Origin of the sequence: Kribbella koreensis (genome assembly GCF_039525325.1) — a bacterium.
GTDB lineage: Bacteria > Actinomycetota > Actinomycetes > Propionibacteriales > Kribbellaceae > Kribbella > Kribbella koreensis.
In genome coordinates, this window is sequence record NZ_BAAAHK010000021.1 from 57018 (window position 1) to 107002 (window position 49985).

At 68.1% G+C, this 49985-nt stretch carries 45 protein-coding genes (1 of these 45 only partly in view); 26 read left to right on the forward strand and 19 right to left on the reverse strand.

Annotated features, from left to right (window positions below):
* On the forward strand, window positions 1–496 hold the 3' portion of the coding sequence (locus tag ABD116_RS36870; RefSeq protein WP_343981699.1) for a TetR/AcrR family transcriptional regulator. It extends 92 nt beyond the left edge of the window; the window shows 496 of its 588 coding nt (coding positions 93–588); the start codon falls outside the window, past its left edge; it ends in the stop codon at window positions 494–496.
* A 4-nt stretch (window positions 497–500) separates the two neighbouring features.
* On the forward strand, window positions 501–1253 hold the full coding sequence (locus ABD116_RS36875) for a CPBP family intramembrane glutamic endopeptidase (RefSeq protein ID WP_343981702.1): 753 nt from the start codon (window positions 501–503) through the stop codon (window positions 1251–1253).
* A 6-nt stretch (window positions 1254–1259) separates the two neighbouring features.
* Here the strand turns inward: ABD116_RS36875 and ABD116_RS36880 are convergent, their stop codons facing one another.
* The 3 genes from ABD116_RS36880 to ABD116_RS36890 form a co-directional block, all read right to left on the reverse strand.
* Entirely contained in the window at window positions 1260–1577 is a 318-nt protein-coding gene (locus tag ABD116_RS36880) for a hypothetical protein (RefSeq protein ID WP_343981705.1), read from the reverse strand.
* Between the two features lie 69 nt (window positions 1578–1646).
* Entirely contained in the window at window positions 1647–2831 is a 1185-nt protein-coding gene (locus ABD116_RS36885; RefSeq protein ID WP_343981708.1) for an MFS transporter, read from the reverse strand.
* Window positions 2828–3889, reverse strand: coding sequence for a DNA polymerase III subunit beta family protein (locus ABD116_RS36890; RefSeq protein WP_343981711.1), 1062 nt, complete (start codon window positions 3887–3889; stop codon window positions 2828–2830). The genes ABD116_RS36885 and ABD116_RS36890 overlap by 4 nt, the downstream gene beginning before the upstream one ends.
* 75 nt (window positions 3890–3964) lie before the next feature.
* Here ABD116_RS36890 and ABD116_RS36895 point away from each other — a divergent pair, with 75 nt between their 5' ends.
* Window positions 3965–4438, forward strand: coding sequence for an AAA family ATPase (locus tag ABD116_RS36895; RefSeq protein WP_343981713.1), 474 nt, complete (start codon window positions 3965–3967; stop codon window positions 4436–4438).
* Here the strand turns inward: ABD116_RS36895 and ABD116_RS36900 are convergent.
* From ABD116_RS36900 to ABD116_RS36910, 3 genes are read right to left on the reverse strand one after another with little or no spacing between them, the layout of a single operon-like run.
* Complete coding sequence (locus ABD116_RS36900) at window positions 4428–5333, reverse strand: alpha/beta hydrolase family protein (protein ID WP_343981716.1); 906 nt, start codon at window positions 5331–5333, stop codon at window positions 4428–4430. The genes ABD116_RS36895 and ABD116_RS36900 overlap by 11 nt on opposite strands.
* Before the next feature lie 10 nt (window positions 5334–5343).
* Window positions 5344–6522: an anhydro-N-acetylmuramic acid kinase gene (locus ABD116_RS36905; RefSeq protein ID WP_343981720.1), complete on the reverse strand. Its 1179-nt coding sequence runs from the start codon at window positions 6520–6522 to the stop codon at window positions 5344–5346.
* Window positions 6522–7823, reverse strand: coding sequence for an MFS transporter (locus ABD116_RS36910; RefSeq protein WP_343981723.1), 1302 nt, complete (start codon window positions 7821–7823; stop codon window positions 6522–6524). The genes ABD116_RS36905 and ABD116_RS36910 overlap by 1 nt, the downstream gene beginning before the upstream one ends.
* 83 nt (window positions 7824–7906) lie before the next feature.
* Here ABD116_RS36910 and ABD116_RS36915 point away from each other — a divergent pair, with 83 nt between their 5' ends.
* From ABD116_RS36915 to ABD116_RS36925, 3 genes are all read left to right on the forward strand, one after another.
* The gene (locus tag ABD116_RS36915) at window positions 7907–8407 is read left to right on the forward strand and encodes a SigE family RNA polymerase sigma factor (protein ID WP_343981726.1); all 501 of its coding nucleotides are present in this window, start codon (window positions 7907–7909) and stop codon (window positions 8405–8407) included.
* Window positions 8404–9786, forward strand: a complete 1383-nt coding sequence (locus ABD116_RS36920) for a hypothetical protein (RefSeq protein WP_343981730.1) — start codon at window positions 8404–8406, stop codon at window positions 9784–9786. The genes ABD116_RS36915 and ABD116_RS36920 overlap by 4 nt, the downstream gene beginning before the upstream one ends.
* 112 nt (window positions 9787–9898) lie before the next feature.
* Window positions 9899–10825: an endo-beta-N-acetylglucosaminidase H gene (locus ABD116_RS36925; RefSeq protein WP_343981733.1), complete on the forward strand. Its 927-nt coding sequence runs from the start codon at window positions 9899–9901 to the stop codon at window positions 10823–10825.
* On the opposite strand, the gene ABD116_RS36930 is transcribed toward ABD116_RS36925, so the two are convergent.
* Window positions 10813–11331 carry a histidine phosphatase family protein gene (locus tag ABD116_RS36930; protein WP_343981736.1) on the reverse strand — a complete coding sequence of 173 codons (519 nt, stop codon included), beginning with the start codon at window positions 11329–11331 and terminating at the stop codon, window positions 10813–10815. The genes ABD116_RS36925 and ABD116_RS36930 overlap by 13 nt on opposite strands.
* Before the next feature lie 87 nt (window positions 11332–11418).
* Here ABD116_RS36930 and ABD116_RS36935 point away from each other — a divergent pair, with 87 nt between their 5' ends.
* From ABD116_RS36935 to ABD116_RS36960, 6 genes are all read left to right on the forward strand, one after another.
* A complete protein-coding gene (locus tag ABD116_RS36935) occupies window positions 11419–13278 on the forward strand; it encodes an acyl-CoA dehydrogenase (RefSeq protein ID WP_343981738.1) in 1860 nt (619 codons plus the stop codon).
* Window positions 13279–13522: 244 nt separating this feature from the next.
* Complete coding sequence (locus tag ABD116_RS36940) at window positions 13523–14764, forward strand: hypothetical protein (RefSeq protein WP_343981741.1); 1242 nt, start codon at window positions 13523–13525, stop codon at window positions 14762–14764.
* On the forward strand, window positions 14761–15405 hold the full coding sequence (locus ABD116_RS36945; protein ID WP_343981744.1) for a hypothetical protein: 645 nt from the start codon (window positions 14761–14763) through the stop codon (window positions 15403–15405). The genes ABD116_RS36940 and ABD116_RS36945 overlap by 4 nt, the downstream gene beginning before the upstream one ends.
* Window positions 15402–16649, forward strand: a complete 1248-nt coding sequence (locus ABD116_RS36950; RefSeq protein ID WP_343981748.1) for a hypothetical protein — start codon at window positions 15402–15404, stop codon at window positions 16647–16649. Before ABD116_RS36945 ends, ABD116_RS36950 begins: the two co-directional genes overlap by 4 nt.
* Before the next feature lie 118 nt (window positions 16650–16767).
* Window positions 16768–17538, forward strand: a complete 771-nt coding sequence (locus ABD116_RS36955) for a DUF4097 family beta strand repeat-containing protein (RefSeq protein ID WP_343981751.1) — start codon at window positions 16768–16770, stop codon at window positions 17536–17538.
* Window positions 17539–17607: 69 nt separating this feature from the next.
* Window positions 17608–17856, forward strand: a complete 249-nt coding sequence (locus ABD116_RS36960; protein ID WP_343981754.1) for a DUF6458 family protein — start codon at window positions 17608–17610, stop codon at window positions 17854–17856.
* Here ABD116_RS36960 and ABD116_RS36965 read toward each other — a convergent pair.
* On the reverse strand, window positions 17846–19627 hold the full coding sequence (locus ABD116_RS36965; RefSeq protein WP_343981758.1) for an NHL domain-containing thioredoxin family protein: 1782 nt from the start codon (window positions 19625–19627) through the stop codon (window positions 17846–17848). The two genes, ABD116_RS36960 and ABD116_RS36965, sit on opposite strands and share 11 nt — an antisense overlap.
* A gap of 82 nt (window positions 19628–19709) precedes the next feature.
* Between ABD116_RS36965 and ABD116_RS36970 the strand changes: the two genes are divergently transcribed.
* Window positions 19710–20273, forward strand: coding sequence for a hypothetical protein (locus ABD116_RS36970; RefSeq protein WP_343981761.1), 564 nt, complete (start codon window positions 19710–19712; stop codon window positions 20271–20273).
* 51 nt (window positions 20274–20324) lie between these two features.
* On the opposite strand, the gene ABD116_RS36975 is transcribed toward ABD116_RS36970, so the two are convergent.
* From ABD116_RS36975 to paaN, 8 genes are all read right to left on the reverse strand, one after another.
* A complete protein-coding gene (locus ABD116_RS36975) occupies window positions 20325–21968 on the reverse strand; it encodes a hypothetical protein (protein WP_343981764.1) in 1644 nt (547 codons plus the stop codon).
* A gap of 142 nt (window positions 21969–22110) precedes the next feature.
* The gene (locus ABD116_RS36980) at window positions 22111–23016 is read right to left on the reverse strand and encodes a carbohydrate ABC transporter permease (protein ID WP_343981767.1); all 906 of its coding nucleotides are present in this window, start codon (window positions 23014–23016) and stop codon (window positions 22111–22113) included.
* Window positions 23013–23912, reverse strand: coding sequence for a carbohydrate ABC transporter permease (locus ABD116_RS36985; RefSeq protein WP_343981770.1), 900 nt, complete (start codon window positions 23910–23912; stop codon window positions 23013–23015). Before ABD116_RS36985 ends, ABD116_RS36980 begins: the two co-directional genes overlap by 4 nt.
* Window positions 23913–23982: 70 nt before the next feature.
* Window positions 23983–25263 carry an ABC transporter substrate-binding protein gene (locus ABD116_RS36990; RefSeq protein ID WP_343981773.1) on the reverse strand — a complete coding sequence of 427 codons (1281 nt, stop codon included), beginning with the start codon at window positions 25261–25263 and terminating at the stop codon, window positions 23983–23985.
* Between the two features lie 232 nt (window positions 25264–25495).
* Complete coding sequence (locus ABD116_RS36995) at window positions 25496–26527, reverse strand: zinc-dependent alcohol dehydrogenase family protein (protein WP_343981776.1); 1032 nt, start codon at window positions 26525–26527, stop codon at window positions 25496–25498.
* Window positions 26528–26549: 22 nt separating this feature from the next.
* Entirely contained in the window at window positions 26550–27068 is a 519-nt protein-coding gene (locus ABD116_RS37000; protein ID WP_343981779.1) for a flavin reductase family protein, read from the reverse strand.
* Window positions 27065–28453 (reverse strand): serine hydrolase domain-containing protein, encoded by a 1389-nt coding sequence (locus ABD116_RS37005; RefSeq protein WP_343981782.1) that lies wholly within the window; start codon window positions 28451–28453, stop codon window positions 27065–27067. The genes ABD116_RS37000 and ABD116_RS37005 overlap by 4 nt, the downstream gene beginning before the upstream one ends.
* Window positions 28446–30116: a phenylacetic acid degradation protein PaaN gene (paaN, locus tag ABD116_RS37010; RefSeq protein ID WP_343981785.1), complete on the reverse strand. Its 1671-nt coding sequence runs from the start codon at window positions 30114–30116 to the stop codon at window positions 28446–28448. The genes ABD116_RS37005 and paaN overlap by 8 nt, the downstream gene beginning before the upstream one ends.
* Before the next feature lie 73 nt (window positions 30117–30189).
* Between paaN and paaI the strand changes: the two genes are divergently transcribed.
* The 3 genes from paaI (at window position 30190) to paaK (ending at window position 33285) form a co-directional block, all read left to right on the forward strand.
* Window positions 30190–30615: a hydroxyphenylacetyl-CoA thioesterase PaaI gene (gene paaI / locus ABD116_RS37015; protein WP_343981789.1), complete on the forward strand. Its 426-nt coding sequence runs from the start codon at window positions 30190–30192 to the stop codon at window positions 30613–30615.
* A gap of 133 nt (window positions 30616–30748) precedes the next feature.
* Window positions 30749–31954, forward strand: a complete 1206-nt coding sequence (gene pcaF / locus ABD116_RS37020) for a 3-oxoadipyl-CoA thiolase (RefSeq protein ID WP_343981792.1) — start codon at window positions 30749–30751, stop codon at window positions 31952–31954.
* 11 nt (window positions 31955–31965) lie between these two features.
* A complete protein-coding gene (paaK, locus tag ABD116_RS37025; RefSeq protein WP_343981795.1) occupies window positions 31966–33285 on the forward strand; it encodes a phenylacetate--CoA ligase PaaK in 1320 nt (439 codons plus the stop codon).
* A 769-nt stretch (window positions 33286–34054) separates the two neighbouring features.
* Here the strand turns inward: paaK and ABD116_RS37030 are convergent.
* Complete coding sequence (locus tag ABD116_RS37030; RefSeq protein ID WP_343981798.1) at window positions 34055–34675, reverse strand: TetR/AcrR family transcriptional regulator; 621 nt, start codon at window positions 34673–34675, stop codon at window positions 34055–34057.
* 181 nt (window positions 34676–34856) lie between these two features.
* Between ABD116_RS37030 and ABD116_RS37035 the strand changes: the two genes are divergently transcribed.
* The 7 genes from ABD116_RS37035 to ABD116_RS37065 all read left to right on the forward strand — a co-directional run bounded on the left by ABD116_RS37035 (window position 34857) and on the right by ABD116_RS37065 (window position 40429).
* Complete coding sequence (locus tag ABD116_RS37035) at window positions 34857–35660, forward strand: SDR family NAD(P)-dependent oxidoreductase (protein ID WP_343981801.1); 804 nt, start codon at window positions 34857–34859, stop codon at window positions 35658–35660.
* A gap of 2 nt (window positions 35661–35662) precedes the next feature.
* The gene (locus ABD116_RS37040) at window positions 35663–36778 is read left to right on the forward strand and encodes a DUF5938 domain-containing protein (RefSeq protein WP_343981804.1); all 1116 of its coding nucleotides are present in this window, start codon (window positions 35663–35665) and stop codon (window positions 36776–36778) included.
* Window positions 36779–36848: 70 nt separating this feature from the next.
* Window positions 36849–38384, forward strand: coding sequence for an acyl-CoA synthetase (locus tag ABD116_RS37045; protein WP_343981807.1), 1536 nt, complete (start codon window positions 36849–36851; stop codon window positions 38382–38384).
* Window positions 38385–38483: 99 nt separating this feature from the next.
* Complete coding sequence (locus tag ABD116_RS37050; protein ID WP_343981810.1) at window positions 38484–39011, forward strand: DinB family protein; 528 nt, start codon at window positions 38484–38486, stop codon at window positions 39009–39011.
* Window positions 39008–39511 (forward strand): DinB family protein, encoded by a 504-nt coding sequence (locus ABD116_RS37055; RefSeq protein ID WP_343981812.1) that lies wholly within the window; start codon window positions 39008–39010, stop codon window positions 39509–39511. Before ABD116_RS37050 ends, ABD116_RS37055 begins: the two co-directional genes overlap by 4 nt.
* Window positions 39512–39575: 64 nt before the next feature.
* Complete coding sequence (locus ABD116_RS37060; protein WP_343981814.1) at window positions 39576–39998, forward strand: SRPBCC family protein; 423 nt, start codon at window positions 39576–39578, stop codon at window positions 39996–39998.
* On the forward strand, window positions 39995–40429 hold the full coding sequence (locus ABD116_RS37065) for a MarR family winged helix-turn-helix transcriptional regulator (protein WP_343981816.1): 435 nt from the start codon (window positions 39995–39997) through the stop codon (window positions 40427–40429). The genes ABD116_RS37060 and ABD116_RS37065 overlap by 4 nt, the downstream gene beginning before the upstream one ends.
* Before the next feature lie 1071 nt (window positions 40430–41500).
* Here ABD116_RS37065 and ABD116_RS37070 read toward each other — a convergent pair.
* Complete coding sequence (locus ABD116_RS37070) at window positions 41501–42844, reverse strand: serine hydrolase domain-containing protein (protein WP_343981819.1); 1344 nt, start codon at window positions 42842–42844, stop codon at window positions 41501–41503.
* A gap of 84 nt (window positions 42845–42928) precedes the next feature.
* Here ABD116_RS37070 and ABD116_RS37075 point away from each other — a divergent pair, with 84 nt between their 5' ends.
* The gene (locus ABD116_RS37075; protein ID WP_343981822.1) at window positions 42929–46306 is read left to right on the forward strand and encodes an ATP-binding protein; all 3378 of its coding nucleotides are present in this window, start codon (window positions 42929–42931) and stop codon (window positions 46304–46306) included.
* Here the strand turns inward: ABD116_RS37075 and ABD116_RS37080 are convergent.
* A complete protein-coding gene (locus ABD116_RS37080) occupies window positions 46289–46915 on the reverse strand; it encodes a TetR/AcrR family transcriptional regulator (RefSeq protein ID WP_343981825.1) in 627 nt (208 codons plus the stop codon). The genes ABD116_RS37075 and ABD116_RS37080 overlap by 18 nt on opposite strands.
* A 146-nt stretch (window positions 46916–47061) precedes the next feature.
* On the opposite strand from ABD116_RS37080, the gene ABD116_RS37085 reads away from it, so the two are divergent.
* Window positions 47062–48615: an AMP-binding protein gene (locus ABD116_RS37085; RefSeq protein WP_343981827.1), complete on the forward strand. Its 1554-nt coding sequence runs from the start codon at window positions 47062–47064 to the stop codon at window positions 48613–48615.
* Complete coding sequence (locus ABD116_RS37090; RefSeq protein ID WP_343981831.1) at window positions 48612–49790, forward strand: lipase family protein; 1179 nt, start codon at window positions 48612–48614, stop codon at window positions 49788–49790. Before ABD116_RS37085 ends, ABD116_RS37090 begins: the two co-directional genes overlap by 4 nt.
* Window positions 49791–49985 lie beyond the last annotated feature (195 nt).

Sequence of the window (49985 nt, forward strand, 5' to 3'; positions counted from 1 at the left end):
AGCGGTCGGAGCCCGGATCGGGCTCGCGCCGCCCACCCTGATGCAGCGGTTCGGGTCGAAGCGCGGGCTGCTGCTCGCCTCGGCGGCCCGGTCGCCGTTGATGGTGCTCCGGGCGGTCGCGGAGGCAGAGGCGAGGAACACCTCTCCGCTGGCCACCCTGCGCGACTTCGCGCTGTCGAGCGTGGCGCACATCAAGCACCGCGAGGAGCTCGGCAACGGGCTCGGCTTCGTCCAGTTGGATGTCGCCGACCCGGAGTTCCGGACCCATGCGCTGGCCTACACGGACGCCATCGTCGACAGCTCAGCCCGGCTGCTGACGGCGGCCCAGGAGGCCGGCGAACTCAAGCCGGACGTCGACACCGCCGCGCTGGCCCGGCTCACCCTGGTCTGTTTCAACGGCGCCCTGCAGGTGTGGGCCGTGACCGGCTGGGGTTCCCTCACCGACTTCCTGCGGGACCAGCTCGATCTGCTGCTCTCGCCCTACACGACGGAGTAGACGGATGTTCCTGCGAATACTGGTGTTCTACCTGACCACCATGGTCTTCTCGGGCGGCCTCGACGCGCTGCAGTCGGCAGTCGGCCCAGATCCCGACCTGATCCAGCTGGTGCAGTTCGCGCCGGCCCTGGCGGTCGGGGTGATGTTCCTGCTCTTCAGGCGCAGTACCAGGGTGCTGGTGCGCTTCACCCCGGCCGCGGAGGTCGCCGGGCGGTCTGCAGTCATGGTCGGCATCGTGCTGGCGGCGATGGCCGGCTCGATCGCCATCCACGCGGCCACCGGACACAGCTGGTGGAGCGGCGGCCTGCCCTTCCCGGTCTGGGCCATGGTCCTGACGATGGTCGTAGGCGCCGCGGGCGAGGAGCTGGGCTGGCGCGCCTACCTCCAGCCGTACCTGCAGACCCGATTTTCGGTACTACGTTCGTCGCTGATCGTCGGCCTGCTGTGGGGCTTCTGGCACATCGGCGGCTTCGAGCACGGCCCGGTCTACGTGGGCCTGTTCGTCGTCATGACGGTCGGCCTGTCGGTCGTGATGGGGGCACTCCTGCAAGCAGCCCGTGGCGCCAACCTGGCGATCGCCACCGCTGGGCATGCGGCGGTGAACCTCTGTCTGTTCGCGCTCTTCGACGAAGAGAACGGCGACGAGTTCTCGATGGCCGCCCTGGCCGCGGTCTGGGTGATCGCGGCAATCGTCACCCACTACGTCTACCGCCGTCCGCGGACGTCCGCCGACGCCAAGGCAGCCGCCTTGGTCTAGTACCGGCTAGTTCCGGCCGCGGGGAGTGTAGAGGGCTCGGCGGAGGCGTAGCTCGTCGCGGATCGACGGTGGGATCGGCAGGTTGCGCTCGCCCAGGGCTGCCGCGCAGGCCTCCAGGCTCTGCAGCAGGCGGTCGGCGCGCGGGCCGCCGACCGCGCCGATCCGCGGCGCGCCACGCTCGAGCTGGTTCGCCGACCGGGCGGCGTTCAGCTCGGCGAAGATGACGCCGAGCGTGATGTCGGATGGCCGGAGCCGCAGCGGCTCAGCGGGGCCCTGGGCGGATGGCGTGAGCTGAGCGGACGGCAGGAACAGGGGTAACGACATGTACATCGCCTCGTCACACCGGAGGTTCAAAGGCGCGCTCGACCTTGAGGCGCCGCTGGCTCCGATGTCTCAAGGTACTCCTACTACTGCTCGACGGACGCTTCGTACGCTCAGCAGGGTGGCGGCTGCGACGGTGGTACCGGCCGCGCAAGTGAGTACTGCGAGACGCGGACCGGCCGTCGCCAGGCCGCCCAGCAGGTTCATGGACGCGATCAGTGGGAGGGTCTGGGCCAGGGAGAGCAGCGACTGCAACCGGGTGAGGTGGGAGCGCGGCGTACTGGCGACGAACAGCGGTGCGAGGTGCGACGTGAAGAGGCCTACCCCGACCCCTTGGACGAACCCGGACAACACCGCCGCGTAGCCGACTGACGACAGGGCTAGACCGGTGATGCCTCCCGCGGCCACCAGGCATCCGAGTGCAGCCGCAGTACCGGGCAAGGCGAACCCACCGAGCCGGGCGACGACCAGCGTGACGAGCAGGCTGCCGACGACTGTCGCCCCGACGATCAGCCCGGCCTGCGACGCCGGCCAGCCCTGCGAGCGGGCGAGGAGTGGGACGCAGAGTGACGTCACTGGCAGCACGAAGGCGGCTGTCAGGCCGACAGTCAGCAGCAGCGCCCGCAGTACCGGCTCGGACCAGGCGAGGCGGATGCCATCGAGGGCATCCTTCATCACTGACTCGCCGGGAGTCGTGTCGCTCGTCAGTGGAGGCCTGATGGCCAGCAGGCAGGCGAAGGCGATCAGGAAGGTCAGGCCGTCGATCACCAGGGCGCCGACCAGGCCGGCGGCGGCGACCAGGACGCCGCCGAGTGGGCCGGCGGCCAGGGTGACGACCTGTTGGGTTGAGGTGCGCAGGGCCATCGCCTTGGGCAACTTTGCATCGTCGGCGAAGAGGCGCGGGAAGGCGCCCGCTGCGGGTAGGGCGAAGGCGTCGACTGTGCCGATGACGGCGGCTGTCAGTAGGAGCAGCGTGGCCGTCGTACCGGTCAGGTGGAAGGCTGCGGCGAGTAGGAGAGTCAGGGCGGCTAGTAGGAAGTAGCAGGTGAGCAGTACGCGGCGTGGGCCCCAGCGGTCGCCTAGGACGCCGCCGGCGAGGAGTAGTACGGCTCTGGGCAGGGTGAAGCCGGTCAAGACCAGCCCGGTGACGTGCGGGCCGAAGGCCGACGCTGCCCAGCCCAGGGCGAAGAACAGCGTCGCGTCTCCGAAGGTCGAGAGTGTTGCGCCTGCCAGCCAGCCGTAGAAGGCCCGGGTCACCCGTCGAGGCGGGTCGGCATCACCAGCGTGGTGAACGTCCCCTGGTCGGCCGAGCGGACTACTACCGGCCGGTCCACGGCAGACAGCTCCAACAGGACGTCCGGCCCAACGCTGACGCTCAGCGCGGCCGCCAGCAGCGAGGCGGAGAAGCCGAGCTGCACAGCCCCCGACCCAATGCCTTCCAGTACTCCGAGCAGCTCGCCGCGCGCATAGCCGACCGGCTCCACCGCCGTCACGGCGACCTTGCCCGAGTCGATGTCGAGGGCAACCGTCTCACCGGTCAGCACCGCGAGGAACTGCTGCCGGTCCACAACCACCCGGCACGCGGGCGGAGTGAGCCCGTCGAGGATCGACTGGTACGCCGGGAACTCCTCGTCCACCACCGGTACCACCCGGGACTCGCCGTCGACCACAAGCGCGGTACCGCCCGGCCCCGTCTCCAGCCGTACCTCGACCGCAGCACCGACCCACTTGGCCAGGGCAGTCAGCTCGGACGCCCGGACCAGCAAGTTGCGCGGGTACCCGGCGAACCCGAGCGGCTGCAGCTTCCGAACCGACAACCGGTAGCGGTCGGTCGCCACTACCGCCACCTCGTCCTCACCAAGCTCCAGGAAGACACAAGCGAGCGCAGGGATCTCATCCGACTCTGAGGCCGCAGCAGCCACCTGCCTGATCGCCGAAGCCAACTCGGCCCCACCCAACGTCACCGCGCACTCATACGGCACGGCCGGCAGCGACGCGAGGATCCGCGCAGTAGCCCGCCGAGCCGCCTCCGCCTTCCCCTCCACCGTCTTGAGATGCGCCTGTACGACGGCTACCCCTTCCGCCGCCCCCTCGTCCAGCACCACCCGTACCTCCGCCAGCGGCAGGTCGATCTCGCGCAGATCGCGGAGCAAAGCAGCCCGTGGCTCCTGTGACGGGGCGTAGTACCGGTACCCGTTCTGCTCGTCCACGGAGGCCGGGCGGAGCAGCCCGCAGTCGTCGTAGAAGCGCAGCGCGCTCGGGGTCAGCCCGACCTGGCGGGCGAAGGCGCTGATCGTCAGCAGCTCGTCTGTCATGCCGCCGATCCTGGGTCTTCGACCAACCTGAAGGTCAACCTGCCGAGGCTTGACGAGGGAGGTGAAAATGGTGGCGTGACGAGGTTGTTCGTGGTGACCGGCGCGCCTGGCGCGGGCAAGTCGACCGTGGTCCCGGAGCTGCTGCGGCTGCGCTCGAAGCAGCTCGTCGTGATGGACATGGACGAGTTGCTCGACCACGAGGGCCGAGTGCTCGGGATCCTCATCGCCGACAAGTCCGCCGAACAGAAATGGCCCGCGTACAACGCGTTGTGGCTGCGCATCACCGAGCTCGTCCGCCGCTCCGGTACGCCGGTGCTGCTGCTCACCCCGGGAGTCCCGACCGAGCTGCCCGAGGGCCGCTGGCTGCACCTCGACTGCCCCGACGCAATCCGCCGCAAGCGGCTGGCCGAGCGCGGCTGGCCGGAGGAGCAGATCACCGACGCGCTCGAGGACGCCGCTGAGCTGCGCAAGCTGGTTCCCCGGTCGGTACCGGGTGACGGCACGCCCGAGGAGTCCGCGCAGCTGATCCTTGCCTGGGTCAACGAGTGAACCAGTCGCGCAGGATCGCGCTGTAGTCCTCGCTGATCCCTTCCACCGAGCGATCCGGCGTACCCGGCCAGTGACCGACCCCTGGGATCCGCACGCTCTCCACTCGGGTGTTGCCCGATGCAGCCGCGGCCCGGCGCCAGACCTCCAGCGTCTCCGGTACCGGCAGGTTGGCCTCGTCCTCGCCGTGTATCAGCAGCACTGGGCACTTCACTGTCGCGTAGAGCGGCTCGGACGCGAAGTCGATCTCATGCCACACCGGCAACTCGTCACCCAGATCCACCGGGATCCCGGCCAAGTCGAACCACGGCTCACCCGACTGCCGCTGCAGCAGCTCATCCACGGCCACCCGCTCCGCCGAGTCCCGTGCGACCTCACCCCGCCCCTTGCCGCGCAGTAGCTCAGCAACCTCGTCCCGGATCTCCAGCGCCCCGGCAACGGCCCCGTCTCCATACCCGGCCCGCCGGACCGACAGCTCGGTTGCATGCCGCATCTGCTCGGCAGGACTCACGCCTGCGCACCCGAGCAGCAGCAGGAACGCCGTGTCCGGCAACTGCTGGGCAGCCAGCGCCGCGACCCACGTCCCCTGGCTGACCCCCCAGAACCCGACCGGTACGTCGTAATGCGCCTTCAACTCCTGATACGCGGCAACAGCACCCTCGGTCTGCACGCCGAACGGGATGTCCACGTCGTCATACGGCCACGGCGCCCGCTCGAAGGCCAGAACCGCAACACCCAGCGGCGCCAGCGTCGAGGCCAGGTGCTCGAAGATCGGCTGCTCGAACGACGAGCTACTAGACCCGTGCAGCGCGACAACCCCGGACCGGACCGGTCCCTCGGTAGGCACGGTCAACAGCGCCGGCCGCCCGTCAACGACGATCTCCTGAGCCTTGATCACCGCTGGATCGTCACACGACGCCCGGGTCAAGGCGCAACCCCACTGGCGCCCACTTCGGCCGCGGCGACACCGGCAGCGGCCCAGCCCCAGGCGTAATCGACCCAAGCACGCTGGTGTGCCGTGCCCCGGTACAGCTCGGCACAGTCCCACCAAGCCCATTCACCGTCAGGAAGCCCAGTACTGCGAACGCATACGCCTCCTTGGCCGCCGACGGCATCCCCAGCTCATCAGTAGCCAGCAGCCGCACCCCGCGAAGCTCCTCGGCCAGCAGATGCATCAGCACCGGGTTGCGGATCCCGCCCCCGGCCGCGATGACCTCTGTCCCGCCATAGGCGCGTACCGCGTCCGCCACCGTCCGAGCCGTCAATGCGGTCACCGTGGCGACCAGGTCGTCCGGTTCGATCGGGGGAAGCCCGGTCATCGCCTCAGCCAGGTAGCCGAGGTGGAACAGCTCCTTGCCGGTGCTCTTCGGCGCGGGACGCGCGTAGTACGGCTCGGCCAGCAGCCGGCCGAACAGCTCCGGGTGGATCTGCCCCCGCCCGGCCATCACCCCGTCGGCGTCGAAGGCGAACTCCCCGGCGGTGACCTCCCGCACGACCGCATCGATCAGCGCGTTGGCCGGGCCGGTGTCGAAGGCGATCGGGTCATCCACAGCCGGGACGACGGTGATGTTGGCGATCCCGCCGAGGTTGAGCGCGACCGGCGTACCCGGGCGGCCGCGCAGCCACAGGACGTCGACGATGCTGACCAGCGGCGCGCCCTGCCCGCCAGCGGCGACGTCGCGGGTCCGCAGGTCGGATACGACGGCGGTACCGGTCGCCTCGGCGATCCAAGCGGGCTGCCCGAGTTGCAGCGTGCCACGCACAGAACCCTCGTCGACCCAGTGGAAGGCAGTCTGCCCGTGCGAAACGATCAGGTCGGCCTGCCCACCACACAGCTGCTCGACCGCCTGCACGGCAACGGAAGCGAACGCCTGCCCGATCCCGGTGTCCAACCGGCAGACCTGTTCGAGCGTTGTAGTTGCTGGCGGCAATGATTCGGCCAGCGACGCTCGCAAGGCAGCAGGATACGGCTGGCTCAACAGGCCCAGCGGGGTGAGTACGAGCTGCCCGTCCTCGATCCGCAGATCGGCCGCCGCGGCGTCGATCGCGTCGTACGAGGTGCCGGACATCAGGCCGATGACCCGCATCAGTCGCGCAACTCGCGTTTGTGGTCGTCACCGCGGAGAGTCAGCAATGCGATCACGGAGACCGCGCAGGTGGCGATCACGTAGTACGCCGGGATGTCGACGTTCTTGGTCCGCTTGATCAGCTCCGTGATGATCAAGCCGGCCGAGCCTGAGAAGACCGCGTTCGACAGCGAATAGGCGAGTCCGAGTCCGGTGTACCGCGCTCTGGTGGGGAACATCTCTGCCAGCATGGCCGGTCCCGGCCCAGCCATCAACCCGACGACGAGTCCCGCCGCGAAGACCGCGGCCCCCTTGGCCGAATTCGAGCTCCCGACATCCTGGAGCAGGTTCATCAACGGCAACGCCAGTACTACGACCAGCGCCGCGCCGGTCACCATCACCGGCCGTCGCCCGATCCGGTCACTCAGCCAGCCCGCCGGCATGATCGAGACCGCGAACCCCAGATTGGCCAGCACGGTCGCGACCAGCGCCTGCTGGAAGCTCGCATGCAACGTCGCCTGCAGGTAGGACGGCATCACCACCAAGAACGTGTACCCGGCCGCAGACCAGCCCATCAGCCTCCCGATGCCGAGCGCGATCGCCTTCGCCACCTCCACCCGGTCCGCGGGCGGCGCTGCATCCCCGCGAGCCTGGGCCTTCGCAAAGCTAGGCGTCTCGTCGAGCCGGAGCCGCAACCACAGCGCGACCAGCCCGAGCGGCAGCGCGAGCAGGAACGGCACCCGCCAGCCCCAGTCGTTCAGCGCCTCCTTGCTCAGTACGGTCGCCAGCACCGCCGCAAGCCCCGCTCCCACGAGCAGGCCGAGCGCGACGGTCAGCGACTGCCACGCGCCGTACAGCCCGCGCTTGGTCCGGGGCGCGAACTCGGTCATGATCGACACCGCTCCGCCGAACTCACCACCCGCCGACAACCCCTGCAGCGCCCGCACCAGCGTCAGCAGCCACGGCGCCGCCGCCCCGACAGTCGCGTACGTCGGCAGCACGCCGATCAGCGTGGTCGATCCGGTCATCAGCAGCAGCACCAGGATCAGCGTCGGCCGCCGCCCGATCCGGTCACCGACCCGCCCGAAAACAGCGGCCCCGATCGGCCGGAAGAAGAACGCCAGCGCGAACGAGGCATACGTCTTGATCAGGCTCTCGGCATCGCTGGTCGAGGTACTGCTGAAGAAGTTCGCCGCGATCACCGTCGCGAAGAACCCGTACGCGCCGAACTCGTACCACTCGACGAAGTTCCCGACCGTCCCCGCGACCAGCGACCGCCTGGCCCGGCGGGTGTCGATACTCGTACCAGCTGCAGTACTCATCGCTCTCCTTCGGTAGCCGTCTCCAAGCAACCTTCCCCATCGGGCCGGTGTCATTACCGGTAACCAGAACAGAAGGGGGTCGAATGGTCACCCGGGGCGACGACTTCGACGACTTCGTGCGGGGGACCTCGACGAGGTTGCTGCGCACCGCAGTACTGCTCACCGGCGACCGTCCGGCCGCGGAGGATCTCGTCCAGGAGGTCTACGAGCGCGTCTACGTGCGCTGGCGCTGGATCCATACCGCCGCGGAGCCGTACGCCCGCAAGACCCTGACCAACCTGGTCGCGAACCGCTGGCGACGCAAGGGCCGCCGGCCCGAGTCACTGGTCGCCGAACACACCGATCAACCGAGCCCTGACCGTGCCGACGACATCGTCACTCGCGACCAGCTGGTGACGGCGCTGCAGGAGCTGCCGCCCCGGATGCGAGCCGTGATCGTGCTCCGGTACTACGAGGACCTCACCGAGGCCCAGACCGCCGAGGCGCTCGGCTGCTCGGTCGGCACGGTCAAGAGCCAGGCCTCGAGAGCCCTCGACAAACTCCGCCTCATCACCGGGCCGGCGATTCTGGAAGGACTGCGATGACCGACACCGAACTCAAGCACCGGCTGACCGCGGCGGTCGACCACATCGACGCACCCTCCGACCTCGTCCATCGGGTCCGCAAGGGCGGCACCTCCCGCCTGCGCCGTCGCCGGCTGACCGCTGTGATCGCGGCCGGGTTGACCCTGGTCGCCATCGCCGGCGCGAGCACCGTGATCCAGTACCTCCCGACGCCGGCCCCCGCCCACCCGAACATCAGCGACTCCGGCGGCATCGGCAGCGGCGACCCGTACGGCTTCATGATGAAGGGCAAGACCCGCGGCGACCTGGCCGGCGACAAGACCTTCCTCGCCGAGGCGGTCGCCGCCTGGGAGCAGGGCCGGATGAAGACCTACGAGAAGGAACGCGGCATCTACGACGATCTGCGCGGCGGGTCGAAGGTCTACTGGGCCGGCAACACGCCGGCCGGCAAGGCAGCGATCATCGTCCAGAACTCCTTCCTGCACGAGCACGGCAACATGCAGATCGACCGGGAAGGCATCCACACGCTGGTCGGGTACGTCGGTACGGACGCCGCCGGGAAGACCGTCTACATCACCGGCAGCTACCCCACTCCCGGCCCCTCGCTCGACGCGGCGTTCGTGACCGGCCCGTCCAAGCAGCAGCAGGCGATGGTGGTGATCGACCTGGGCAAGGACATGGGCTGGGCCTACAAACGCGAGTACACCAAGGTCGGCGGCAGCATCCAGAAGTTTGCGCCACTGAGGTTCGCGGACGGCGTCAGCGTGGTGAAGGTCCCGCTCGGTACCGACCCATACGCCCTCCAGGTCAGCCTGATGCCGCCGGACGACAAAGTGAACTACCAGGTCGTCAACGGCCTCCCGCCGGCAACGAGCACCGAGGACTTCGACAAGCGGCTCTGGACCGGGGACAAGCAGGCCGATGGTTCGGTCAAGGAGGTCGCCTGGCCGATGACGGACGGCGCCGACGCCCTGGCCGCGAGTGCGAACGACAACTTCGTCCTGGCCCTCGTGGGTGGGAGCGATCCGGGCACCCAGGGCACCTACCTTCCGGCCTGGGTCGGCTACGGCCTCACCCCGAACGGCTCGACGGTGCTGCTGAGCGAGCTCCAGCTCGATCCCGATCCGACCCACGTCTACGCGGTGGTCATCCCGAAGGGCAAGCAGGCGACCATCGTGCAGGGCGGCGTACCGGACCCGAAGGCGCCGCTGCCGGTCAAGATCAAGCTGCCGGGCAACCAGGGCTGGGCCGTCGCGGCCAAGGACGCCGACCTGTCCTACCGCTTCGGCACGGGCACGTGGAGTGCGCCCCGCAAGAACGCACTCCTCGTCCCGGCCGGCTCGAAGCCCTCGGTGCGGGTCACCCTCGGTACCGGCACGCACGTCGTCTGGCTGCGCTGACAGCCAGTCACTGTCCGCAGCAACGCCTTGACACAACGTCCGCTCCGGTTGAGGATCGATCCGCTATACCGGTTTAGCGATCACCCGCCCGCCCTCCACCAGGAGCTGATCGATGAGTCCAGCGAACATCAGTAGACGAACCCTCTTGTCCGGTCTCGCGGCGACGTCCGCCGTCGTCGCGACCGGCGCGGCACTGCCCGCCGAGGCCGCCGCGGCCGGTGAGTGCCGGGCCGCGGCCAAGACCGGCCCGGTCACGGTCGCCTACATCGAAGTGAACGACCACAGCATGCTGAGCGCCGGCAAGTACAAGCTCGCGAACGGCGGCGCGCAGGTGATCGACGTCGCGGTGATCTTCGCGGCGAACATCAACTACAACACGACCACCAAGAAGGCGTACCTGTTCTTCAACCCGCAGGTGACGAACGTGCTGAACAACGTCGCCACCCAGGTCCGCCCGCTGCAGCAGAAGGGCATCAAGGTCCTGCTCTCGATCCTCGGCAACCACCAGGGCGCCGGGTTCGCGAACTTCCCGACCAAAGCTGCCGCCGAGGCGTTCGCGCAGGAGCTGGCCGACGCGGTCAACCGCTACGGCCTGGACGGGATCGACTTCGACGACGAGTACGTCGAGTACGGCAACAACGGCACCGGCCAGCCGAACGCGAACTCGTTCATCTGGCTCGTCCAGGCACTGCGCGCCAAGCTGCCGAACAAGCTCATCACCCTGTACGACATCGGCCCGGCCTCCGACCGGCTGGTGAGCGGCGACCAGAGCATCCGGGAGACCTTCAACTACGCCTGGAACCCGTACTACGGCACCTGGGGCGTCCCGAGCGGTCCGAGCTCCAAGTCCAAGCTCTCCCCCGCAGCCATCTCCTACACGGCCACCAGCCAGAGCACCGCCGTCAGCCTGGCCCAGCGCACGGTCTCCGAGGGCTACGGCGTCTTCCTGACGTACAACCTCACCGAGTCCAACACCGCCACCTACCTGTCCGCCATCACCCAGAAGCTCTACGGCAGCAACACCGTTTATACCCCGTAGATCCACCCCGGCTGCCAGTCGAACGGCGCGGCCACCAACTCCTCCAGCGACTCCTCGGCCAACAGGTGCTGCAACGCCCACCTGTTGGCCGAGTGCGCGACCAGCAGCACCTGGGCCCCGTCGTACAGGCGCCTGATGTCGGTCAGGAACGACCTGGTGGACTCAACGACCTCGCGATAGCTCTGCCCACCAGGGAACGGCGTATCCACCCGGTCCCGCCTTGGCTCCAGCTCCGGCCGCGGCCGCCCGTTGAGCTCGCCGTAGTTGCACTCCCGCAACCTCCAGTCGACGAAGTGCGGCGCCTCGAGCCCGGCAAGCTCGACTGTCTGCACCGCACGGCGCAGGTCGGAGCTGAACACCACATCGACTCCCTGCCGCCGCATGCCCAGCTCGACCGCTTCCTGACGGCCCGCTGCGGACAGCTCCCCCGGCAACCAGCCAGTGGCGATGCCCTGCTCGTTGTCCAGCGTGGTGGCGTGCGTCTCGTAGATCAGCGTCGTCGGCATGGCTCACAGTCAATCTGCTTTGCGTTCATTACTGGCCGGTATATACTTAAGTTACTCGTGAGTATTAGCTAGAGGTAGGGGAACCCTGTGAGCCACTACAAGTCGAATCTGCGGGACATCGAGTTCAATCTGCTCGAGGTGCTCGGGCGCGGTGAGGTGCTCGGTCAGGGCCCGTACGCCGAGATGGACGTCGACACCGCCCGGGAGGTGCTGTCGGAGATCGACCGGCTCGCCAAGAACGAGCTGGCCGGGTCCTTCGAGGACGCCGACCGCAATCCGCCGGTCTTCGACCCGGCCACCCACGAGGTGCGGATGCCGGAGTCGTTCAAGAAGAGCTACCACGCCTACATGGACGCCGAGTGGTGGAAGCTCGAGCTGCCGCCGGAGCTCGGTGGCCAGCCGACGCCGCCCTCGCTGCGCTGGGCCGCCGCCGAGATGGTGCTGGGCGCCAACCCGGCCGTGCACATCTACGCCGCCGGACCGAACTTCGCCCACGTGCTGTGGCGCAACGGCACCGAGCGGGACAGGAAGATCGCCCAGATCATGATCGACCGCGGATGGGGCGCGACCATGGTGCTGACCGAGCCGGACGCCGGCTCCGACGTCGGCGCGGGTCGTACCAAGGCCACCCTGCAGGACGACGGCAGCTGGCACATCGAGGGCGTCAAGCGCTTCATCACCTCGGGCGAGCACGACATGACCGAGAACATCGTGCACCTGGTGCTCGCGCGGCCGCAGGGCATCGAAGGTGTCGGCGGCCCGGGCACCAAGGGGCTCAGCCTCTTCATCGTGCCGAAGTACGACTTCGACCTGGAGACCGGCGAGCTGACCGGTGAGCGCAACGGCGCCTTCGTCACGAACGTCGAGAAGAAGATGGGCATCAAGGTCTCCACCACCTGCGAGATCACCTTCGGCGAGAACACCCCGGCGAAGGGCTACCTGCTCGGCGAGGTGCACGACGGCATCGCACAGATGTTCCAGGTGATCGAGTACGCCCGGATGATGGTCGGCACCAAGGCGATCGCCACCCTCTCGACGGGCTACCTGAACGCACTCGAGTACGCCAAGGCCCGGGTGCAGGGCGCAGACCTGACCAACCCGGCCAAGGACGCGCCCCGCGTGACGATCACGCACCACCCCGACGTACGGCGCTCACTGCTCACCCAGAAGGCGTACTCCGAGGCCCTGCGCGCGCTGGTGCTCTTCACCGCCACCTACCAGGACCGCGCGGAGAAGGCCCGGTACGCCGGTGAGCACGACCTCGAGGCCGAGCGGGTCAACGACCTGCTGCTGCCGCTGGTGAAGGGCTACGGCTCGGAGAAGTCGTGGACGCTGCTCGGCACCGAGTCCCTGCAGACCTTCGGTGGCTCCGGCTTCCTGCAGGACTACCCGATCGAGCAGTACGTCCGCGACGCCAAGATCGACACCCTGTACGAGGGCACCACCGCGATCCAGGGCCAGGACCTGTTCTTCCGCAAGATCATCAAGGACCAGGGCCAGGCACTCGGCCACCTGTCCGAGCAGATCCAGGCGTTCGTCGCCTCCGAGGCGGGCAACGGCCGGCTGAAGGAAGAGCGCGGGCTGCTCGCCAAGGGCCTCGAGGACACCCAGAAGATCCTCGGCGTGATGGGCCAGGCGCTGATGTCGAGCAACCCGCAGGCCGAGAACGGCGACCCGCGCAACATCTACAAGGTCGGCCTGAACACCTCGCGGCTGCTCTACGTGCTCGGTGACGTCGTCTGCTCCTGGCTGATGCTGCGGCAGGCCGAGGTCGCGCTGGACAAGCTCGGCGGCGAACTGTCCCCGGCCGACCAGGACTTCTACACCGGCAAGCTGGCCGCCGCGCAGTGGTTCGTCCGCTCCACGATGCCGACCGTCCGCGCCGAGCGGATCAAGGCCGAACTGACCGACCTCGACGTGATGGACCTGCCCGAGTCGGCCTTCTGATCCGAAGGGCGACCCCCCGGACGGTAACCCCCTCCCGTCCGGCGGGTCGCCCTTCTGCCCCTCGCTGCCCGGTGATCTGCCCTGCCCAGGGCTTTCGATCCACGGAAGAGTTTCGCCCTGCGGTACCGCAACCCTGGCCCGGTCTCCCCTGTCCGAGCCAGGGCTGCGGCTATTCCGGAACCGGTATGCCCACAGCCGCGTCAGTGCAGAGGTGGACCACTCGACCCGTCGTAGGCTGAGCGCGATGTCCGCCCGAATCCCCCGCCTCGGCGTGCTTCTTGCCGTCCTCGCGTTCCTCGCCCCGTCCCCAGCGGCCGCAGCCGCCCCCGAGCTCCCCGACCAGATCGCCGCCGGCTGGAAGGCCGACCGCATCTTCGTGTACGACGCCTTGCGGCCCGCCTTCCCCAAGTCCGAGCTGGACCGGATCCGCGCGGCCGCCGGCACGGTCCCCTTCCCCGTCTACGTCGCACTGCTGCCCCGTACGCCGGCCACGCGCGACCTCGACCTGCCCACCCTGCTGCAGGCACGCGTCGGGCAGCCCGGCCTCTACCTGGTCTGGACCGTCTCGGACGACTACTGGGCCGGCACCGAGACACTGATCCGGCCAGGTGGCCTCAAGGGGCGCAACCTCACCCGCGTACAGCTCGATGACCAGCAGGACAACAAGATCGTCACCGACCGGCCCGCTCCGCGCATCGTCCGGACGATCCAGCAGGCCGCCACGGCGTACGACGGCCGCGCGCTGCCCGCAGTACCGGCGGGGGACCTGACGCCTGAGCGCCGGTACGACAACGGGCTCTCCGCGACGGACAAGGGTGATCGCGCCGCGTTCATCGGGATGGGCGTCGGTGGCGTACTCGGCTTCGTCCTCGTCATCGTGCTGACCCTGCGGCGCCGCGACCGGCGGTCGGCGCCGCGGAAGCGTGGCACCCAGAGCGGCCTCACCGGTCCGGTCAACATCTGGTCCGTCCGCGGCAAGGCCGACCGCTGGATCGTCAAGGCGGGCAAGACCCTCAAGCGCCTCGAGACGCAGATCTCCCGGACCGACGTCTCCTCCGAGGTTCTGGACCGGCGCGACGATGCCAAGGCACGGCTGGCCGCAGCCCGTACGTTGCGTGCTGACGAGTCCGACGACCTCACCGCGCCCGCCGGAGCCTTCGTACTGGCCCGGCAGGCGCACGAAGCGGCAAGTGGCGCCGGAGTCCGCCCACCGTGCTTCTTCAACCCACTGCACGAGCCGGGAACCGTCCAAGCGGCCTGGTCCGACGAAACCGAAGTACCGGCCTGCACGAGCTGCGCGAAGGTATTGGAGCGTGGCGAGACTCCGCGGGGGTTCCTGGTGTGGAAGAAGTCCGGTCTGCTCCGGCTGGACCACAAGGCCGTGCCCTACTGGACCCTGAACCCGAAGGAGCAACCACTGGTGGCCACCGGCTTCGGTGCCCTCGAGGACGACCTCACCGAGCGCGTCAGCCGGGGCGACAGGTGAAGCGCCTCGGGCTGTTGGTACTGGCCTGCCTGTACCTGTTCGCGCTGCCTGCGGCCGCTGCCGAGGTCCCTACCGACCCGAGAGTGACTGCAGCGGTCGCTGCCTGGAAGAGCACTCCCCTGTACGTCGATCCGCTCTACAGCTCGGTGGACACCACAGGGGTCGTCGAACGGGTCTCCTCCGCGCAGGTGCCGGTGTATGTCGCCCTACTGCCGACCGGGACCTGGTTCCAGGAGAAGGGCGACACCGTACGGCTCGCAGGCTGGCTCGCGGTGAGCAACGGGAAGCCAGGGCTCTACCTGGTCGTGGACGGCTACACGGTGGTCGGCGCGGCTCACCTGGTCGCGGCGAGTACCTACGGGACGACGTACGCGACCAAGGACGAGAGTGTTGCCGGGCAGGTCGGCGACTACCTGGACTCGGTCCGGTTCAACGACCGGTACGACAAGGACCCGGCCAGAACCGCCGCATTGCCCGTCGAGCCGAAGCGGAGCTACAGCGAGGACCGCTTCACCGTGAAGTCGGCGATCGGTAACAGTCTGGGCGGCTTGACGCTCGGGCTACTGGGCGGGGCGCTCCTCGCCCTGCCCGTACTAGGACTGGCGGCGATGGTCGCCCATCGACGTGGAGGTCGGCTGTGAAGCGCCTTGTGGTTCTGCTCGTCCTACTGCTGGCAGCGGCGCCGTTGCCGGCCACAGCGGTGGTCAGCCAGACACCGGCCGAGCGGGCGAAGGAGATCGCGACAGCGCTGACCAGGGACCCGCTCTACATCGACCCGGCCTACGCCCCGGCGCTGCCGGAGGCCATGCGGACCGGAGTACGGGCGAAGGCCAAGGCGCTCGGTTATCCGGTCTACACGATCATCCTGCCGTTGACCCCGAGTGATGCGTTCCAGGGCAAGGAGTCGAACGTCATCACGCTCGTCGCCGACGCGCTGCGCAAACCAGGCCTGTACGTCGTGGTCGATGGTGGCGGGCGCTTTCCCTGGTACGAGCCGAAGGACCTCCCGCAACTCGATGAGGACAAGCTCAACCCGGCCCGCCAGCGTGCGCTCGACGACACGGGCTATGACGCCGGGCCTACCGAGGTACTGACTCGCTTCTACGAGTTGCTGGCCGGTCCTGCGCTGCCTCAGCCGACGCGGACGACGTCCGGCGGCAGCGCGGCTCCTGCTGATGACGACGATGACGGCAAGGGCGGGACGATTGCCCTGGGCATCATCGCGGGCGTAGTCGTGCTCATGATCGCCCTCGGACTCTTCATCGGACTCCGGCGCCGCGGCGGTCCCGCTCCGGCGAAGGCGCTGGCTCCTCGCAAGGAGAAGGCGTTCAGCATTCCGCCACACGTCGCCGCGACCGTGGCCGCAGAGCGTCGGCGGCGGTTGACCGCCGAGACGACGGCGGAGCTCACCAAGCTCGGGTCGGACCTCGCCGCCTTGCCGACGGTGGAGGGTGCGGGGTTGCGGCATCAGCAGGTCGCCCTGGACTGCCACGACGCGGCCGGGCGAGTGCTCGACGCCTCGCGCGACCTGGTCGATGTGGTCGGCGCGATGGTGCTGCTGGATCAGGGGCGACGCGAGTATGACGTGGCGAAGGCTCTTGCGGCTGGGCGCAAGCCTGCCGTAGTACAGCCGCTGTGTGCCTTCAATCCCTTGCATGGCAGGGCATCCGGGCGACCGACGCAGGTGGACTCGGATGGCGCGACGCTGGCGCTGCCGTTGTGCGCGGACTGCCGGCGGGCGTTGAAGAGCGGCAAGGCGCCGGCCTCGTTGCCGGGGGACGACGGACCGTACTGGCACGGCGACGACCTGTGGGCACGGACCTTCTTCGGCGCGCTGTCGGAGGACCTTCCGGCCGCCGTGAGCCGGGGTGAGTACCGGTCCTGAGGGGGGCCGTCCCTGAGCTTGGCGTCAGGGCTGGTCTGGGGGTTCTGCCTGATCCGGCGGCTCATCGTACCGGCCTACTGTCGAGCCACCAGGTGGGGACGAGCAGAGGTGGATGGCAATGGCTACGGTCGGGCAGGTAGGCGCGCTGCTGTTGGTAGCGGGGGCTGGGATGGCGGTGTGGACGTTCGGCGACAAGGACTCGAACACCACGCACGAGGTGACCGACAAGATCTCCGTCGTCCGGCTGGACTCGCCGAACGCCGACGTCACCATCAAGGTCGCCGACGTGGACAAGACGACGGTCCAGGAGAAGCGGTCGTACTGGCTGATCAAGCACGGCGACGCGTTCGAGGTCGACGGGGAGACGCTGAAGCTCAACGGCGACTGCGGCTGGCAGTGCCGGGCCGACTTCGTCGTCACCGTGCCGCGGGGGACGAAGGTGACCGGCTCCAACGGCAGTGGTGATCTGTCGATCAGCGGCGCCAGCGGCGTCGACACGAGCTCGCGGTCGGGCAAGGTCTCGCTGACTGATGTGACCGGTGACGTGAAGCTCGATCTGACGTCGGGGGACGTCGAGATCGAGGGCCTGGCCGGCAAGCTGGAGGTCACGGCGAACTCCGGCGACATCGAGGCCAAGCACCTCAAGGGTGGGCCGGTGAACGTCGAGACCACGTCGGGCGACATCCGGCTCGACCTGGACGAGGCGACCGACGTACGGGCCAAGGGCACCAGCAGCGACGTCGAGGTGACCGCGCCGGCCGGCGGCTACAAGGTGCAGACCAAGACGCACAGCGGCGAGGTCGACAACACGCTCGGCAACGACCCGGCCGGCGGCCACACCATCGACGCCAGCACGACCAGCGGTGACGTCACACTCGCCCCGCGCTGACTCTCCGTAGGTTTACGGTCGGGTACCTCGTACGCTGGAGTTACACAACACTTACGAGGAGGGCTCGACATGAGCATCGGTGTGGGGATCTTCCTGATGGTGGTCGGCGCGATCCTCTCGTTCGCGGTCCGCGACTCGTGGGACGCGGTGAACCTGACCGTGGTCGGCTACATCCTGATGCTCGCCGGGCTGGCCGGCATCGTGCTCTCCTTCTACATCACGAACCGGCGCCGTCGGGTCCCCAACGACGCGCTCGACCCGGCCATCGAAGAGGAGTACCGGGTCGTCGAGGAGCACCACCGCGACATCAAGGAGTAGTCGCTCCCGACAGGACCAGCTCGAGCCGGGCACTGCCATCGGCGGTGACCCGGATCGGCACGCCCCAGTCCTGCCGATGCATGTGACAGGCCGGGAACTCCACCGCCGCTGAGTCGTCACACGATGCGGCCTGTACTGCGACGTGCAGCACTCCGTCGCCGACCCGCTCGTCGATCACGAGCCTGCGCGTCAGGTCGGTGGAGTCGCCCGCGCCCTCCTTGAGCAGCGCTTCCGGCGTCGACGAGACGAGCAGCTTCGTCGACGGCCCGTACCTGTCGTCCAGCTTCTGACCCGGCGGCGGCGTGAACACGACGTCGAGCGTCACCTCCCCGGCCGCGATGTCCATCGGCGGCCGCTGCGTCCGGGTACTGAACTCATCCGCCTTCGCCGACGCGCCCAATGGGACCCGGGTCAAACGATGCGCGGCCGACTCCACCACGAGCAGGTCGTTGCCGGCGACAACAGCTCCGCTCGGCTCGGCAAGCCCGGTGGCCATCGTCTCGACCAATCCGCTGGACGGGGCGTACCGGCGTACGGCGCCGTTGTAGGTATCCGAGATCGCGATCGACCCGTCGGGGAGCACGGTCACTCCGAGCGGGTGCTGCAGGAGCGCCTCCTCGGCCTTGCCGTCCCGCAGCCCGAAGTCGAACAGGCCGGTCCCGACGGCGGTGTGCACCTCGCCGCCTTGGACCCAGCGCAACGCGGAGATCTCCGAGTCGGCCAGCCAGAGCCTGTCCCCGTCGGCCGCGAGCCCCGACGTCTGCGCGAACCACGCCTGCTCCAGCGCGCCGTCCCTCAGTCCTTCGTTGGTGGTTCCCGCAGCGACCTCGGTGGTCTTGCTGAACGGGTCGTACGTCCACAACTGGTGAACGCCGGCCATCGCGATCCACACCTTGTCCTGCCACCACGCGACATCCCACGGCGAGCTCAGTACGCCGGTCCCGTCGCCATCCATCCATTGCTTGCCGGTACCAACCAACGTGCTCACTTCGCCGGTACCGAGGTTGATCCCTCGTAGCGCATGGTTGACCGTGTCGGCCACCACCACGTCGTACCCGACCTGTTCGGCAACCTCTTGCGGCAACACCGTCAGTCCGTTCGGCTCGGAGAACTCAGCGTGGGTGCCGTCCTTGAACCCACGCTTACCCGTACCGAACCTCCTGACCACGGTCGTCGCATCGGCAGCCATCTCGACCACGCTGTGGTTGCCCGCGTCCGCCACCAGGAACCCGTCGCCCAAGGCAACAACTTTCGCCGGGAACCGCAGATCCCCGGCCTCGGCCACCGGTGCCACATACGGCGACTTCCCCCGGGTCAGCGTCCCCGCCTTCTCATGCTCGGCGATCAACTCCGCCAGCTGAGCGTCCAGGGCATGCTCGTGCCCTTCACCGGAGTACTGGGCAACGATGTACCCATTCGGATCCACCAACACCAGCGTCGGCCAAGCTCGCGCCGTGTAGTTCTCCCAAGTGACCAACTCCGGATCATCCAGCACCGGATGTCCCACCTCGTACCGCTCGACCGCGGCCTTGACCGCGGCCTCTTCCCCCTCATGCGCGAACTTCGGCGAATGCACGCCCACAATCACCAGCGCGTCCCCGTACTTCTCCTCCAACGGCCGCAACTCGTCCAGCACATGCAGACAGTTGATGCAGCAGAAGGTCCAAAAATCGAGGAGCAAAAAGCGCCCCCGGAAGTCCGCGAGCTTCAGCTCCCGTCCCCCGGTGTTCAACCATCCCCGACCCTTGAGCTCCGGCGCGCGCACATGCATGCCCCCATTGTCCGCCCGGGCTCAACCAGTCCCGTCGGAGGGCCCACGGACCGGTCACCCCGCCGGGCGGTAGTTTGCGGGCGTGGGCATGTATCTCTACAGCGTCAGCGCCGGGGACTGGTTCGACGACGATGAGGGCGGCTTGGCCGAGACCGCCACGGCCCTGGACGCGGAACTCAGGCGGCTTGGCTTACCGGCGTACCGGCCCGGGCCGGCGGCAGCGCCCTTCGAGGAGAAGCTGGTCCCTCCCATGGACGGCTTCAGCCGCCTCGGCGGACAGCACCTCTCGACCGAGGAATTCGCGCTGCTGTGCGATTGGACGCTGCTGGTCCCCATATCCCTCGAGAAACCGATCCACCTGCCGATCGAGTCCCAGTACTTCGAGTCGACCACGATCGCCGGGGCCCCACAGGTACAGGCGATCGCCGAGAAACTCGCCGCCGCCATCGCCCTACCGGCCGAGGTGCCCGCCGCGCCCCACAATCTGACCTTGACCACCTGGTTCCTGGACGGCCCCGCCAAAGCCCTCGCCGCCACGGACCAAGCCCCCTGGGCCGACGACCTGGACGCGTCTTTCTACGTAGCCCTCTACCTTCGCGCAGCGCAACACGCCCTCCGCCACCACACACCCCTCACCTACTCCTGACGGCTGGACTCCCCGAACCAACGCTCGAGCTGCGGTCCTGCCCGGCTGGGGTCAGCGGGGGAGGATGAGGGTGTCGGTTAGGAGTTTGGCGGTTTTGCGGAGGGTGGGGGGTGAGGAGGAGAGTTCGGTGGCCAGGGCCAGCGGGGTTAGGGGTTCGCCGGGGCCTACCAGGCGGTGGCGGTGGGCTTGGAGCCAGACGATGGCTCGGGGCCAGGTGGAGAGGCGGGCCTTGGTCAGTAGGTCGGGGGCTTCTCGGACCAGGCGGTCGGCTATGTCGAAAGCTTCGGCGGCGTAGTTGGTGCCCAGGGTTTCGCCGGCTAGGAGCCAGGCGTGGGGGGCCAGTACCGACAGGGTTGCGGCTTGGGATTTGTCCAGGCCGCGGAGGTCGGGGCGAGGTGGGGCGCCCAGGCCGGCGAGGGTGCGGTAGGCCTCTTCCAGGTCGGCGCTGGTGTCGTCCAGGAAGACTCGTTCGCCGGAGAGGGGGCGGATCGGGTCGGTCAGGGCGGCAGCTTCCAGGGCTGGGCTCCAGACGTCTACTGCGTCTACGGCTTCTTCTATTGCGTCCAGTTCCAGGGACGTGCGGTCGCCTGCGAAGGCCAGCCATGCCTTGACCACCAACGGGACGACGGCGAAGTAGGTGCTGTCGGCAAGCACCTTGCGGGGCAGCCAGTGGGACAGGAAAAGCTCCACCAGTACTGCGCTCACCCGCAACGGCCCGCCAACCGTGCGATCGACAGCGTGGTCGATCCACAGTCGCGTGATGTCCGCCGCGTCATCCGGAAGCCCAACAGCGAAAGGCGATTCGAGGAACTCGTCGACCAGCTGATCGCGTTGGCGCCCGGACAGTTGCGCCCGCACCGGCGGTCGGACCGGCCGCTCGGGCAGCTGGGTCAACCGATTCACCAGCAAACCGGAGAAGAACTCGAAATCCTCCGTCACCGGCGGATCGTCCGAGTCGTGCGTCTCCCCCAACGCCTGCAGAATGATCCCCGCAGCAGTCGCAGGCCGCACCGTCCGCACCGTCACCCGCCCACCGCGCTGGTACGCCTCGACTACCCGATCCACCGGCGGCCCGACAAAAACATCCTTCGCGATCGCCCCAAGGTTGTTGTCCACAAAGACGACCACCGTGTGCGGATGCTGCTCGTCGTCATAGTCCAGTACGACGCTCAACCCGTCGCCCGTCACGTCCTCCGACACGATCGCACTCGTCAACCGGAACCCGGCGATCCGCGCCACCCAGTCCGGCACGTCGTACTGCGTACGCCCCCGCGACAAGTGAGCCCGCTGCAACGGCAGCCGCCCAGCCGGCCCAACGGTACGAGCCAGACTCGTCAACAACACAAAGGAATCCGGGTCCCGCCGCTCCCCCAGCACCCGAGCCGCGTCGGCCCAGAAGAACCGCTCGACCTCACCGATCTCGTCCGGCTGCCCAGCAGGCCACAGCTGGTCGGCCAGCAACGCCGCCGACCGCGCGACCGACGCCTCGGCAATCACCGGATGCAACGCGGGCGGAGCAGCCGCCAGGTCGAGCAGCAGCGTCTCCTGCAGGGTGTCCAGCACGGCGACGCTCGGCGTGGTGTCGAGGTCTGTCCCCACGACACCCGCCGGCGGCTGCCCTGGGGTCGGGCCTGAACCGGAGTCGACCAGCCGCAAATGGCTGCCGCGTCCGTCCCGGCCTCGTGACTTTGTCACTCTGGCGAGATTACCGCTGACCGCCCCTCCGCCGCAGGCCGGTGCGCGCGTCCTGTGGACAACTCGGTCGACACGCCGTCATGAAACGCCTACGGCCCGTACCTCCAGTAGGAATCACCGGAGATACGGGCCGTAGGGAAGGTCAGCCCTTCAGCGCACCCGCCATCAGTCCGCCGATGAACCAGCGGCCGAGCAGGATGTAGACGAGCAGCGTCGGGAACGACGTGATCAGCGCGCCGGCCATGCTGGCCGCGTAGTCGACCTTCTGCCCACCGGCGAGTGCCGCCAGGCCGAGGGTGACCGGACCGTTGTTCTGCTGGGTCAGGAAGAGCGCGAACAGGAAGTCGTTCCAGACCGAGGTGAACTGCCAGATCAGCGTGACCACGAAGCCGGAGATCGAGACCGGCAGGATGATCCGGATGTAGGTCTGGATCAGGCCGGCGCCGTCGACCCGGGCCGACTCGATGATCTCGGTCGGGATCACCGTCGCGTAGTAGTTGCGGAAGATCAGCGTGCAGATCGGGATGCCGTAGATGACGTGCGTGATGAGCAGCGTCGGGATACCCCGGGTGACGTCCAGGTCCTGGTAGGTCTGCCGCAGCGGCAGCATCACGGCCTGGTACGGGATGAACATGCCGAACAGGATGAACGCGAACACCAGGTTCGCGCCGGGGAAGCGCCAGCGGGCCAGGACGAAACCGTTCGCCGAGCCGATCAGCGACGCGATGATCGCGGCCGGGACGGCCAGCGAGAGCGAGCGGACCATGTACGGCTGCAGGACGTCCCAGGCCTTGCGCCAGGGCTCGATCGTCCAGGTCTGCGGCAGCGACCACTGCGCGGCGGCGGTGGTGTCGCTGGAGGTCTTGAAGCTGGTGATGATCACGACGTACACCGGCGTCAGCACGAACAGGAGGAACAGCAGCAACAAGATGTACCGGACGGTGCGGCTGCGCCGGGTCGAGCCGTCGGCGATCGTATTGCGCTGCGGCTTCTTGCTGATCGCCGCGGCCGCCTTGCCGGTGGCGGCGGAAGCATCCACGACGGTCATTCTTCGTTCTCCTGCCGGACGGTGTAGGCGACATACGGGATGACCAGGACCGCGACAACAGCGAGAAGGACAATCGCTATCGCGGCCGCCTTCGCCATGTCGCTGCGGAGCAAGGTGTTCCACATGTAGACCGAGGGCACCTCGGTGCGGAACTGGTTCGGACCGGTGATCGCGTAGATCAGGTCGAACAGCTTCAGCGACATGTGGCCCAGGATGATCAGCGCGGACAGCGCGATCGGGGACAACTGCGGGAACAGCACGTACCGGTAGAGCTTGAACTCACTGGCGCCGTCCACCCGGGCCGCCTCGCGCAGCTCGGCCGGGATGCCGCGGAAGCCGGCCAGGAACAGCGCCATGATGTAGCCGGACAGCTGCCAGACCGCGGGCAACGCGATGGACGCCATCGTGGTCCACCGGTTCCCCGCGGTCCACCAGGGATTCTCCAGGAAATTCAGGTGCAGGATGTCGAACAGCCGGTTCAGGCCGCGCGCGTCATCACCCTGCGAGGGGTTCAGCAACCAGCCCCAGACGACGCCGGAGGCGATCATCGAGATCGCCATCGGGAACAGGAAGATCGACCGGAACAGACCCTCTCCGGTGACCCCCTTCTCCAGCAGCAGCGCCCAGAGCAGGCCGAAGATCAGCGTGCCCACGATGAACGCCACCGTGAGCACGCCGAGGTTCTTCAGCGAGTTGAGGAACCGGTCCTCACCGAACAGATTGACGTAGTTCTCGAACCCGACGTGTTTGGTCGGGACCGGCCGGGCGTTGTGCTTGTCCGTCAACGAGGTGTTGAAGGTCCAGGCGATCAGCCCGTAGACGAAGTACCCGAGCAACAGCACCGTGGGCAGCAGCACCAGCGCTCCTGGCCCCCAGGTGCGGATTCTTCCGTGCATGACTCAGGACTCCCGGTCGAAAACGGTCAGGTCGAGATCAGTCTGGTTCGGTGAGGACGGCACCGCGCGATCAGCTCGGCTTGGCTGCGGCGACCAGCGCCTTCTGCAGCGTGCCGACGTCCAGACCGCTGCTGAACTGGCCCATCGCCGACAGGATGCTGTCGTTCTGGCCCAGCGTGCAGGCGGCGCCGTGCGCGCAGGACGGCACGATCGTCTTGGACTTCCAGTCAGCCATCGCGGACTGCTGGTACTTCGGGTAGTCGGCCGGCGACGCGTCCGAACGGGCCGGGATCGAGCCCTTCTTGGTGTTGAAGGCCTTCTGGCCCTCGGCGCTACCGACCGTCTTCAGCCAGCACTTCGCGCCCTCGGGGTCCTGGCCACCGGTCGGCAGCGTGAAGGAGTCCGCGAGGAACTGGAAGTCGCCCGAGGTACCCGGCGCCGGCCAGTAGGTGTACGCGCTGTCCGGGATCTTGTCGGACAGCTGCTGCGCGGCGACCCAGTCACCCATCAGCGTGTAGCCCGACTGGCCCTTGTTCACGTACTGCAGCGCGTCCGGCCAGTCGACCGCCTCGCGGTCGGCGTTGGCGTAGGACAGCACCTTCTTGAACTTCTCCAGCGCGGCGGTGACGTCGGCGCCGGCCATGTCGGTCTTGCCGTTCCACAGCCCGGTGAACTTCTCCGGACCGAGCTCGGCCAGCAGCACGGCCTCCATCACCATTTCCTCGGCGAAGCCCTTGGAGGTGGCCAGCGGGGCCTTGACGCCGGCCTGCTTCAGCTTCTCCATGTCGGCGATCCAGGCGTCGACCGAGGCCGGGGCCTTGGTGGCGTCGATGTTCGCCTTCTTCAGCACCGCCGGGCTGGCCCAGACGACGTTGGCGCGGTGCACGTTGGCCGGCACCGAGTAGATCTTGCCGTCGACGGTCAGGTTGTCCAGCAGGGTCTGCGGGAACGCCTTGTCGAGGCCGAACTCCTTGTAGAGGTCGCTGACGTCGTCCACCTGGGCGTTCTTGATGTAGTCGCCCAGCTCGGCGCCGGCGTGCGCCTGGAAGGTCGACGGCGGCTTCTTGGCCTGCAGGTCGTTCGCCAGCACCTGCTTGGCGTTCGAGCCCGCGCCACCGGCGACGGCGGAGTTGACGAACTTGTAGTCCTTGCACTCGGTGTTGAACACCGAGACCAGCCCGTCGAGCCCGGCCTTCTCGCCACCGTCTGCCCACCAGGTGAAGACGGTCACGTCCTTGTTGGCCGCCGCGTCCCCACCACTGCTCGAGTCGTCGCTGTTCCCGCAGGCACTGACCGCGAGAAGACCCACGGCACCCACCACCGCGAGGGTCTTGCTCCAACCACCACGCATCTTTTCACTCTCCGATCAGCTCAGGGAGCTGTTTGACAACGAATGCCCCCTCGACGCGCCCAACTCTGGGCCGGGGCCGGTCGAGTGTCAACGCTCCGCGCGAGCGCGTTGCGCAGACGTGATCCCTCGTGCACACCTGGTGTGAGAGCGCGTACAAAGCGCTCTTGTAAGGCCAGTATGAGCTGAGGTATTACTGCCCCACCCCACCACCCCGGACAGGGGGTACTGCGCGCTATGGCCTGAGCAACACCTTGATCGCGCGCCGCTCATGCATCATCTTGTAGCCCTCGGCCACATCTTCCAGCGGCAACTCCGCATCGAAGACGAGCCCTGGATTTATCGCTCCCGACAGTACGTCCGCCATCAGCTCCGGGAGGTACTGACGCGCCGGAGCCATCCCGCCGGCCAGCCCCACGTTGGTCCGGAACATCCGCCGCAGCGGCAGTTCGACACCGTGCGGTACGCCGACGAACCCCACCGTCGAGCCCGGCCGCGCCACGTCGAACGCAGTGCTGAACGACTGGTCCGTACCGACGCATTCGAGCACCGCATCCGCTCCCACGCCTGCGGTCAGCTCCAGCACCGCGGCCTTCGCCTCTTCACCACGCTCGGCGATGATGTGCGTCGCACCGAACTGCCGTGCGATCTCCTGCCGCGATTCGTGCCGGGAAAGCGCTAACACCCGCTCAGCGCCCATCCGCGAAGCAGCCAGTACGCCGCACAGCCCAACCGCCCCATCACCCACCACGACCACGGTGTCGCCGGCCTTCACCCGGGCCGACCGGGCCGCGTGCCAGCCGGTCCCCATCACGTCCGACAACGTAAGCAACGATGGGACCAGTGCATCATCTGGTACGCCGGGAGTCGCCACCAGCGTGCCATCCGCCATCGGCACCTTCGCGAACTCGCCCTGCCCCCCGTCGGCCTGGTCACTGCCGATCCCGACCAGGTTCTGACAAGCCGACTGGAACCCGGCCAGACAGTTCGGGCAGGTCCCGTCGCTGGCCACGAACGGGGTGACAACGAAATCACCGGGACGCACTGTCCGCACGTCAGCGCCGACCTCCTGGACGATCCCGACGTACTCGTGCCCGATCCGGCTGCCGGGGGTGATCTTGTTCTCGCCCCGATAGGGCCACAGGTCCGACCCGCAGATGCAGCCCGCCACGATCTTGACGACCGCATCCGTCGGCGCCTCGATCACCGGATCGGGGACCTCACTCAGCCGGATGTCGAACGGCGCATGAATCGTGGTGGCACGCATGTCCTCACTTTAAGCACGGACGTCAGAGAGTCGAGTACCGGCCTCGGCGATGGACCAGCACCGGGAGTTCCTCGGCCGCCAGCTCCACGTGTGCGATCTCCAGCTGGACCTGAAGGGCCCAGCCGACCTCGGGTGGGTCGGCCGAAACCAGCCGGCAACCCGCCCAGGTGCTCACCCCGACGGGCGCCGGGCCCCACTCCGTCTCGGTCCAGTCGATCATCCGGAACGGCCCGCCCGGCGCCGGCGCGACGTATCCGAAGGCGTCGGCCAGTTGCTGGTGCGGGCCACCGAGCAGGCTGACCACGGCTGTTCTTGCCTTGTGCAACGTTTCCCAGAGGTCCGAGTCCGGGTCGATCAGGCCGATCACGTAGCCGGGGTCACCGTCCGCGACGAGCATCGACGAGACGGTCAAGCCGGCCCGTTTCCCCTCATGGGCGGTCGTCCACAGCCCGACCGGCGACGGCAGCCGGCCACGGAACCGGCGTACCGGGCTCCGTTCCGACTCCGGTGGCAGGAACGGATGATCCCCGTGGATGGTCATGCCTGAACGGTACTCACCCGCACCCGGTCGGGCAGCGTGAAGCCGTGGATCGGGTGAGCGATCAGGCCGCTGGAGTCGCGGACCGACTCGACCTCACCGGTCGCGGCGAAGGTGTACCGGTAGCACTCGCCGACCGCCTGATAGCCGGAGCCGCCGACCGCCCGGAGAGCGTCGTCGCCGGCCGGTTCGAGCGCCGTCGGATCGGCGGTCGGGTCGAGCGCGGCCGGATCGAGCACATAGAGCCGGCCGCCGAGCAGCGCGACGTCGAAAACGCCCCACAGGTTGGCGAACCGGCCGGTGAACCGGGCCGGCCCGGTTTCCTCGGGGCGCGGCTTCGACTCGGCGAGGTCGACGAGCTTCAGCAGTCCCTCGGCCAACTGGGTCGCCGGCCCGTCGATCGCGTTCGTCAGCACCGAGACGACCAGCCGGCGTTCGGCGTCGACGAACGAGCGGGTGATGTGTCCGGGGTAGCCACCACTGTGCCCGAAGACCTGCCGCTCACCGACCTTGGCGATCTGCAGCCCGAGCCCGTACTGCGGCCAGTCCTTGTCCGAGGTCTTCCAGGCCGGATGCTGCATCTTCCGCTTCGAGTCGTCGGTCAGCAGCCGGACATCGCCGTCGAGGTGGGCCGACCAGAACGACACCAGATCACGCGCGTTGCCGAAGAAACCCGTCGCCGAGGCGAGTGCCCGGGTGTCGACGTGATCGATAGGGACCCGGCTGTCGGCGTAGGCCAGCGCGCTGTATCCGGTGGCGTACTCGTGGCTCCTGGCCGGATCGAGCTCCGGCCCCAGCCCGGCCAGACCGAGCTTGTCGACGATCTCGGTCTGCACGTAGGTGTTGTAAGGCGTACCGGACGCTGCCTCGATCACCAGGCCGAGCAGGCCGTAGCCGATGTTGGAGTACTTGAAGCGCTCGCTGTCGGCCAGGACGGCGGCACCGGGATCCTGGAGCACCCGCAGCAGGTGCTCTCGATCCGGGAACGGCGCGCCGAGTTGCCAGAAGTCGGCGCTGTCGCTGTCCCTGGTCACGCCGGCCGCGTGGCTGAGCAGTTCCCGGATCGCCCGCTCGCCCAGCGGGGTGCCGACGATCTCGGTGACATACATCGCGACCTTGTCGTCCAGCCGCACCTTGCCCTGCTCGGCCAGCTGGAGCAGGGCGGTCGCGGTGAACGACTTGGAGTGCGACGCGATCCGGAACAGGTGCTGCTCGGTCAGCGCGACGCCCTGCTCGACGTCGGCCGATCCGTAGGCAGCCGAGAACGCGATCGCGTCGTCGGCGTAAACAGCTGCCTGAACCCCTGGTATGCGCTGAAAACGCTGACTGAACGCCAGCCAGCTGTCGAAGTACGAGAGTGCTTCTTTCAGATTCTGCGCATCAGGCATGACGCCTAGACTGAATGACGCGGAAGCGACTCGCAACGTATGCGCCGTCCGTGTACGTGGCGTTAGCGGCCGGGTTCGCCCCGGTGCCGTGGAAATCGCTGAAAGCAGCCGATTGATTGACGAAGACCTGGCCGGTCAGGTTCTCCGACAGCGCGACGCCGACGTCGAGAGCGGCCTCACGGACCTCGTCCAGCACGGCAGGGTCGGTGGAGTAGACGCCGGCCGTCATCGCACCGCCGTCGCCGACGGTCTGGCGGAACAACGCGATCGATTCGGCGGTACCGCTGGTGCGGACCAGGAAGGACACCGGGCCGAAGCACTCGCGGCTGAAGACGTCCTCGTTCTTGGCGTCCAGCGCCACCAGCAACGGCGTCCGGACGACGGCGTCGGCGTACGCCGGGTGCGTGATCGCGCGGGACTCCAGCACGACGTCGCCGTACTCCGGGGCGAGCTCGAGCCGGTTGACCACGGCCTGGTTGACGATGCCGCCGAGCAGTTCGACCGCGCGGGCGTCGTCGCCGAGCAGCTTGCTGATCGAGTTCGCGATGCCGGCGCCGACCTCGTCGAAGGTCTTGTGGCCCTCGTCGGTCTCGATGCCGTCGGCGGGAACGAACAGGTTCTGGGTGGTGGTGCACATCTGACCGGAGTACAGCGACAGCGTGAAGGCGAGGTTGTTGCAGAGCGCCTTGAACGAGTCGGTCGAGTCGATGATGACCGCGTTGACGCCGGCCTTCTCGGTGAAGACCTCGGCCTGGGTCGCGTTCTGCTCCAGCCAGTCGCCGAACTCGGTACCACCGGTGAAGTCGATCAGCTTGACCTCGGGACGCAGCGCGAGCGGCTTGGCCAGGCCGTCACCGGGGTGCTCGGCGGCCAGGGTGACCAGGTTCGGGTCGTAGCCGGCCTCGGCGAGCACTTCGCGGGCCACCTCGACGGTGATGGCCAGCGGCAGGACGGCCAGCGGGTGCGGCTTGACGATGACGGCATTGCCGGTGACGAGCGAGGCGAACAGACCCGGCCACGAGTTCCAGGTCGGGAACGTGTTGCAGCCGATCACCAGCGCGACGCCGCGGCCGGTGACGGTGAAGTTCTTCTCCAGCCGGATCGGGTCGCCCTTGGCCGGCTTCTCCCAGATCGCGGTCGCCGGGTAGCGGCTCATCTCCTCGTACGCGTAGGCGATCGCCTCCAGCGCCCGGTCCAGCGCGTGCGCGCCACCGGCCTGGAACGCCATCACGAACGCCTGGCCGCTGGTGTGCTGGACCGCTCCTGCCAGCTCGAAGACCCGCTTGTGCAGCCGGTCGAGGATCTCCAGCGTGACGCCGACGCGGCCCTCGATCCCGCCCTTTCGCCAGTCGGTCAGGCCCTTTTGGGCAGCCGCGAGCAGCTCGTCCAGGCCGTTCTCGACGGTTCGCGGATACTGGACGTCCAGCGGTACGCCGTACGGCGACTCCTCGGAACTGACTGTGCCACTGGCCCCCGGCGTCTCGAGCGCGAACGTCGTACCGCGGTGTGCCTCGAACGCGGCCTTGCCGTCCTCGGCCGCCGTCTCGCCGTAAACCCGCGGGCTCGGCGACTCCGGGAAGGCGGAGTAGTAGCCACGACTGCGGATCGCGGTGAGCGCGCCGTCGAGCCGTTCACGGTGGGAAGCCAGCCAGTCAGTAGTCATGACAGTGATGTTACAGTCCATGACCAGATCGGGGCTAGAGTGTCACAACCACTCCCTACCGCTGGGTGACCGAATGGGCAACGAGCTAGCAAGCCGGGTCGCGGCCGCCATGTGGGCCGACGACTCCGCCAGCGCGGGCCTCGGCATGCGCCTGGTCTCCGTCGGCGACGGCACGGCCGAACTGGCGATGACGGTGCGCGACGACATGGTGAACGGCCACGGCATCGCGCACGGCGGCTTCATCTTCACGCTGGCCGACTCGGCCTTCGCTTTCGCCTGCAACTCACGCAACCTGGTGACTGTGGCCCAGGCCTGCGACATCGTGTTCATCGCTCCCGCCCAGCGCGGTGACGTGCTGGTCGCCGAGGCGCGGGAGCGGACGCAGTACGGCAAGAACGGGATCTACGACGTGACGGTCCGGCGCGGCGACGACGTGATCGCCGAGTTCCGCGGCCGGAGTCGTCAGTTGAGCGGCAGCATCATCAAGGAGGATTCATGACTGCGTTTTCGGCCTCGCCTCCGGCTCGGCGGGTCATGGGGCTGAAACTCCCGTTCTTCCCTCGTCGCTTCGCCCCTCAGTCCAGAACGGGAGGCCCCATGCCCAGGTTGCTCAGTCTTGACCAGGAGATCCGATGACCCGGGTAGCGTATTTGGTGGACGGCGTCCGCACCCCGATCGGGCGGTACGCCGGTGCGCTGGCAACCGTCCGGCCCGACGATCTCGCCGCGCACGCGCTGAAGAGCCTGCTCGCGAGACATGAAGGCCTCGACCCGGCGACGATCGACGACGTCTTCCTCGGCTGCGCCAACCAGGCCGGCGAGGACAACCGCAACGTCGCCCGGATGGCGCTGCTGCTGGCCGGCCTGCCCGACAGCGTGCCCGGATCCACGATCAACCGGCTCTGCGGTTCCGGGCTGGACGCGGTCGCCGCGGCCGCCCGCTCGATCGTTGCCGGTGACAACGAGATCGTGTTGGCCGGTGGCGTCGAGTCGATGTCCCGCGCGCCCTTCGTGATGCCCAAGGCAGCGTCTGCTTTCTCCCGCCAGGCGGAGATCTTCGACACCACGATCGGCTGGCGCTTCGTCAACCCACTGCTGAAGAAGCAGTACGGGATCGACTCGATGCCGGAGACCGCGGAGAACGTCGCCGCCGACTTCGCCGTCTCCCGCGAAGACCAGGACCTCTTCGCCTACCGCAGTCAGCAACGCGCGGCGAAGGCACAGGCGAACGGACGGCTCGCCGAGGAGATCGTCGCCGTGGAGGTGCCCGGCAAGCGTGGCGCGGTGACGGTCGTCGACGTCGACGAGCACCCGCGTGAGACCTCGCTGGAAGCCCTGGCCGGCCTGAAGACTCCGTTCCGCGACCCCGGTACGGTCACCGCAGGCAACGCGTCCGGCGTCAACGACGGCGCCGCCGCACTGCTGGTGATGAGCGGCGAAGCGGTCGAGCGGCTCGGCGTCACTCCGCTGGCGCGGATCGTCGGTACCGCGGCTGCCGGCGTACCGCCGCGGATCATGGGCATCGGCCCGGTCCCGGCGACCCGCAAGGTGCTCGGCAAGGCCGGAGTCGCGCTGGCGGATGTCGGCGTGATCGAACTCAACGAGGCGTTCGCGGCCCAGTCCCTCGCAGTACTGCGTCAGCTGGGGCTGCCGGACGACGCAGAGCACGTGAATCCGAACGGCGGCGCCATCGCCCTGGGTCACCCCCTGGGGATGTCCGGCGCGCGTCTCGCCCTCACCGCCGCCCTGGAGCTTCGCCACCGCGACGCCGGGTTCGCGCTCTCCACCATGTGCATCGGAGTCGGCCAGGGCATCGCGACCCTACTGGCCCGCCCCTGAGAGGCAGTCGAATGACTGAACGATTTCTCGGTGAAGCGCCCTCGGCGGACCTGCTCGACGACGGCGAGAAGCTCGGCGTCGACGAACTGCGGTCGCGGCAGCTGGCCGGCCTGCAGACCACCGTGCGCGCGGCGTACGAGAACGTCCCGCACTACCGGGCGGCGCTGGACGGCGTCGGCTTCAAACCCGACGACCTGCAGGACTTCTCCGATCTGGCCCGGCTGCCCTTCACCGGCAAGCAGGACCTGCGCGACAACTACCCGTTCGGCATGTTCGCGGTCCCGCGCGAAGAGGTGGTCCGCGTCCACGCTTCCTCCGGTACGACGGGCCGCCCGACCGTCGTCGGCTACACCCGCGACGACATCGACAACTGGGCGAACCTGATCGCCCGCTCCATCCGCGCGGCCGGTGGACGCGCCGGCGACGTCTGCCATGTCGCCTACGGCTACGGCCTGTTCACCGGCGGTCTCGGCGCCCATTACGGCGCCGAACGGCTCGGCTGCACGGTCGTACCGGTCTCCGGCGGGATGACCGAGCGGCAGGTCGACCTGATCCGCGACTTCGGCGCCCGGATCATCATGGTGACGCCGTCGTACTTCCTCTCCATCATCGACGAGATGGTTGCCCGGGGCATGGATCCGCGGGAGACCTCGCTCGAGGTCGGCATCTTCGGCGCCGAGCCGTGGACCGAGCAGATGCGCACAGAGGTGGAGAGCAAGACGGGAATGCACGCCGTCGACATCTACGGGCTGTCGGAGGTGATGGGCCCGGGCGTCGCGCAGGAATGCGTCGAGACCAAGGACGGCCTGCACATCTGGGAGGACCATTTCTACCCCGAGATCATCGACCCGGTCACCGGCGAGACCCTGCCCGACGGCGAGGTCGGCGAGCTGGTCTTCACCACCCTCACCAAACAGGCTTTTCCGGTACTCCGGTATCGCACCCGCGACCTGACCCGGCTACTGCCCGGCACGGCCCGCCCCGGGATGCGCCGGATGGAGAAGATCACCGGCCGCACCGACGACATGATGATCGTCCGCGGCGTCAACGTCTTCCCCACCCAGATCGAGGAACAACTCCTGCTGGTCGACGGCCTGACCCCGCACTACCTCTGCATCCTCACCCGCCCCAACCGCCTCGACGAACTCACCGTCCAGGTCGAAGCAGCACCCGACCTACCGACCTCTTCGTACGCCTCAGCAGCCTCAGCGTTGTCGCGACGGGTGAAGGACCGCGTCGGCGTCACCGCAACCGTCCAGGTCCTCCCACCCCACGCCCTCGAACGCTCACTGGGCAAGGCCAAGCGGATCAGCGACCAGCGGAACCGATAGGGGATCAGACCTCAGGAACTGTGGATCGCGTCGCCGGGCCCCCACCATCCGCTTTACCCACGCAAGGTGCTGTGGACCGCGTCGCCGGGCTGCTTGACGCCAGCGGTACCAAACCCGCCAGCGAAACACCGTTCCTTCGGCGACTACCCCCACTACAGGTCGCCAGCGGCCAGACAACCTGTCAGCCGACCCCGGAATGGGCCACTTCGGCGGGATTTGGGTGGTTCGTCGCGGCGCGACAGCACTGTCCCAACCAAGACACCTGTCCTACCGAGCCAGCTGGGGTCCGGGAGGATTCTGTCGGAGACCAGGGAGGAAGTTGCCCCGATTTTGGGGCAAAACCCTCCCGAGATTCCTTATCTCAAAGGGATCCTCGTCGCCAGCTACCCGCCCCGGACCGCCGTGCACGCACAACTCCGGGAAACCATCCCGACACGCCGGGGTAACCGCTTGCCCATGGAGTTGTGCATGCGCGCACGACCATCCATTGCCCTCAGCAACTAGGTCCGGTAAGCCTCGCCAGCCGTCGCCCGCGAACCGGCTGACCTTGCGATCCTCACCCCTCGACACGACCCGCCTTGCCAAACGTCACCCCGCGACTCGACCCACCTCGAAGGTGACCCATTCGGCTCATACCCCTCCGCGAGATCCGCGTAGCTGCGAACCACGGCCCCTTACCGGAGCACACCGCAACCAACACCAACCTTGCGTGACCAACTGTCGAGCCCTGGTAGCCAACAGCCAGTTCCGCACCGGCAAGTGCGCATCCTCAGGGGATCAGCAGTTTGGGGAGGGTTTTGTCGACGCCGTCTTTGAGGGTGTCGAGGGCCTCGGGGTCGCCGGAGAGGTGGCGGAGCAGGGCTTGCTGGAAGAGGCCGTCGAACTGGGCGTAGGCGGTGGCCGGTGAGACCGTGATCGGCTTGCCGCTCAGATCGGCGTACGTGCTGACGATCCGCCAGATCATCAGCTCGAGCGTCTGGTCGATCTCCAGCACGTCCTCGCGGAACGACTCCTCGAACAAGGCCTGGTTGCGCAGGTCGTACCAGAGCCTGTGCATCGTCCCGTCTTCGTCACAGGTGGTAGCCAAGGCCTGGGCGAAGTCGACCCGGAGCTGGTCGGCCGTCTGCGCGGTGGCGACGATCTGGTCGTACCGGGTGACGCACTCGGCCTTGTAGAGCTTCACGCAGAACATGATCAGCTCGACCTTGTCGCGGAAGTAGTAGTGCAGGACGCCGTGCGAGAAGTCGGAGTTCTGGGCGATCTCCCGCAGGCTGGTGCGGGCGTAACCGAGCTCGGACAGGGTACGCAGCGCCGAGGTGGCGAGCTGGGCGCGGCGCTCAGCGAACTTGTCCACCTGGCGGCGCGAGATCCGGTCCGACACGTCGGTCACGGTCAGCCTCCCGAGGTTCGTTCCAGCGAGTTTAACCCGGAGTTCAGATTTTTTGGACAGTTGCCCAAGAAAGTCTTGACGACTGTCCAGAACTCCGTGACGCTGTGCTCATCGCCCGATCACCGCCTCACCGGTGGTCGGGCGGCCGAAGGGGTCCAGCAGCCGGCCGAAGGGGACAGTTATGAGCGGGTACGACCTGACCGGACGAAAAGCCTTGGTGACCGGGGGTGCGCGCGGGCTCGGGGCCGGAATGGCTGAAGCTCTCGCAGCGGCCGGCGCCTCGGTGGTGATCGCGGACATCGCGGAGGATCTCGGCAAGGCGACGGCCGATTCGCTGAACGACAGCGGCGCGACGGCGGCGTTCGTGCCGCTCGACGTCACCGACGACGCGAACTGGGAGGCGGCGATCAGCGCCACCATCACCGAGCTCGGCGGCCTGGACATCCTGGTGAACAACGCCGGCGTCGAACTGTCCGGCCTGGTGATCGACCTCGACCCGGCCGACGTCCGCAAGATGCTGGAGATCAACGTCCTCGGCACGGCGCTGGGGCTGAAGCACGCATTCCGCGCGATGCGGCCGGAGGGACCCGCCGGGACTGGTGGCTCGGTGGTCAACATCTCCAGCGTCGCGGCGACCATCCCGTTCCCCGGCATCTCCGGGTACTCCGCGACGAAGTCCGCGGTCGACCGGTTGACCCGGGTGGCGGCGATGGAGTCCGGCAAGCTCGGGTACGGCGTACGGGTGAACTGCGTGTATCCAGGCCTGGTACCGACCGAGATGGGCATGAAGCTCGCGGCCGACATGGTCACGCTCGGGCTCTGGCCGTCGGCCGAAGCTGCAGTCGGGGACGTCATCGGCCTGACCCCACTGGGTCGGCTCGGCGAGGTCGGCGACATGGCCGACGCGGTCGTCTTCCTGGCCTCGGACGCGGCGAAGTTCATCACCGGCGCGGGCCTGCCGGTCGACGGCGGAATGGGGATGTGACGATGAGCAAACCCGTCGTCGTCTACGGCGCCTCCGGCTACACCGGGCGGCTCGTCTGCGAGTACCTGCGCGAGTTCAACGTCCCGTTCATCGCGGCCGGCCGGGACAAGAAGCGCGTGCAGGAAGTGCTCGACAAGGTCCCCGGCATCGACACCGTCGACCACGAGGTGGTCGAGGTCGAGCACGAGGTGAGTGCGCTGACCGACCTGTTCCGCGGAGCGAAAGTGGTCAGCAACATGGTCGGCCCGTTCGTCAAGTACGGGCCGGAGGTCGTCGAGGCGAGCCTGGCGGCCGGCTGCCACTACCTGGACACCACTGGTGAACAGGACTGGCTGCTGGACGCGCAGAACGGGTGGGGTGACAAGTTCACCGCCGAAGGACTGTTGCTTGCTCCGGGAGTCGCTCAGATGTACACGACTGGCGAGATCGCCGCGAACATCTGTCTGGAGACCCCTGGCCTCGACACCCTCGACATCCTGGTGCTGTGGAAGGGATTCCCGACCTACGCGTCGACCCAGACCATCTTCACCATCCTCAAGGCCGACTGGCACTACCTCGAGCAGAACGAGCTGGTGAAGTGGGACCCGCTGACCACGACCGAGGTCAATGTCCCGGGCCAGCACGCGACCGCACTCGCCCTGCCCTGGGGCGGCACGAGTCACCCGGTCTGGTTCAAGAACGATCCCCGCGTGGCCAACGTGAAGGTGGCCGGTGGCGTCTTCGACCGGACCGTGATGCAGGGCGTGGTCGAGGCGGTGAAGATGGTCGAGTCGCAGATCAAGACGCTGCCGGCCGAGCAACAGGACGCCGCGCTCGCCGAGGTCGCCGCGTCGGTACAGGCCAGCATGCCGCCGCGCGAGAACCCGCGGATCAACACGTCGCTCGACTCGGTCCACGCGTCCGGTCCGCTCGGGCGCGCGCACTGCGTCATCTACGGCAACAGCAACTACAAGCAGACAGGCGTGCTGCAGGCGTACGCCGCCTATTCGCTCCTCCAGCAGCCGCCTAAGCGTGCCGGGCTCGCCTCAGCCTGTCAGGCCTTCGGGCACCGCGAGCTTCTCGGCGTACTGCGGAGCTTCGGGCTGGTTCTCGAACCTGTAGTGACCGTCCACCACTGAGACCGGGTGCGGGGGTGCCCGACTCACCCCCCCCAAGGGTCCCCCCGCACCTGTACCAACTGGAGTTCGCGTGAGGCTGTACGACTATCTGGACAAGGGCGCATCGCTCGGAGCCGATGCCCCCTGCCTGACGATGGCCGGTACTTCGCTCAGCTACGCCGAGGTGCAGCAACTGTCCTGGCAGGTCGGCCGTGCCCTGCACCGCTCGACCGTGCTGCCCGGTGACAAGGTGGCGATCCTGTCGGCGAACAACCCGATCTCGTTCGCCTGCGTCTTCGGTATCGCCCGGGCCGGCGCGATCTGGTGCCCGGTCAATCCGCGCAACGAGGCCGCCGAGAACCGGGACCTGCTCGATGCCTTCGACTGCTCCGCGTTGATCTTCCAGCGTGCGTTCCTCCCGCTGGTGGAGAAGATGCTGCCCGGGCTGCCGAAGCTGACCACGGTCATCTGCCTCGACGATTCGTTGCCTGGGGCAATCAGCCTGGCCGAGTGGCTGGCCGGCGTACCGGCCGATCCGTGGTCTTTGGAGCCGTTGGACGAGACGGCCCTGCTGGTCGGTACCGGCGGTACGACCGGGCGGCCGAAGGGGGTGATGCTGACCGAGCGCAACCTCGAGACGATGTCGGCGATCACGCTGATGAGCTATCCCTTCGACGGCCGGCCGGTCTATCTGGCGCTGGCGCCGCTGACGCACGCGGCAGGAGTACTCTGCTTCCCAGTACTGACGCTCGGCGGCGAGATCGTGATCATGCCGTCGCCCGACCTGGACGAGTTCCTGGCGTTGATCGAGCGGCATCGGGTCACCCACACCTTCCTGCCGCCGACCGTGATCTACATGGTGCTGGCGCATCCTTCCTTGTCCACCACGGATCTCGGCTCACTGCAGTGCTTCTGGTACGGCGCCGCGCCGATGTCGGCGGCCCGGCTGGAGGAGGCGCTGACGCGGATCGGGCCGGTGATGGCGCAGCTGTTCGGTCAGAGCGAGGCGCCGATGATGATCTCCACGATGGCGCCGGCCGATCACTTCCGTCCCGACGGCTCGTTCGCGGTGGAACGGTTCACCTCGGCCGGGCGGCCCTCGCCGCTGACACAGGTGGCGATCATGGCCGACGACGGGCGGCTGCTGGGGACCGGGGAGCGCGGCGAGATCGTCGTCCGGGGCTCGCTGGTGATGGCTGGGTACTACCGCGACTCGGTTGCGACCGCGGCCGCGTCGCAGTACGGGTGGCACCACACGGGTGACATCGGGTTCCTCGACGAAGACAACTACCTCTACATAGTGGATCGGGCGAAAGACATGATCATCACGGGCGGATTCAACGTGTACTCGGCGGAGGTCGAGCAGGCGCTGATGACGTACCCGGCGATTCGCGACTGCGCGGTCGTCGGACTACCGGACGAGAAGTGGGGCGAGCGGGTGACCGCGGTCCTGCAGTTGCACCCCGGGCTGACGGTGACCGAGTCGGAGGTCCGCAACTACGTGAAGAGCCGGCTCGGCAGCGTCAAGGCGCCGAAACAGGTGGTGGTCTGGCCCGATCTGCCGCGCTCGAAGGTCGGCAAAGTATTGAAGGGCGAGGTCAAGGCGAGGCTGCTAGGGTCGGAGTGAACCGAGAGGAGGTGAGCGCGATGTCCACGACTATCGTGCTGCCTGCCTGTCGCGTCCGCGGCTGACAGGTGGCTTGTTCTCACCACCTCAGGAGCTGCAATGACCGTGGTATCCCGTCCGCCGCTGACCTCTGACGAGCGGACCCAACTGACCGGCTGGCTGGACCTGCAGAGGTCCTTCGTCCGGATGAAATGCGAAGGCCTGACCGAGGCCGACGCGCATCGTTCCGTGCTCAGCACGTCGCCGTTGATGACGATGGCCGGGCTGGTGGCGCACCTGCGCTGGAACGAGTACTCCTGGTTCCAGCTGAGCCTGGTCGGCGTACCGGACACCGGGCAGACGCCCTGGACCAAGGACGGTCACCCGGACGCCGAGATGTTCGTCGACGACGTGCCGCTGGCTCAACTGCTCGACGAGTACGACGAGGAGTGCGCGCGCTCGAACGCGACCATCGCCGATCTCTCGCTCGACGCGCTCGAGCAGGGCACCGGCGACGACGACCCGGCCTCGCTGCGCTACATCCTCTGCCACATGATCGAGGAGACGGCCCGCCATGTCGGCCACCTGGACATCATCCGCGAACTCATCGACGGCGCCACCCGCTACGACTGGCGAACCCCCGCGTGAGGGCACTGCACACAGCCGATGAGCGAACCAGCCTCATCGGTTGGCTCGACCTGCAACGCTCGCTCGTCCGGCCGAAGTGCGAAGGCCTGAGCGAGGCCGACGCCCATCGCCAGCTCCTCCCGACCTCGCCGCTCACCACCGTGGCCGGCCTGGTCTCCCACCTCCGCTGGGTCGAGTACTCCTGGTTCACCGAGAACCTCCTCGGCACCCCCGACACCGGCCAGACCCCCTTCACCGAAGGCGGCCACCCCGACGCCGAAATGTTCGTCGACCACCGCACCCTCGCGGACCTCCTCGACGAGTACGACGCCGAATGCGCCCGCTCGAACGAGATCCTCACCGGCTTCACCCTCGACGACGTGGAGACGCTGCCGCCTCCCCGCCCGTCAGGACAGCCGGCCTCGACCCGCTACATCCTCAACCACATGCTCGAAGAAACCGCCCGCCACCTAGGCCACCTGGACATCCTCCGAGAACTCCTCGACGGCCAGCGCGGCTGACCTCTTGCCGATTTAGTCTGTGCAGAGATAATCTCTGTACAGACTAAATCCGAGGGAGCTCACCATGTGGGAACACGAACACACCGCCGACACCGCCGTACCGCGCGCCCAACTCTGGAAGGCCCTGTCCGACATCGACAGTTGGACCGTCTGGGACACCTCGATGGAAGCCATCGAACTGGACGGCCCCTTCACCGTAGGCAGCCGGGTCCTGATGAAACCGGCCGGCCAGGACCCGATCGAATCCACGATCACCGAGATCACCGAAGGCGAGCGCTACGCGGACGAAACCACCTTCAACGGCGCCACCCTCCGCTTCACCCACACCCTCTCCACCCCCGCCGAGGGGGTGACCCGGGTCGTCCACCGCCTGGAAATCACCGGCCCCGACGCGGACCAGCTAGGCCCCGAACTGGGCCCGATGATCACCGAAGACTTCCCCGAAGCAATGGCCGGCCTGATCGCCCACGCCTCCACCCTCACATGACCCGCTACCCCGGCGGCCCCGCCGAAAGCCCCGGTTTCCTCCTCTGGCACGTAACCCACACCTGGCAACGCGCAGTCACAGCCGCCCTGGCCCCACTAGACCTGACCCACGTCCAATTCGTCCTCCTGGCCTGCACCTGGTGGCTCACCAACGAGGGCCACACCCCCAACCAACAAGACCTGGCTCGGCAGGCCGGTACCGACATCAAAATGACCTCCCAAGTCCTGAAAACCCTAGAAAACAAGGGTCTTCTGACCCGCCAGATCTCCCCCACCGACGCCCGCGCCAAGACGCTCGCCCCGACACCCGCCGGCATCGAACTCGCCCAAAGAGCCATCACCGCGGTAGAAGCCGTCGACGAAACCTTCTTCGCCCCCGTCTCCACCCCAGCCCTGGTGAAGACCCTCACCAAGTTGACGGCGGCCGGGTGAGGCTGGAGTGGACGGGTGGTTGCTGTCGGCACGTGACTGTGGATCGCGTCGCCGGACTGCTTGAGTGTCCTACCACCAAGGCCAGGCGGACCCGCATTGAGGCCCGGGACGAGCACAACTGGCCCCGTGGGGTGGTCCACCACGGGCTGGCACCCGTCGACCCGGCCGGGCGCGCTGGGTGGGGGTGGCCAGTGGCAGGTTTTGGAGCCATTGGCGTGAAGCATCACGCCAGCCGTACAAAACCTGCTAGCGAACGCCGTTTCTTCGGCCACTGACGGTCTACAGGTCGCCAGCGGGCGAACAACCCGCCAGCCAGCCCCCGATCAGCCCCGAACGAGCCCAGATCAACCCGGATCAGCCCGTTCGCGCCGGGTTCGTCGCCGCGCGACAACACCAACTCCACCAACACGCCTGTCGCCCCGCAACCGACAGCACCACCCGGACAGCCACGCACGCACAACCCCAGCGAACCACCCCGACACGCCGGGGGTAAGCGATTCCCCACCGACTTAGGTATGCACCGACACCCGCTCGTTGCCCTCAGCAACCAATCCGGGGAGCCGGTCTCCGCGCTCAACGTCTCAATGGACTCCATCTCGGGGGTTAACCCCTGAGATGGTGGGTTGCCTCGCCAGAATCTGAGGAGGCAACCCACCATCTGCGGGGTTAACCCCCGCAACGAACCGGCCAGCCCGGCCGACAGCACCCCGCAACACGACCCGCCTTGCCCAACGTCACCCGGGACACGACCCGCCTTGCCCAACGTCACCCGCGACACGACCCGCCTTGCCGAACGTCGTCCCGGGGGCACGACCGACCTTGGGCAAAGCGCCCCTCTGGCTCAGACTCCTGCGCGGGATCCCGATAGCTGCGTCTTTCCCTGGTCGAGACGGTGCGGGTCAAGAGTCGAACTTGTTCGTTCCCGAAGGGACGCGCAGCGCTCTTGACGCGCGCTGAATCGACTAGGCCACTCACGCGGCGGGAGCCCGCCCACCACAGTCCCTGGTGCTGAGCAACCACGCAACACAGCCCCTGGTGCCCAGCAACCGCAACCACGCCAGCCAACGATCCTCAGACCTGCTCCCCGAAGGCGATGGGCTGGCGGGTGCAGAGGTAGGTGGCCCAGTGGAGGGTGGTGGGAGTGCCGTTGTCGTCTCGGGTGATGCGGAGGAGTTCGCCTGCTTCTCGGCCTGAGACGGTGCGGTAGACGTCTTCGGAGAGCTTTTCGAAGATGGCCGGCGGCTTCCAGTCGGGGGCGCCCTGGGCAACTGCTTGCAGGGTGCCTCCGACGACCGAGAAGACGAAGGGGCTTCCTTCGGAGTACCAGGTGCCGAGGACGGTGGTGAGGTCTTCGGGGATGGTGGTGCCGGGGGTCCAGGGGGTGGGCTTCGCGGGGTCGGTTTCCAGGACCTTGAGCGCTAGGTCGGTGGCCAGGGCAGCGGGGTCGGGGGCCGAGGTGGTGTTCATCAGGGCGATGCCGGCGGTGCCGGACGGGCGGTGGACGAAGGTGCCGGTGATGTGGCCGGGCATGCCGCCGGTGTGGCCGACGGTGACGCGGTTGCCGAGGCGGAGGAGCATGAAGCCGAGGCCGAAGGCGAGTACCCAGCGCTCGTCGACCATGATCTGCGGCTGGCACATCTCCTCGACGGTGTCCGCGGACAGCACCGAGTCCACCGGGTCGGCGATGAACGACGCCCACTTCGCCAGGTCCGCGGCGGTACTCGCGAGACCGCCGCACGCATTCATCGCGCCGATGTCGAGCACCGGCTCCTTCACCGGTACGTCGCTCCACGGCGGCACGTAGTACCCCTGAGCCGCCGGGCCGCCGTCGAACCCGACCGTCGTCCGGCTCATCTCCAGCGGCTGCAGGATGCGCGCCTTGACCGAGTCGTACCAGCTGCGTCCCTCGAGCCGCTCGATCACCTCGCCGAGCAGCGAGTAGACCAGGTTCGAGTAGTGGAACCGGTGGTGCGGCCTGCCGATCCGCTCGGATTCGTTCCAGCCGGTCAGCAGCTCGTCGCGGTTCGGGAACGCCATCGTGTCCCAGACGTCGCCAACGGGTTCGCGCTGCATACCGCTGGAGTGGCTGAGCATCTGCCGCACGGTGATACCGCCGTGCTTGGTTTCGGGCAGCAGTTGGTCGAGCTGGTCGTCCAGGGTGAGCTTGCCCTCGTCGCGCAGCGCCATGATCGTCACCGCAGTGAAGGTCTTGCTGTGCGAGGCGATCAGGTACTGCGTATCGGCCGTCGGCGCGGCCCCCGGCTGGTCCAGGTCGGCCGAGCCGACCCCTTCGGACCAGGCCAGGCCACCGTCGCGGGCAACGGCCCCGACGAGCCCGGGCACCCGCCCATTGGCCTGGCGTTCGGCGACGATCCGGCTGAGCGCGGACTGGGTCTGAGCGGAGATCTCGGTCACCAGCCGACATTAAGCCATCGAGGGGCTCTTTCGGATGTGACAAAAGACAGGGGTCTGAACGGGCACGTGTGGGAGGCTGGTGGGGTGCGCATAGCGGTGCTCGGTCCTCTCGCCATGTGGGCGGCCGACGGATCTCCGCTGGACGTCCGCGGAGTCCGCCTGCGCGGCCTGCTGGCCAGGCTCGCGCTGAGCGCGGGACGCCCGGTCGGCATCGACACCTTGGTCGACGGCCTGTGGGGCACCGAGGCGCCCAGCGCGAACGCCCTGCAGTCGCTGGTCTCGCGACTGCGTGCCGGCCTGCCCGCGACCGAGTCGAGCATCTCGGTCCAGTCCGGCCCGGCCGGCTACACCCTGACCATCTCGCCGGAGTCCGTCGACGCACTGCACTTCGAGGAGCTGGTACGCCGGGGCCGCGAGCTACTCACCACGGATCCCAGCCAGGCCAAGGCCCTGCTCACCCAGGCCGAGCGGCTCTGGCGTGGTGACGCCCTGGCAGATCTCCGTGACCTACCGTTCGCGGCGATCGAGGCCGACCGTCTCGAAGAGCTGAAGCTGGGCGCCTCCGAGGACCTCGCCGAGGCCGCCATCGCCAGCGGCAACGCCCGCGAGGTCACTGCCGAGCTCGAGCGACTCACCGCCACCCACCCACTCCGCGAACACGTCCACGAGCTCCTGATCAGAGCCCTGTACGCCGATGGCCGCCAAGCCGAAGCACTAGCCGCGTACGAGCGAGTCCGCTCAACCCTGGCCGACGAACTCGGCGCAGACCCGGGCGCTCGACTCCGCGAACTCCACGTGTCGGTACTCCGCGGAGACGCGATCGACCCGGTCGCCACGACTCCCGTAGTACTGGCTGCTCAGCCCTCGGCGCCGCGGAGCAACCTGCGAGCCCCGATGACCAGCTTCGTCGGCCGGGCCGGTGATGTGGCCGAGCTCGCTCGCCTGCTCAGCAACGGCACGCGACTCGTCACCATGGTCGGCCCTGGCGGCGCTGGCAAGACCCGGTTGGCCACCGAGACCGGGCGGTCGCTGGTCGAGCAGACCGGCGACGGCATCTGGTTCGTCGAGCTGGCCCCGCTCGCTGATGCTGCCGATGTAGCGCCAGCGATCCTCGGCACACTCGGTGCCAGCGAGTACGTCGACAGCATGCAGATGGGCCTCGCGCCGAAGCACTTCCCGAGCAGCCGCGCGGCCACCCAGCGACTCGTCGAGGTCGTCGCAGACCGGCGCGTCCTGCTCGTCCTCGACAACTGCGAGCATCTCGTCCAGGAGGTCGCCGATCTGGTCGACTCCCTCCTTGCCGCCTGCCCCCGGCTCCGCGTGCTCACCACCAGCCGCGAGCCGCTGAGCATTCCCGGCGAACACCTTCATCCGGTCGGCCCCCTCGGGCTGCCGCCGATCGACAGTACCGACGACACGTACCCGTCGATCCAGCTGTTCGTAGACCGGGCCCGGGCGGTCCGCCCGGACTTCGCCGTCACCAGCGCGAACCGGCAGGCGATCGCGGAGATCTGCCGCCGCCTCGACGGCATGCCACTGGCGATCGAACTGGCAGCAGCGAGACTGCGCGCGCTCACCCCGCTGCAGATCGTCGACCGGCTCAACGACCGATTCCGCTTGCTCACAAGCGGTTCCCGGACCGCGCTCCCTCGCCACCAGACACTGCGCGCGGTCGTGGAGTGGAGTTGGGACCTGCTCGACGCCGACGAGCAGGCAGTAGCGCGACGGCTGTCCCTCTTCTCCGGCGGCGCCACGCTCGAAGCCGCCGAACGCGTCTGCAGCGGCCCGGGCCTACCACCGGAAGCAGTCCTCGGAGTACTGGCGTCGTTGGTCGACAAGTCGCTAGTCGAAGCAGCTGCCGACGACAGGTCGGTTCGCTACCGGATGCTCGAGACGGTGAAGGCATACGGCACCGAGCAGCTCACCGCATCCGGCGAGTCCGCGCAGGTCCGCGAGGCACACACCGCGTACTTCAGCGAGCTACTCCGGCAAGCCCGGCCCAAGCTGCACACCGGCGAGCAACTGCAGTGGATCGCCCGCTTCGACGCCGACAACGAGAACTTGCTCGACGCACTCCGTACGGCGGTCGACGCCGGCGACGCGCAGACAGCACTCGACCTCGTCTCGGTGCTCGGTGAGTACTGGAACATGCGCGGCCGGCCGACCGAGGCCGTCACCTGGTTCGAGGCCGCGCTCGAACTCAAGGGTCCGACCCATCCGCTGATCCGCGCGACCACGCTGATGATGTACGCGCTCGGCACCCTCTCGAACGGCGAGGATCCGTCCGCCTCGTACGGCGGCGCGATCCGCGGCCTGGCCGAGGTGCGGCTACTGAGCCGCCGGCACCGGGTGGTCGCCGAGTCGGGGATCGGCCGGTTCACCAACGCCGTCTGGGCGATGGTCCGCCGGGACAAGGCGACCTGCTTCCGCGAACTCGAAGAGGCCAGCCACAACGAGGATCCTTGGGTACGGAACATGGCCGTGATGATGACCGCGATGTTCCGCGAGAACGAGGGCCAGGTCGAGGAGATGGCCGTCGACCTCGCCACCGCGCTGGACGGCTTCCGCGCCCTTGGCGACCGGTGGGGAACGTCCCTGGCGCTCCGCGGACTGTCGAGTCACCAGGCCGGCCGGGGCGACCACGCAGACGCGCTGGAGTCGCTCACCGAGGCACTGCGGCTGGTCGACGAACTCGGTACCACCGAAGGCGTCGCGCAACTCCTGGCCCAGTGCGCGCAGAGCCGCGCCGAGCTGGGCGACCTCGACGGCGCGCGGGCCGACCTGACCCGGTCGCTGCAACTCGCCGAGGAGCACGGAAGCCGTGGCGGGCAAGCGATCGCGCTGATGGGGTTCAGCACGCTGGCCCGCCGCGAAGGCCAGTTGGACGACGCCAAGGACCTCGCGGATCGGGCGTACGCGATGCTCGATCTGGTGGCCGAACGGGTCGCGCCGCACGGTCAGGCGATGATCCTCGCTCAGCTCGGCCGGGTGGCTGTCGCCCGCGGCGAGTTGGACGTTGCGCGCGACTACAGCAGGCAGGCTGTCGGGCTCGCACTCAACACCGAGGACATGCCGCTGGCCTCCGGCATCGTCGAGGCGGCCGCCGACGTGGAGGTGCTGGCCGGCGAGTACGAGTTGGCTGCCCGGACGATCGGCATCGCCGTGAGTCTGCGCGGAATGCGGAGCATCCCCGACTCCGACGTACGCCTGACCGTCGAGCGGTTGCGCGCGGAGCTTGGCGACGAGCGCTACGAGACGGCGTACGAGGCAGGTGCCGCGCTGGGACGCGAGGACGCGTGCAGTGAGCTCCGCAAGCGACTCGACCTGCCGGAGACCACCGCCGGGCTGGCCGGGCTGCTCATCGGCCGAGCCGACGATCCGGCCCGCGCCAGCGGCTCGATCCGGACCGGCGCCGGACCGACGGGCTCGTTGCGGACGGGCGGATCAGCCGAGCATGAGTGAGACGGCCAGGTCGCGCAGCGCGGTCTGGACCTGCTCCTCCGGCGGGCGTGGCTCGGTCAGCATCCAGTCGTAGACGACCGTGTTGACCGCGCCGATGAAGCACAGGCCGAGGAAGCGGAAGTCCTTGCGGGTCAGCTCGTTGCGCGACACCGCGACCTCGCCGACGCCGACCACGCTGGAGATCAGCAACTCGCGGAAGGCGATCCGCTGCTCCTCCACCGCCGGACTCGCGCCGACCACCTCGACGAACGAGATCCGGGCCCGGCGCAGGTCGGCCATGATGGTTCGCAGATAGCCGTCGACAGCCGCCACGATCCGCTCCCGGACCGGCGCGTCGGCGGTCGCCGCGAGCGCCTCACCGGTACTGCGGACCGCCAGCTCGATCACCTGGGCATGCACCGCGAGCAGCACGGCTTCCTTGTTCTGGAACTCGTGGTAGAAGTGCCGGGTCGACACTTTCGCCTGCGCACACAGCCGTTCCACCGAGGTCGCGGGGTAGCCGTCGGTCCCGAACAGCTCCAGCGCGGCGTCCAGCAGACGTTCCCGTCGCGCCGCCTTCCACTCCTCGACGGAGCGACCGGAGTAGCGGCGTTCGGAGGGTTCGCTCATTGCACCTCTTGTCGATACCCCGTGCGTGAACTCTTGCCATCTTAGCCAGATCGGTCCTACATTACTGACCAGTTTTCATGTGAAAAGACCGCTTTTCGCTTAAAGCTCGGAGCCGCCCCATGAGGTCAGCCGACAAACTGCGTGCGGTGCGAGTCCTTCGCGCCGCTGGGCTGCTCGATCTGAGCCGCCCGGTTCTCACAACCACCACCTCGTTGGCGATGCGGCGACTGGGACCGATTGCAGGTGCCGCCCACATCGCCGCCCGGCGGGATCCTGGCGACCTCGCTCTGATCGACGAACTCGGCGAGCTCAGCTATGGCGAGCTGGACCGGCGCGCGAACGCCTTGGCCCGCGGCTGGACGGCAGCGGGGGTCGAACCGGGCCAGGTGGTCGGCGTGCTCTGCCGGGATCATCGCCGGGTCGTCGACGCGATGATTGCCTGCGGCAAGCTCGGTGTCCGCCTGGTCTTGCTGAACACGGGTTTCAGCCGGGTCCAGCTGGCCGATGTCGCCCGCAGGGAAGGGGTTTCGGCGCTCGTCCACGACGAGGAGTTCGGTGATCTGCTGTCCTTGGTGCCGGCCGAGGTGCTCCGGTTTGTTGCCTGGGGCACCTCCAGCGATCTCGAGGCGATGATCGCCGCACACGATGACGGCCCGCTGAAGCTGCCTCGCCGGCAGGCCGGCATGGTGCTGCTGACCGGCGGCACGACCGGTACGCCGAAAGGCGCGCCCCGGCAGGTCCGGTCGCCGTTGATGGCCGCGCAGTTCCTCGACCGGGTGCCGTTGCGCCGCGGCGACACCGTCTTCATCGCGGCCCCCACGTTCCATGGCACCGGCCTGACGCAGTTCATCATGACGCTCGCGCTCGGTTCGACGATCGTGCTCCGCCGGCGCTTCGACGCGACCGCGACCCTCGAAGGGATCGAACGGCATCGGGCCACCGCGCTGATCGTCGTACCGACCATGCTGCAGAGGATTCTGGCGGCCGGACCGGAGCGCTACGACACCAGCTCGCTGCGGGTCATCATGAGCGCGGGCGCCTTGCTGCCAACGGATCTGGGCAACCGGGCGATGGCCGCGTTCGGTCCGGTACTGCACAACCTCTACGGCTCGACCGAGTGCGCTGTCGCCACCGTCGCAATGCCTGCAGATTGGCAAGCAGCACCCGGTACTGCGGGCCTCCCGCCCGTCGGCTGCCAGGTCCGCCTGTACGACGACGCCGACCGTCCGATCGAGCACCCCGGCATGACCGGGCGGATCTTCGTCGGCAACGGGCTCAGCTTCGCCGGCTACTCCGGCGGCGGCCACAAGGACAGCATCGACGGACTGCTGAGCACCGGCGACCTCGGCCATCTCGACGCCGGCGGACGGCTGTTCGTGGACGGGCGCGACGACGACATGATCGTGTCCGGCGGCGAGAACGTCTTCCCGATCGAGGTCGAGAACCTGGTCGAGGCGATGCCCGGGGTTGCCGAGGTCGCCTCGCTCGGCGTCCCTGACGAGGAGTTCGGTCAGCGCCTGCGGCTGTACGTCGTACTGGCCGACGGCTCAACCCTCGACAGCGACGCGATCCGCAATCACGTCAGGGACAACCTGGCGCGTTACAAAGTGCCCCGCGAGGTCGTTTTCCTCGATGAGCTCCCGCGCACCGCGACCGGCAAGGTCTACCGCCCCCACCTCCAAGGTAAGGACACCGCATGAACGGTCATCGCAGAACACTCGTCGCTCTCGCCGTCGCTCTCGGCCTACTCGCGACCGCCGCGCCATCGGCCTCGGCCTCCGCGATCGCTGAGCCTGACCAGGATGCGTTCTACCAGCCGGCCCCGGGGTACGAGTCGAAGGCACCCGGTACGGTGCTGAAGAAGCGGTCCGTGACGGTGACCGGGCTCGGGATTCCCTTGCCTGTCAAGGCGTTCCAGTTGCAATCCCGGAGTACCGACGCCAAAGACCGGCCGGTGACCGTCATCTCCACGGTGATCGTGCCCCTCACCCCGTACCTGGGTCAGCGACCGTTGCTGTCGTACCAGCCGGCCACCGACTCACTCGGCGACCAGTGCAACCCGTCGTACACGCTACGAACCGGCCTGGAGAAGGAGCTGCCCCTGCTGGCCCTAGGAGTCGCGAAGGGCTGGGCCGTGGTGGTGACCGACTACCAGGGCCCACGAGACGCGTACGGCGCCGGCCGAATGGAGGGCCACGCAGTACTGGACGGCATCCGGGCCACCCTGGCCTCACCCGAAGCCGGCCTGACCCCGACGACCAAGGTAGGCATCTGGGGCTACTCCGGCGGCGGCCTCGCCACCGGCTGGGCCGCTGAGCTACAACCCGCCTACGCCCCCGAACTGAACCTGGTCGGCGTAGCCTCCGGTGGCACTCCGGCCGACCTGGCGGCAGCCGGACGCCAGATGGACGGCGGCCCGTTCGCCGGCCTGTTCCTCGCGGCGGCGATCGGGGTCAGCCGCGAATACCCAGAACTCCTCACGATCTTCAATGCCAAAGGCAAACAACTGATCGCGGCAATGGACGACCTCTGCGTCACCGAAGAGGCCCTCTACGCCTTCCAGAGCGTCAAGCAGTACAGCGATTCCCCCGACCCCCTGGCCGAGCCCGTCGCTCAGCAGGTGCTGACCACCAACAAGATGGGTGCGAACGCCCCGAAAGCCCCCGTCTACCTCTACCACTCGAAGTTCGACGAGCTGATCCCCTGGGCGGTCGGAAAATCCCTCAACGACGCTTGGTGCGCCAAAGGCACAAAGGTCACCATGTACACCGACTACGCCAGCGAACACAACGTCCTGGCAGTAACCGGCGGCCCCGCGGCGGTCGCCTACCTATCCGCCCGCTTCGCGGGCTTCAAGGCCCCCACAACCTGCTAAGCATCCGAGCAAGCTCGGCCTAGCCAAGCGAAGGCTCAGCGCACCCGAGCGAAGCGAAGGCCCGGCGCGAAGCGAAGGCCCGGCGCGAAGCGAAGGCCCGGCGCGAAGCGAAGGCCCGGCGCGCCCGAGCGAAGCGTAGGGCTTCGGGCGGGGGCGCCTGCCCCACCCCTCGTTTTCCCTTCCAAACAGCGCCGG

What these genes read in the sequence shown, in the direction of transcription:
- ABD116_RS37090 (WP_343981831.1), top strand. Translation starts at nt 48,612, where the DNA reads ATGAACGGTCATCGCAGAACACTCGTCGCTCTCGCCGTCGCTCTCGGC.
- ABD116_RS36980 (WP_343981767.1), bottom strand. Translation starts at nt 23,016, where the DNA reads ATGACCGTCGTGGATGCTTCCGCCGCCACCGGCAAGGCGGCCGCGGCG.
- ABD116_RS36915 (WP_343981726.1), top strand. Translation starts at nt 7,907, where the DNA reads ATGGTCACCCGGGGCGACGACTTCGACGACTTCGTGCGGGGGACCTCG.
- ABD116_RS37065 (WP_343981816.1), top strand. Translation starts at nt 39,995, where the DNA reads ATGACCCGCTACCCCGGCGGCCCCGCCGAAAGCCCCGGTTTCCTCCTC.
- ABD116_RS36925 (WP_343981733.1), top strand. Translation starts at nt 9,899, where the DNA reads ATGAGTCCAGCGAACATCAGTAGACGAACCCTCTTGTCCGGTCTCGCG.
- ABD116_RS36875 (WP_343981702.1), top strand. Translation starts at nt 501, where the DNA reads ATGTTCCTGCGAATACTGGTGTTCTACCTGACCACCATGGTCTTCTCG.
- paaN (WP_343981785.1), bottom strand. Translation starts at nt 30,116, where the DNA reads ATGACTACTGACTGGCTGGCTTCCCACCGTGAACGGCTCGACGGCGCG.
- ABD116_RS36965 (WP_343981758.1), bottom strand. Translation starts at nt 19,627, where the DNA reads ATGCATGTGCGCGCGCCGGAGCTCAAGGGTCGGGGATGGTTGAACACC.
- ABD116_RS37060 (WP_343981814.1), top strand. Translation starts at nt 39,576, where the DNA reads ATGTGGGAACACGAACACACCGCCGACACCGCCGTACCGCGCGCCCAA.
- ABD116_RS36995 (WP_343981776.1), bottom strand. Translation starts at nt 26,527, where the DNA reads ATGCGTGCCACCACGATTCATGCGCCGTTCGACATCCGGCTGAGTGAG.
- ABD116_RS36990 (WP_343981773.1), bottom strand. Translation starts at nt 25,263, where the DNA reads ATGCGTGGTGGTTGGAGCAAGACCCTCGCGGTGGTGGGTGCCGTGGGT.
- ABD116_RS36910 (WP_343981723.1), bottom strand. Translation starts at nt 7,823, where the DNA reads ATGAGTACTGCAGCTGGTACGAGTATCGACACCCGCCGGGCCAGGCGG.
- ABD116_RS36940 (WP_343981741.1), top strand. Translation starts at nt 13,523, where the DNA reads ATGTCCGCCCGAATCCCCCGCCTCGGCGTGCTTCTTGCCGTCCTCGCG.
- ABD116_RS36955 (WP_343981751.1), top strand. Translation starts at nt 16,768, where the DNA reads ATGGCTACGGTCGGGCAGGTAGGCGCGCTGCTGTTGGTAGCGGGGGCT.
- paaK (WP_343981795.1), top strand. Translation starts at nt 31,966, where the DNA reads ATGACTGAACGATTTCTCGGTGAAGCGCCCTCGGCGGACCTGCTCGAC.
- ABD116_RS36880 (WP_343981705.1), bottom strand. Translation starts at nt 1,577, where the DNA reads ATGTCGTTACCCCTGTTCCTGCCGTCCGCTCAGCTCACGCCATCCGCC.
- ABD116_RS36930 (WP_343981736.1), bottom strand. Translation starts at nt 11,331, where the DNA reads ATGCCGACGACGCTGATCTACGAGACGCACGCCACCACGCTGGACAAC.
- ABD116_RS37040 (WP_343981804.1), top strand. Translation starts at nt 35,663, where the DNA reads ATGAGCAAACCCGTCGTCGTCTACGGCGCCTCCGGCTACACCGGGCGG.
- ABD116_RS37080 (WP_343981825.1), bottom strand. Translation starts at nt 46,915, where the DNA reads ATGAGCGAACCCTCCGAACGCCGCTACTCCGGTCGCTCCGTCGAGGAG.
- ABD116_RS37000 (WP_343981779.1), bottom strand. Translation starts at nt 27,068, where the DNA reads ATGACCATCCACGGGGATCATCCGTTCCTGCCACCGGAGTCGGAACGG.
- ABD116_RS37005 (WP_343981782.1), bottom strand. Translation starts at nt 28,453, where the DNA reads ATGCCTGATGCGCAGAATCTGAAAGAAGCACTCTCGTACTTCGACAGC.
- ABD116_RS37035 (WP_343981801.1), top strand. Translation starts at nt 34,857, where the DNA reads ATGAGCGGGTACGACCTGACCGGACGAAAAGCCTTGGTGACCGGGGGT.
- pcaF (WP_343981792.1), top strand. Translation starts at nt 30,749, where the DNA reads ATGACCCGGGTAGCGTATTTGGTGGACGGCGTCCGCACCCCGATCGGG.
- ABD116_RS37050 (WP_343981810.1), top strand. Translation starts at nt 38,484, where the DNA reads ATGACCGTGGTATCCCGTCCGCCGCTGACCTCTGACGAGCGGACCCAA.
- paaI (WP_343981789.1), top strand. Translation starts at nt 30,190, where the DNA reads ATGGGCAACGAGCTAGCAAGCCGGGTCGCGGCCGCCATGTGGGCCGAC.
- ABD116_RS36890 (WP_343981711.1), bottom strand. Translation starts at nt 3,889, where the DNA reads ATGACAGACGAGCTGCTGACGATCAGCGCCTTCGCCCGCCAGGTCGGG.
- ABD116_RS36905 (WP_343981720.1), bottom strand. Translation starts at nt 6,522, where the DNA reads ATGCGGGTCATCGGCCTGATGTCCGGCACCTCGTACGACGCGATCGAC.
- ABD116_RS36960 (WP_343981754.1), top strand. Translation starts at nt 17,608, where the DNA reads ATGAGCATCGGTGTGGGGATCTTCCTGATGGTGGTCGGCGCGATCCTC.
- ABD116_RS36985 (WP_343981770.1), bottom strand. Translation starts at nt 23,912, where the DNA reads ATGCACGGAAGAATCCGCACCTGGGGGCCAGGAGCGCTGGTGCTGCTG.
- ABD116_RS36920 (WP_343981730.1), top strand. Translation starts at nt 8,404, where the DNA reads ATGACCGACACCGAACTCAAGCACCGGCTGACCGCGGCGGTCGACCAC.